Source organism: Bartonella sp. AS69XJJH (assembly GCF_042195585.1).
In the GTDB taxonomy this organism is placed as follows: Bacteria; Pseudomonadota; Alphaproteobacteria; order Rhizobiales; family Rhizobiaceae; genus Bartonella.
The window spans coordinates 1-57671 of record NZ_JBHIOO010000009.1 but is presented as its reverse complement, the minus strand read 5'-3'; the positions used below and the strand labels follow the sequence as shown (position 1 = coordinate 57671).

Genomic DNA, 57671 nt, shown 5'->3' with positions numbered 1-57671 from the left:
ATCCAGATGCTATTTTATTTATTGATGAAATTCATACCTTAATTGGAGCAGGAGCGACATTAGGGGGAAATATGGATGCGGCAAATCTTTTAAAACCTGTATTATCTTCTGGAACTATGCGATGTATTGGTTCGACAACTTACAGAGAATATCGCAAATTCTTTGAACAAGATCGTGCTTTAGAGCGTCGTTTTCAGAAGATTGATATTAATGAACCTTCTGTGACAGATGCGATTAAGATTTTGCAGGGGATGAAGCCTTACTTTGAAGATTTTCATCAGATTAAATATACAGATCAGGCGATGAAGGCATCCGTAGAATTATCTTCACGTTATATAATTGACCGTAGGTTACCTGACAAAGCAATTGATATTATTGATGAAAGTGGTGCAGCGCAAAAGCTTTTGCCACAAAAACAACGCAAGAAGAGTATAGGTGTTAAAGAAATTGAGGCGACTGTTGCTACAATTGCAAGAATTCCACCAAAAACAGTTTCTCGGAATGATCAGAAGATACTGAGTAAGCTTGAAAGAGAACTCAAACATGTTGTTTATGGTCAAGATCAGGCAATTTCCGTCTTAGTTTCATCCATAAAATTGGCGCGAGCAGGTTTACGCGAACCGGATAAACCAATAGGAAGTTATTTATTTTCAGGACCAACAGGTGTAGGAAAAACTGAAGTTGCAAAACAGCTTGCATCATCTTTAGGCATTGAATTATTGCGTTTTGATATGTCAGAATATATGGAACGGCATACGGTAGCACGTTTAATCGGAGCTCCTCCAGGTTATATAGGGTTTGATCAAGGAGGTCTCCTTACAGATGCAGTTGATCAGAAACCTCACGCAGTCCTCTTGCTAGATGAGATTGAGAAAGCGCATCCAGAGTTATTTAATATTTTATTGCAGGTAATGGATTATGGTAGATTAACAGACCATAATGGTAAGAAAATTGATTTCCGCAATGTTATTTTGATTATGACAACCAATGCTGGTGCTTCAGATATGGCAAAATCAGCTATTGGATTTGGGAAAGTACATCGTGATGGTGAGGATATAGAAGCAATCAATCGATTATTTACACCAGAATTTCGTAATCGGTTAGATGCAATTATTCCGTTTGCACCTTTATCTCACTTAATCATCAATCAGATAGTGCAAAAATTTATTTTTCAGCTTGAAGCACAATTAGCTGATCGGGGAATTTGTTTTGAATTAAGCCCTTCTGCAACTTTATGGCTTTCCAATAAAGGATATGATTCTCAGATGGGAGCACGCCCATTAGGGCGTGTTATACAAGAATATATTAAAAAGCCATTAGCTGATGAAATTTTATTTGGAAAGTTACGTAACGGTGGCATCGTTCGCGTATTGACACAAAAATCAAATGGCAAAAAAGAAAGCTTACAGTTAGAAATTTCATCTTCCGATATATCTGTAGGCTCAAAGAAAAGTAAAATGGAAAATTTTACAAAAAAACGTTTAGGAAAAAAAAGCACAACAACTTAAGAGTGTGCTATAAGGCTTCTCGGATTTTTTTTGCATTCTCTTCAAGTATTTCTGTAGGCGTTATCATATCATTATGAGGGGTAAGTTCTATTCCCTCCATACGTGGTATAATATGGAAATGGAGGTGATAAACGGTTTGTTGACTAGCTGCTTCATTAAATTGCATGACAGTTATGCCATCTGCTTGAAAGGCTTTTTTGACGGCATTTGCAATTTTTTGAACAGCTTTAATAACAGGAAATAATGTTTCAGTATCTGCATCAAGTAAGTTTCTAGAGCCTTTTTTAGGAATGACTAGCGTATGACCTGGTGCCTGTGGCATGATATCCATAAATCCAATAACATCATCATCTTCGTAGACACGAACAGAAGGGATTTCATTGCGAATCAGTTTAGCAAAAATATTGTTATGGTCATAAGCTTGTTTCATACAAATATTTCCTTTTATCGTAAGTTTAAAATTTTAATTTAAAAACGAAAAAATGCAAGGTTTATCAGAGTGTAAGACAAAGAAGTATTTTGACTTCGGATATATTTAGGATGGTGCACTGTTTTAATGAAGGTTTAGATTTCTATGATAGCTTCAACTTCTACAGGAACATCCATAGGAAGAGAGGCAACACCAATAGCAGAACGGGCGTGTTTTCCAATTTCACCAAGGATATTGACGAATAAATTAGAAGCTCCATTGGCAACAAAAGGAATATCGGTAAAATGAGAATCTACAGCCACAAAAACAGTAATTTTTACCACACGTTTTATTTTATTTAAGTCACCTAGAGTTGCCTTGAGTTGAGCGAGAATATTGAGAGCGCAAGCTTCGGATGCTTTTTGGGCTTGTTCGCTATTCACAGCTGCACCAACTTTACCGATGGCTATTGGTTTTCCATTAATAAGAGGGAGTTGTCCAGAAATAAAGAGTTGATTGCCACTTTGTGAAGTGGTGATGTAATTGGCAAGGGGGGAGATTACTTCAGGAAGAGTGATTCCGAACTTCTCTAAGTTTTTTTCAATCATATTGGTCATAATTTAAACTCCATAGCTACTTTATGATATATTCATTGCATAATCTATTTTTTGATTTAAGGAAATGTGTGGTTAATTGAGAAATTAGCCTTTTTTGCCTTATTGTATGATGTTATGCAACGGGGATAAAGTTCGGAAGTTGGGAATGATTAGATCATTATTTATAATAATTTTATATATTGTTTTTTTATGTACTGCGAGAGCTGAAGAGCCTGTTTTTATTGTGCCTCATCGAGCAATTTATGATTTTCATCTCGATAGCGTTTCTCATGAAATGACAATTTCTGCGATGTCAGGGCGAATGGTTTACGAGCTTACTGGTTCGGCATGCCAAGGCTATAGCACACGTTTTCGCTTCATTAGCCGTGTTCACATTGAAGATATGCCGGTACGTTTGACGGATCAACAGACGACGAGTTATGAAACAGGAGACAGCCGTACATTTCGTTTTAATATTACAGATCAAGAGGGAGAAGAGGTTGCGCATCGTGCCGAGGGGGTCGCGGAGCGTACTCAAGATGGTATTACAGTTACCTTAAAAAAGCCAAAGGAAAAAGAGTATAAGCTCGCAATGGCTGAATTTCCAATGATGCAACTAAAAAATATCATCCGCCATGCAAAAGCAGGAGATCATTTTTACAATGTTACTGTATTTGATGGGACAAATAAAGCAGATAAAGTTATAAAAGAAAGTATCGTCATAGGGGAAAAGAAGACGCTTTTATCTGATAGCGAAACGGAAAAAGTTAGAAAATTGGATGAAGAAGAATATTGGCCTGTTACAATTTCTTATTTTGATGATGGAGAAAATAAAGATGGTTTGCCGGTTTATCGTAGCAGTTTTCTCTTACATGAGAATGGTGTCATGCGTGATCTTCATATAGATTATGGAACTTTTTCAGTGCGTGCAAAATTGAACAGTCTCGAATTCTTGGAACTTGGAAAAGATCTTAATGAATGTGAAAATGCAAATATTAAATGATTAAAGAAAATGACTTGAAAAAGAATCAAATATTAGTATGTTTGCGCTATTCCACACGCGGAGTCTGGGTGTTTGCAAATGATCTGTGAGAAAATTCTAGCAAGCATCCGCCGGTAGCAGGTCTTCCTGCTTTTTCCGCGGAGGTTGAACCGGAAAGGATAAGATTTATGGCACTACCCGATTTTACTATGCACCAGCTTTTAGAAGCCGGTGTGCATTTTGGTCACCAGACTCATCGCTGGAATCCAAAAATGACTCCCTATATTTATGGTCAGCGTAATAATATCCATATTATTGACCTCGCTCAGACCGTTCCACTTTTACACCAAGCGCTTAAACTTGTTTCAGATACTGTTGCGCGTGGTGGTCGTATTCTCTTCGTTGGTACGAAGCGGCAAGCATCTGACATTATCGCTGATGCGGCGAATCGTTCTGCCCAGTATTACGTTAATGCACGTTGGCTTGGCGGCATGCTCACAAACTGGAAAACGATTTCCAATTCGATACATCGTTTGCGAAAGCTTGACAAAATTCTTGCTGCTGAAGCGCAAGGCTTTACCAAAAAGGAACGTTTAAATCTTGAACGTGATCGTGAAAAGCTTAATCGTGCGCTTGGTGGTATTAAAGATATGGGTTCTGTTCCAGATCTTATCTTTGTTATCGATACGAATAAAGAAAATATTGCACTCCAGGAAGCAAAGCGTTTAGGTATTCCAGTGATTGCTATTATTGATACAAATTGTGATCCCGATGACGTAACACATCCAATACCAGGTAATGACGATGCTTCACGTGCAATTTCTCTTTATTGCGATCTTTTTGCCCGTGCTGCTCTTGATGGTATTGCACGCCAGCAAGGAGCAATGGGTATCGATTTAGGAGCTCAAGTTGATGCGCCTGTGGAGCCTGTTTTGGAAGAAAATACGGTTTCAGAAGTTTCTGAATAATATAAAACGCCTAATTAAGGTACTTTTATTGTCTAAAGAAGAAGTTATAGGCGTGCAGAGAGATTTTGCACGCTTTCACTGTTACAAAATAAAGAGGCAAATATGAGCATTACTGCTGCACAAGTAAAAGAACTTCGAGAACTATCTGGCGCTGGTATGATGGACTGTAAAGCCGCTCTAGCTGAAACGAGTGGTGATATGGAAGCTGCTGTTGATTGGCTTCGTAAAAAAGGAATAGCTAAAGCAGATAAAAAGGCTGGTCGTACAGCGGCTGAAGGATTAATCGGTGTCGTATCAAAAGATTTAAATGCGGTTTTGGTTGAGATTAATTCTGAAACAGATTTTGTTGCACGCAATGCCGGATTCCAAGACATTGTGCGCAATGTGGCAACTGCTGCTTTAGATACGCCAGGTGATGTTGAATCTGTTTCTGTTTCTCTTTATCCCGGTTCTGAGAAGACTGTAGAGCTTACGATTAAAGATGCAATTGGTACAATTGGCGAAAATATGACATTTCGTCGTTCCGCTAAATTGTCTGTTGAGAGTGGTGTTGTTGCGACTTATATACACAATAGTGTAGCTGATGGTCTTGGTAAGCTTGGTGTTTTGGTTGCGATTGAAACAACAGGAAATAAAGAGGCTGCTCTTGCTTTTGGTCGACAGGTTGCGATGCATATTGCGGCAACCAATCCGTTAGCGCTTACAGCGCAAGATGTTGATGCTGCTGCTGTTGAACGTGAAAAGGCGATTTTTTCAGATCAAGCACGTCAGTCTGGAAAGCCTGAAAATATCATTGAAAAAATGGTAGAAGGACGTATGCGTAAGTTTTTTGAAGAGGTTGTTTTGCTTTCTCAAGCTTTCGTTATGAATCCTGATGTGACTGTTGAGGCAGCTTTAAAGGATGCTGAAAAATCAATTGGTGCACCAGCAAAAATTACAGGCTTTATTCGTTTTGCATTAGGTGAAGGTGTGGAAAAAGAGGAGTCTGATTTTGCTGCAGAGGTTGCTGCTGCTGTAAAAGGCTAGTTATTGCAAACTCTTTATCAGAGATTTAAAATCATATCGTTGGTTGTAGAATCTCTGATGGGAACAATATAATTGTTGAGAGGGCGTCACATGAAAAAGGTGATGCCCTTCGTGATGTCAAAAGCAAAAAGTAAATGTGCTTTTGGGGAGATTATTAATGGCATTAGCACTTCCGTATAAACGTATTCTTTTAAAGGCTTCTGGTGAAGCTCTTATGGGGGGGCAGAGTTTTGGCATTGATGTTTCTGTTGTAGACCGTATTGCCGCTGATATTGCAGAAGTGCGCACAATGGGGATAGAGGTTGCGGTTGTTATCGGTGGGGGAAATATTTTTCGTGGCGTTGCTGTTGCTTCACATGGTGGGGACCGAGTGACAGGTGATCATATGGGAATGCTTGCAACCGCTATTAACTCTTTAGCATTGCGAACATCTTTGACAAAATTAGGGGTTGAAACTGTTGTACTCTCTGCGATTGCTATGCCACAAATTTGTGAAAGTTTCTCGCAACGTAAAGCAATAGCTTATATGAATCAGGGAAAAGTTGTTATTTTTGCGGGTGGTACAGGAAATCCATTTTTTACCACTGATTCTGCCGCTACTTTACGTGCAGCAGAAATTGGTGCGGATGTTCTTCTTAAAGGAACACAAGTTGATGGTATTTATTCAGCAGATCCAAAGATAGACCCTACGGCTAAGCGTTTTGATCAATTAACACATGTTGAAGTTTTGCAATGGGGATTATCTGTTATGGATTCAACGGCGGTCACTCTAGCACGTGAGAACAATGTACCGATTATTGTGTATTCCATTCATGAAAAGGGCGGTTTGGCTAAGGTCTTGAATGGAACAGGACGCTTTACAATAGTATCGGAATAAGGGTAAGCTTCAAAGGACAATTGAAGGAGACAGAAATATGAATGTTACATCAATTATGGATGATCTGAAACGTCGCATGGATGGTGCCATTACGGCTTTTAAACATGAATTAGGTGGTTTGCGAACTGGGCGTGCATCGGCCAGTTTATTAGAACCGTTGACCGTTGAATCTTATGGTTCTGTTGTGCACATAAATCAGGTTGCTAATATTTCTGTTCCAGAACCTCGGATGCTTTCTGTTTCTGTATGGGATAAAACGATGGTCGGAGCTGTAGAGCGCGCTATTCGCGATTCTGGTCTTGGTTTAAATCCCATAACTGATGGTACGAATTTACGTATTCCTTTGCCTGAGCTGAATGAAGAACGCCGTAAAGAACTTGTAAAAATTGCGCATCACTATGCAGAGCAAGCGCGTGTTGCTACACGTCATGTTCGTCGGGATGGTCTGGATAATTTGAAAAAGTTAGAAAAAGATGGTAAAATTGGACAAGATGAAGCCCATAGTTTGTCTGAAAAAGTTCAAAAACTCACGGATGAAACTATTGCTGATATTGATAAAATTTTAGCCGTAAAAGAATCTGAAATTATGCACGTTTAAGACGGTTTTGTCGCTAGAAAAAGGATGTTATGCTTCCCAGCCTGTAAATTTTTTCTAGGGATAATAGTAGGGAGTGGTGTGTTCTGTGATAGCAAGGTGTGATGCAGGAAGGTATTTTATCATTTTGATATGGGAGAGATTGATTTGAAAAGGTAGATGTTTTAATTTTTTAATCTGCGTGGTAAATTGTGCCCTTTTCTGGAAGACAGTATTTAACAGCATGGTGCGGGCTTTTAGTTGGGCACGTCTTTGTTAAACTGTATAATGAAAGCATTATTAGAAATTATTCAAATATTCTAAGATGAGGGTTGGGGACAGAATATAAAGCAAAAAAAATAAGCCTAACCTTTCTCTTATATTTCCCATTATAAAACATGTGAGTATAATCGATCAAGCAGATGTTATGTGGCGTAATTCGTTTTTTAACGACGAATAGTTGATAGAAAAGTATTTTTACACGAAACCTATATTCGTTAATTTGTTTGGGGCAGAGGTAACGACTTTTTCACTTTATATTTGAGAAAATATTAAAAAATATTTTAGGATTAATCTTGACGAAGATTTTTGAAGCTGTTTTCATTGATTATTAGTCTCATAAGCGCTATTTTAGTAGACTGAATTGTTTATGATAAATTATAAGAGAAATTATACAAGTATGAAATGAAAATACTGCGTAGGGGAGTTTTTCTTGCGTCAATTTTAGAGCTTGTATTTTCTATTTTTATGGTTTGGATGTTGTTTTGTCTAATTTGGTTTATCGTGTTCTGACAGCTTTTGTTTTTGGCGTTATTGCGTTGTATCTAACATGGTTGGGAGGAAACTTCTTTTTTTTATTTGTATGGTGTATAGGCGGTTTTGTTCTTTATGAGTGGATGAGTATTACTAAAGAGAAATGGTGTGTTTTACAAAAAATATTAGCAAGTATCTTTTATTTAAGCTTTGGCTTCTTTTTAGTGTTGAGTGTATCTGCTTCATTGATTTTTTGTATTTTAATCGTTTTGGCTGCGGTGTTGGCTATTATATCTATAAAAAAGAGTGGTTGGGTTTTTTGTGGTTTTTTATATGCGTCTTTTCCTGTTGTTGCTCTATGCTTTCTACGGGATCATGAAATGTTGGGGTTCCAAGTTGTTATTTTCTTATTTACGATAGTGTGGGGAACAGATATTGGTGGTTATTTTATCGGACGTGCATTAGGGGGGCCTAAATTAGCACCACAATTTTCTCCTAATAAAACATGGTCAGGAGCACTTGGTGGTACATTTGTCGGAGTTTTCGGTGGTATATGGGTTGCTTTTGGATTTTTTGATATAAATTTAGCCAGCTTTTTTGTGCCACTCCTTACACTTGTTTTGTCAATTGTTTCACAATTGAGTGATTTAGGGCAATCATGGCTCAAAAGACGATTTTCTGTCAAAGATTCTAGTTCTTTATTGCCCGGACATGGTGGTTTTATGGATCGTATAGATGGATTGGTAGGGGCAGCTTTTCTTCTTTATTTAATTGGTTCATTTATGTCTGGTATGGATGCGCCTTTTAATCTTTTTAGTATGATCTAATTGGGAGAAGATAGTTTGGAACTTTTAAATCATATTGTCACTATGGGTGGTTTTCTTTTAAGAAGTTTGAGTATTCTTTTCATCATTATGGTTATCATTTTTGTGCACGAATTTGGGCATTATCTTATTGGTCGGTGGTGTGGTATTAAGGCGTTAGTTTTTTCGCTTGGATTTGGACCAGAAATAGCGAGTTATACAGATAAGCATGGCACGAAGTGGCGTTTAGCACTTATCCCCTTAGGAGGTTATGTAAAATTTGTTGGGGATGAGGAAAAAATCGATACGCAATCATCCCAATCATCTCTGATTGCTGAGGGTTCATTTGCTAGTGCGCATGCTTGGAAGAAAGCAGCAACTGTTTTTGCCGGCCCTTTCTTCAATGCTCTTTTTACTGTTGTTATTCTAACATTTTTTTTCTTTATCTATGGTCGTGTAGCCATTGAGCCCGTTGTTGGTTCTTTGGTAAAAGATAGCCCTGCTCTTCAAGCCGGTTTGGAATTAGGGGATCGTTTTGTTGAAATGGATGGACGACGGGTTAAAAGCTTTGAAGATTTGATGAATTATGTAGCTTTTCACGGAAGAGAACCCATAGAGTTTAAAATAGAACGCATGGGGCGAGTCTTTACAACGATGATTACCCCGAAAGTCGTTGAGCGAGATGATGGATTTGGTAATCGAACACGAAGTGCTATGATAGGTGTAGGTGTTCCTGTTGATTTAAATAATCCTGCACATTTAGATCCAGCTTATATAAAACATATTCGCTATGGTTTTGTAACGGCTGTAAGAGAAGCATCAGACCGTACTGTGTTTATCGTCACTCAAACCGTTCTTTTTATGAGTCGTTTAATAGGAGGCAAAGAGGATCATTGTCGGCTAAGTGGACCTTCTAAAACCGTTAAAATTGCTTGGAAAGTGAGCGAGACAGGTTTTATCTCTTTGTTGAATTTGGCAGCTTTTCTTTCAATAAGTGTTGGGCTTATTAACCTTTTTCCGATTCTACCGCTTGACGGTGGGCATCTTTTATTGCATGTCATTGAGGTCATTACAGGGAGGAGAATATCTGCTAAAATTCAGGGAATCGTTTTTCGTTTAGGTTTTTCCATTCTTCTCCTTTTTATGATCTTTGTCTTTTTTAATGATTATTTTTGTTGGTTTAGCTAATTAAATTATGGAAAAAGCTTTATAAATTAAGTAATAATAGCGAAAACAAATTGAAGGTTGTTTACCATGTCTACAAAATGTTGTGGCGTTGTACATTATAATGAGTAATTAAGGAATGAAAAGTCTCGCTGTAAAAAGGTTGTTATGGCAGTTAGCTTTTTAAGGCATCATGTCCGAGGAACAAGAGTAAGGTAAAAAAACCAATGACTACGAATTCAAAGTTTTTAAATGCAGCATCTATATTGGTGTTAAAGATGGGGATGATTGCCCCAGCAACGGTTTTTATGTCAATTGCTGCGGTTGGAGAAATACAAGCGTCTGTAGTCCGCTCTATTGAGGTTCGTGGGAATAAGTTTGTAAGTTCTCAGGCGATTCGAGACAATATGGGGATTAAGGTTGGGCAGGGGGTTTCCAGTGGTGATGTTGATAATGCTGTAAAGAATCTTTTCGAATTGGGTTTATTTTATGATGTTAAAATAAATCCGGTGGGTGATAAATTGGTTGTATTCGTAAAAGAATATGAGGTTGTCAATCAAATATTGTTTCAGGGAAATAAATCTTTTAAAGACCCAGATCTTAAGCGGTTTATTTCTTTAAAACCGAATGAGCCTTTTAATTCTGCTAAGCTTTCTGCTGATATAAATACAATTCGTGAAGCTTATAAAACTCTTGGTCGTAATAATATCACTGTTAACGTTCAAACGATTAACCTTGGAAAAGGGCGGGTTAATGTGGTATTTAATGTTGTTGAAGGGAAAAAAACAAAGATTGGTGATATCACTTTTAAGGGAAATAGTGTCTTTGGAAGTCGCCGTTTGCGTGATGTGATTTCAACAAAAACTTCAGGAATTTTTTCGAAGTTGTTGGGGGGTGATGTTTACAGTGAAGAGCGCCTCGCTGTTGATGAAGAAGCTTTACGTCGCTTCTATTATAACCGTGGTTATGCAGATTTTCGTGTAGTCTCTTCTAAAGCAACTTTTGATGCAGCAAGCAATACGTATAAAATTTCTTTCGTTCTTGATGAGGGGGCGCTCTATAAAATTAGCGATATTCAGGTTGAAAGTGATGTTGATGGAATTGACGTTCAATCTGTGAAAAGGGTGCTTAAAACCCAGCCAGGTGATATTTATAGTGCAGAAGATATTGAGCAGTCTGTTGCAATTATTAATAACAAGGTTGCTGATTCGGGATATGCTTTTGCTAAAGTTGAACCGCGGGGAAATCGTAATCTAGCAAATCATACAATTTCAATTTTATATAATATTGAACAGGGTACACGTGCTTATATTCAGCGTATTGATATACGTGGCAATGAGAAAACACGTGATTACGTCATTCGCCGTGAGATTGATTTAAACGAAGGAGATGCTTACAATCAAACTTTATTACAGCGGGCAAAACGTCGTCTAGAAAGTTTAGGTTTCTTCAAAGCCGTTAATATTTCAATGGTTCCCACAGATCAATCTGACCAAGTTATTTTGGTAATAGATGTCGTTGAAGCTTCAACAGGAGATCTCTCTCTTTCTGGAGGGTATACAACAGGGGGAACAAGTCCTGGTATGTCACTTGAAGTTTCTGTTACTGAACGTAATCTTGGGGGACGTGGTCAATATGTTCGTTTAGGATTAGGTGCGGGGCAAGAGAAATCTCGTAATTATAATTTGTCATTCGTTGATCCTTATTTCTTAGGGTATCGTTTATCTGCTGGCGTTGATGTTTTTCGTAGTACTTATCGTGCTGATAAAGCCTATGATGTACGACAGACAGGTGGATCGTTGCGGTTTTCGTTACCTATTAATAATCAATTATCTGCTAATGTAGCTTATTCTTATGTGCAGGAAGAATATGATTTTGGCGGAGAGTATGATTTTGACAAAGAGAGTGACATAATAGAATTATATGGGAAATATTCTGGTGCGATTGTTCAAGCTGCAAAAAACAGCCCTTGGAAACGTTCATCAATTAGTTATGGTTTCACCTATAATACGATTGATGATATGAGATCCCCCCATGATGGGTGGTACGTGCATCTTCTTCAGGAATATGCAGGGCTTGGTGGACGTGCAAAGTTCTTGAAGACCACGGGTAAGGCGATGATGTACAAGACTCTTTCTGAACAGAAGGATATTGTTGGTTTGCTTTCCTTTGGCGGTGGTTATATCCACGGAATGGGCCGAGATGGTGTTCGTATTTTCGATATGTTTAAAGTAAATTCTGATATGATTCGAGGGTTCAAATATAATGGAATAGGTCCGCGTCAGGTTTCCAGTAAGGGTGAGGTTTATTTCTTGGGGGGAACGACATATATGAATGCGACTGCTGAAGTACAGTTTCCTATCCCTGTTGTGCCTGAAGGATTCGGGTTGCGCGGTGCTTTATTTGCGGATATTGCCACGCTTTATGGCAATAATTATAAAGCCGTTTTTAAGGGTGAACCGCCTGTTACCAATACCAAAAGTGCTTGGCGTTCATCTGCAGGTGTAAGTTTGATGTGGGATTCTCCGTTTGGTCCTTTGCGTTTTGATTATGCTTGGCCAATAACGAAGCAGGAAGGTGATCGTTTGCAACAATTGAACTTTGGTATTTCTACGAAGTTCTGATTTGAGCGATTTTAAGAAGGAAAAACTTGAAGAGAATAGCTTAAGCTGGGAGAGAAAGTGTTTTGATGGCGGATACATTTTTTTTTACGCCGTCCCGACGATTGACAGTTGCAAATGCTGCTGAGTTGACGGGTGCAAAGCTTCTTAATCCAGAGTTTTCTCATAAAGTTATCAATACTCTTTCTTCACTTGAGAGTGCTGTGGAAGGTTCTCTTGTTTTTGTAGAGCATCGGAAGTTTTCTGATGCTTTACTGGACAGTTCTGCTGTTGCTGTTTTTTGTACGAATGAGATTGTTTTTAAAGTTCCCGAAACTATGGCAATTTTGGTGACATCCACACCACAGCGTGACTTTGCTCAGATTGGTCGTATTTTGTTTCCAGATTCTGTCAAGCCAATGTCTTGGTTGGGACAGAAGGGAATTTCATCGCATGCGCATATTCATCCAACGGCTAAGTTGGCACATGATGTGTGTATTGAAGCGGGAGCTGTTATTGGTAGAAATGTTGAGATTGGTGCAGGAACTCTTATTTCATCCACAGCTGTTATCGGTGAAAACTGCCGTATTGGATGTGACTGCTATATTGCTCCTAAGGTAACAGTTCAGTGTTCTATAATAGGTGATAAGGTTCAGCTTTATCCTGGTGTTTGCATTGGGCAAGATGGTTTTGGTTATGTTGGGGGTGTTTCTGGAATCGAGAAAATTCCACAGCTTGGTCGCGTTATTATTGAGGATGGTGTAGAAGTTGGTGCGAACACGACAATTGATCGTGGAACATTTCAAGATACTGTTATTGGTGAAGGAAGCAAGATTGATAATCTTGTACAAATTGCCCACAATGTAAAAATTGGCCGCTATTGTCTTATTGCCGCTCAATGTGGCATTGCGGGAAGTACATCTATAGGGGATATGTCTCAGCTTGGTGGAGGTGTTGGAGTAGCCGATCACATCATAATAGGTAAATCTGTTCAGATTGCTGCTCGTAGTGGTGTTATGAATGACATTCCGGATGGAGAAAAATGGGGAGGTAGTCCAGCTCGACCATTTAAACAATGGTTTCGTGAAGTGGCGGCGTTGCGCAGTATGGGAAAAGTTAAAAAGGAGAAACGCTGATATGATCAGCAATGAAAAGACTAAAAACTTAGAGGTTGTCGATATTGAAAAACTATTATCAATATTACCGCACCGTTATCCATTTTTATTGATTGATCGTATCGTTGATATTGATGGTGAACAAGGAGCTATTGGTATTAAAAATATAACGATTAATGAGCCGCATTTTACGGGACATTTTCCCGCAAAGCCTGTTATGCCTGGAGTTTTGATTTTAGAAGCTATGGCACAAACGGCAGGAGCAATAGCACTTTTAAATTTAGGCAATAAGAAAACAAATTTAGTTTACCTTATGACGGTTGATAAGGCAAAATTTCGCAAGCCGGTTATGCCTGGTGATCAGCTCAAGATTCATGTTCAGCTTTTGAAAAAAAGATCTGGTATGAGACGTTTTTCGTGTGTTGCAAAAGTAGAAGATGTCCGCGTCGCTGAAGCTGAAATTGCTGCGATGATTGTTGAAGAAGAATAAACGATATTTGATGGGAATTTAAAAATGTCCGGTACGAAAATCCATCCAACTGCTCTTGTGGAGAAGGGAGCGCAGCTTGGTGAGAATGTACGCGTTGGACCATTTTGCCATATTAGTTCAGAGGCTGTTATTGGTGATGAATGTAGTTTGACAAGTCATGTTGTAATAATGGGAAAGACAACGTTAGGAGCTAAGAGTAAAGTATTTTCTCATGCCGTTTTAGGAGCAGATCCGCAAAATAATAAACATAAAGGAGGGGCTACAACTCTTTTTATTGGTAAGAATTGTACGATTCGTGAAGGTGTAACAATGCATAGGGGTTCCGATTCGAGTATAGGAATGACAGTTGTTGGTGATAATTGCCAATTTTTTTGTTATGCGCATATCGCTCACGATTGTTATGTAGGCAATCATGTAACATTTGCCAATAACGCAATGATTGCTGGTCATGTTACTATTGGTGATTATGTGATTATCGGTGGTGGTGCTGCTGTTCATCAATTTGTTCGTGTTGGACATCATGCATTTATCGGCGGCGTATCTGCCCTGGTTGGTGATCTGATACCTTATGGAACAGCTGTTGGTGTGCAGGCAAAACTTGCTGGCCTCAATATTATTGGTATGAAGCGTGCAGGACTTGAGCGTCAAGATATTCATGCACTCCGTCATGCGGTTGCCATGCTTTTTGATCATAGCAAACCCTTTAAAGAGCGTATCAGTGATGTTGCTTCTTTCTATTCTTCTTCTCAATCTGTTTCTGAAGTTGTTAATTTTATTAAAGAAGAAGGAAAGCGTTTTTATTGTACACCAAAATTTGAAGGTGATAGAATAAAAGAACATAAGGATTAAAAATGCCTATTTGGGGAGCCAGAAGTTTTCTTTCCGGCCGTACTGCTATTATAGCAGGAAATGGTGTTCTACCGATTACCGTTGCGCAGACTCTTGAGAAGAATGGAGAAAATCCTTTTCTTGTTCTTTTGCGTGGTGAGGCAGATTCTGTTCTTTATCGCTATGAGCATTGCGAGCTATCAATAGTAGAGTTAGCACGACTCGTTAAAATTTTAAAAGAGGCTGGTGTATATAATGTTGTTTTGGCAGGTGGTGTGAAAAAGCGTCCACTTCTTAAACAATTGCGACTGGACTGGACAACATTTTTAGCTCTTCCTAAGTTAATCCGAGCTTTGAAGAGGGGGGACGATGCGTTATTAAAAGCTTTTATACGGGTTATTGAAACGTATGGTTTTCGCGTTGTTGGTGCTCACGAAATAGTCCCAGACCTTTTAGCTCCCATAGAATTTAATTTAACAGTGCGGCGTGCTACTCCAAAAGAGAAAAAAGATATTTTTTTAGCAGCAGAAGCAGCAAAGCTTTTAGGTCAATTAGATATCGGGCAAGCAGTTGTGGCTATCAATGGGAGAGTGGTTGCACTGGAGGGTGCAGAGGGAACTGATAATATGCTGTGGCGGGTTTGTGAAATGAGAGAAAGAGGGCAAATTCCCCTTAAAGGTGGCATTCTTGTAAAATGTGCAAAACCACAACAGGATAATCGCGTTGATTTACCATCAATTGGGCCCGCGACAATAATGAATGTTGCAAAGAGTGGCTTATCTGGTGTTGCGGTGGAGGCAAATAGAAGTCTAATATTATCGGTGAAAACAACAGTAGAAAAAGCCAACAAATATTCTCTATTTATAGAGACATTTGAAAGGTTTGGTCATGAATAATTGTTCCTTAAAGATTGCTGTGGTTTCAGGTGAGGAATCTGGTGATTTACTTGGGGCAGATTTGATTTCTTGTTTATCACAACAAACAGGGTGCAATATTCATTTGATTGGTGTTGGGGGGAGGCATTTAAAGGCATTAGGTTTAAAAAGCTTTTTTGATTCCCATGATATTGCTTTAATAGGTTTGAAGGAGGTGTTGAAAAAACTACCATTGTTGTTGCTACATATTCGCAATTTATCCAAATTTATTGCACAAGAACAACCTGATTGCCTCATTATTATTGATAGTCCTGATTTCACGCATCGTGTTGCAAAAAAGGTGCGCGTTTTAGCGCCCTCTATTCCTATTATTAAATATATTGCACCAACCGTTTGGGCATGGAGGCCAGAACGTGCAAAAGCTATGTGTGGATTTGTTGATCATGTTTTAGCGGTTTTTCCTTTTGAAGAAAAGATTATGCAAGATTTGGGAGGCCCTGCCACAACCTATGTTGGACATCGTCTTTTAACATATCCTCCCCTTTTGAGAGTTCAATCAGAAAAAGAGTGCCAATTAAAACAAAGAAATTTGATCGATGCACAAAAATCATCTCCTAGATTAGTTATTCTGCCAGGATCACGCAATTCAGAAATTCGTTCCTTAATGCCTATTTTTCAAGAAACAGTAGAGATTCTTGTACAACGTATTCCTCATTTACGTATTATTTTACCAACCTTACCTCATTTGGTAGATAGAATCCGTGACTTTGTGCAAGGCTGGAAAAGCAAGATAGAAATTGTAGTTGGTGAAGATGAAAAATGGCGTGCTTTTGCACAAGCAGATGTTGCACTTGCTGCACATGGAACTGTTTCACTTGAATTAGCGTTAGCAAAAATCCCTATGGTTCTTTGCTATAAACTTGATCGCTTTTCTAAATTATTTATTTTTCCTAAAATGATGTTATGGAGTGCTGCTCTTCCCAATATTATTGCTGATAAGCCTATTGTACCGGAATATTTGAATGAATTTCTACGCCCAGGCATGTTAGCAAGACAAGTAGAACAACTTTTGTATAATCCTTTAATACGACAGGCACAACTTGATTCCTTTGAGATGCTAGAACAGAAAATGAAAACTGAAGTGCCATCGGGGGATGTTGGCGCACAAACAATTATCACTCTTTTAAAAAGCAGGAATAAAATTGTATAAATAAAGCAATATTTTAATGATTAATATTTAATTTTAGCAAGAAAATTACAAGCACGTTGGCTTTTAGGATTGGTAAAAAATTCTTCAGAGGCTGCATCTTCAATAATTTTTCCATTTTCTAGAAAGAGTATTCTTTCTGAGACTTTACGTGCGAAGCCCATTTCATGGGTAACACAAAGCATTGTGATTCCTGTATCGGCCAATCGAGCCATCACTTCCAAAACTTCTCCCACACTTTCTGGATCAAGAGCAGAGGTTGGTTCATCAAAAAGCATGACTTCAGGTTCCATACAAAGTGCACGGGCAATCGCAACACGTTGTTGTTGCCCACCAGAAAGTTGTAAAGGATATTTTTCACAGTGTTTTTCAATACCAACATGCGTTAAGTAACGAATTGCCCGTTCTTGCGCTTGTTTTTTGGAAAGCCCTTGAACTGTCATGGGTGCTAAAATACAATTTTGTATAACGCTCATGTGGGGAAATAAATTAAAGTTCTGAAAGACCATTCCTATCTTACGAAGAACATTTTTTTGTTGTTGCATAGGAGCAGTATGGATATCAACGTTATGGATACAGATTGAACCTTTTTGTGCTTGTTCTAATTGATTAATACAACGAATTAACGTTGATTTTCCTGATCCGGATGGTCCACAAATAACGATATGTTCACCAGCTTGAACATTAAGGTTGATATCATGTAGGACCTGAAAGTTTCCATACCATTTATTTAGATTTCGAATAGAGATTACAGGGTTTTCACTGTGAGAGATCGATTTATTATTTTTCAAATTCATCTTATTTTATTCTTTCATGGATGAAGAACTTGATTAATTCAACATTTTGGTTTGGTAAAGTTTTTTATGATCATTTTATTTACCGTAAATATCGAGTGAGGCGTTGCTCGATAAAAACAATAAAACGATGAATGAGTTCAACGATAAAGAGATAGATAAGAGCAGCCCAAACGTAAACTTGAAAATCGAAAGTCCGTGAATAAGTGAGTTTAGCAACCCCCATTAAATCATAAACAGTAATAAGTGAGGCAAGAGCACTGGATTTAATCATTAAAATCAACTCATTTCCTAGGGGGCGTAATGCTACAATCATTGCTTGTGGAAGAATAACTCTAAAAAATGTGACAGAGTTGCTTAAACCTAAAGCTTTTGATGCTTCACGTTGTCCAGTTGTTACGGATAGAAAACTTCCTTTAAAAATCTCAGATTGATAGGCAGCAGAATTGAGTGTAAAAATAAAAAGACAACAATACCATGCGTTTTGAAAAAACCACCATAGCCCCACTTGTTGCCATAAACTGTTCATTGAACCAAGCCCATAATAAAAAAGAAAGAGTTGAGCTAATAAAGGAGAGCCACGGAAAAAATAGACATAAGCATTTGCAAAATATTGTAAAAATGTATTCTTTGATAGACGTGCAAAAGCGATAAGCATACCAAGAAAAAGACCTAGAGAACAAGAAATAGAAACAAGCTCAACAGTAACAATGAAGCCATTAATAAATTTTGGTCCATAATGACTTAAAAGATCAGGATTAAAAAGAAAATAAAGCCACTCAGGAATCATTGACCTAGCACCTTTTTATAGCCTATTTGAGTGTATGTTTCTAAATGGCGTAGGATTGCAGTAAAAAACGCTGAAAATAACAAATAGAGTAAGCATGCTACAAAATAAAATAGCATGGGTTTATTGGTAGCAGCGACAGCTAGATTCGTTTGTCGCATGAGGTCAACAAGCGCGATGGTGGAAACAAGGGATGTATCTTTCAGTAAAGTAAGCCAATTATTAGAAAGTCCTGGCAAGGCATTTCGGATGAGCTGAGGAAAGACAATACGAAAAAATGTGGTTGACCGTGAAAGTCCTAAAGCTTTAGCTGCTTCATATTGACCTTTATCAAAAATATTAAATGCTCCAAGCCAAACTTCACAAGAAAAAGCTGCAAGAACCATACTAAGAGCAAGAACACCAGCAACAAAAGCATTGATACTGAACATGATTTCAAAATTAAAATAGTCAAATAAATTTTGAATAAGGCTTTGTAATCCGTAGTAAACTAAAAACAAAGTTAAAAGCTCTGGGAGCCCACGAAATATTGTTGAAAAGAGGCGTGCCATAGCTTTGGCCATCTTAATATTGGATCGAATCATCACTGCATTGAGAAGTCCTAGAGGAAATCCTAGAAGGCCACAACATAATGCCAATGACAAAGTCATTCCTGCACTGGAAAGTATAACCACTCCCCATCCACCATTGCTAAATGATAGCAATGCTAAATTTTCAATCATTCCTGTGTTCCTCATGAAAGAGTTAGATAATATTTTTTATCAATAATCAGCGGGTTTCATTCAAATATTATATTGATATTTAATAAACATCACTTGTAAAATATTTTCTCATAATTTTTTCATAAGTTCCATCCAAACGAATTTTTTTTAGCGCCTCATTGAACTTATTTTTAAGATCATTATTATTTTGACGGACTGCAATTGCAACAGGAAATCTTGTTTTTTCTAGAGTTCCCAAGAAGAGACAGCAATGTTTTCCTTCATTTTTAAGCCAATTTAATGCTTGTAATTTATCAACAATAATCACATCAAGTCGATGATTTAAAAGGTCACGATTCACTTCTATTGTGGAAGGATAGAGTTTTATTTTCACCTCTTCAGAGGCATAATGATCTTCTGCATAGAAAGCTTGTGTTGTATTTGATTGCACACCAAGATTTTTGCCTTTAAAATCTTTTGTCGAGATTTCTTTAATTCCCGAAGCTTTGGTAACAATAACAGCCAGTGCTGTATCGTAGTAAGGATCTGTGAAGTCAATTTTTTGTAAGCGCTCTTGTGTGAGAGAGAGGGAAGCAATGATAGCATCATATTTTTTTGCAATAAGTCCAGGGATCATTCCATCGAAGTCTTGTGTAACAATAGTACACTCAACATTCATTTTTTTACAAAGTGCATAAGATATATCAATATCAAGTCCCTGCAATTTATTATTTGAGTCAATATAACTAAAGGGAGGGTAGGTGCCTTCACTCGCAATTCTTAATGTTTTTGCATCAGCCAATTGGGTGAATAGTACGGTGCTTATTATAAGAGCTCCTGCTAATAATTTCATGATGTTCTCCTATTGGATAAGCGGGCAAATATGAGATCATTATGTTTTTATAATCTGTAAGCTTTTTGGGAGCAATTCAAAAATTTACTGATGTTTATTTTAGATTATTATGTTGGATATTATTACCAAAAAATTATCTTTTTTATTGATAAAAAAAGAATAAATATCTTATTGATTGTATGACAAATCAATTTTCACGAAATGATTGATTTGAATCATTTCATGGGTAAAAACTGAAGATTTTTCGTGAAAATAAGGCTACTCAATTTGAACATAAAGAAAAAATTAGATTTTGATAAATGTAAATTTTCTTATAAAAATGCCGAATTTCCAATTACACTTGCATATAAAGAGTTTAAAATACTCCTTAAATATACAGATTGAATTTTAATTCATAGTGACATCTAATCGATATCGAAAGTAAAATATTTTCTCATAATTTTCTCATAGGTTCCATCGGCGCGGATTTCTTCTATTGCTTTATTAAAACTGTTTTTAAGATCATTATTATTTTGACGGAGTGCAATTGCAATAGGAAATTTTGTTTCTTCTAGAGTTCCTAAGAGGAGACAGCAATCTTTTCCCTCATTTTCAAGCCAATTTAATGCTTTTAACTTATCAAAGATGATGATATCAAGCCGATGGCTTAAAAGGTCACGATTAACTTCTGTTGCTGTAGGATAAAGTTTGATATTCACTCCTTCAGAGGCATAATGATCTTCTGCATATGCAGCTTGTGTTGTATTTGATTGTACTCCAAGATTTTTACCTTTAAAGTCTTGTGTCGAGATTTCTTTAATTCCCGAATTTTTGGTAACGATAACAGCGAGTACAGTGTTGTAGTAAGGATCTGTAAAATCAATTTTTTGTAAGCGCTCTTTTGTAGGAGAAAGGGAAGAAACGATAGCATCGTATTTTTTTGCAAGAAGACCGGGAATCATCCCCTCGAAATCTTGTGTGACAATAGTACATTTAACATTCATTTTTTTACAAAGCGCATAAGATATATCAATATCAAACCCTTGAAGTTCGTTATTTGAGTCAATATAACTAAATGGTGGATAAGAAGCATCGCTTGCAATTTTCAGCGTTTGAGAATTGGCCGATAGGGTAAACAGTGTCGCGCTTATTATAAGAGCTCCTGCTAATAATTTCATTATGTTCTCCTATTAGATAAGCTGGCAAATATGAAACCATCATGAGTTTTTATAATCTGTAAGCTCTTTTGGAGCAATGTAAAAAATTTATCTTTGTTCATTTTGCTACCATTATGCTGGATATCATTATCAAAAAAATGATTTATTCTTATCAAGTATGGGAATAAAAAATACAGGAAAGAAGGTCACCTTTTGTTGATTATATGATGATTTTTAATAATTTTATTTAAAAATCAATAATTTATCTTTAAAGAAAAACGATCAACTTAAATACGAAGAAAATTTCAGCTCTTAACAGGACAAAATGTAAAGTATTTTTATTCTAATCTACTTGAAGAGAGATAAGAAGTTTTGGCATCTTAGAGAAGCACTTAATATAAGCCTTTTGCAATTTTATCTGGAGAAGATAGAAAGAAAAATTCTGACATTGCTAGATTTTAATCTGTAATAAGGCTTTTAAACATGAGGGAATGATAGGGAATACATTTCCATTAAAGATAATGAGGATTACAAGGTAAATTTTTATGATGATGTTATCTCTGTAGAAAGAGTTTAAAAATCACGTTTTATAAAAATTCTTAAAGGATGTTTTTTATCACTCTCAATAAAGCTTCAGTAAATTGAAGCTTTATTGATTTCTTTTTTTAATTTGCACGTTCATCTATAGGAACATAGTCACGCATAGCATAGCCTGTGTAGAGTTGTCGAGGACGACCAATTTTTTGTGCAGGGTCTTCAATCATTTCTTTCCATTGTGCCACCCACCCGACACTGCGCGCCAATGCAAAAAGGACAGTAAACATCTCAGTTGGAAAACCTAGAGCTTTTAATGTAATGCCGGAATAGAAATCAACATTGGGATAAAGCTTTTTCTCAATAAAATATTCATCACTTAAGGCAATGTTTTCAAGTTCTATTGCAATATCAAGAAGCGGGTCATCTTGAATGTTGAGTTCTTTTAAAACTTTATGACAGGTTTTTTGCATGATTTTTGCGCGTGGATCATAATTTTTATAGACGCGGTGCCCAAAGCCCATAAGGCGGAAAGGATCATTTTTATCTTTTGCACGTGCAATAAATTCAGGAATTCTTTTAATAGAACCTATTTCTTGTAGCATTTTTAGACATGCTTCATTGGCACCACCATGTGCTGGTCCCCAAAGGCATGCAACACCTGCTGCAATACAGGCAAACGGATTAGCACCCGAGGATCCAGCAAGACGTACAGTAGATGTAGAAGCATTTTGCTCATGATCTGCATGAAGGATAAAGATTTGATCCATCGCCCGAGCAAGCACGGGGTTTATCTTATATTCTTCACAAGGAACAGCAAAGCACATATGGAGGAAATTTGCGGCATAACTAAGATCATTACGTGGATAAACAAATGCTTGTCCAATACTGTATTTATAGGCCATAGCAGCAAGCGTTGGAACTTTTGAGATAAGACGAACGGAAGCAATCATTCTCTGGTGAGGATCTGTAATATCAATAGAGTCGTGATAAAATGCAGACATAGCGCCAAGGCAGGCAACCATGACGGCCATAGGATGAGAATCACGACGGAAGCCGTGGAAAAAACGTGAAAACTGTTCGTGTACCATGGTATGCTGCATAATACATCGATCAAATTCATTTTTTTCTTGCTGTGTTGGGAGTTCTCCATAAAGTAAAAGATAACAACTTTCGAGAAAGTCTCCTTTCTCAGCTAATTGATCAATAGGATAACCACGATAAAGCAATATGCCTTTATCACCGTCGATATAAGTAATTTTTGATTCACAAGAAGCTGTTGAAGTAAAACCAGGATCATAAGTAAAAATATCGGTTTTTTTGTAGAGAGAAGCAATTTCAATGACCTCAGGTCCAATCGTACCTTTACGCAAGGGAAGCTCTACTTTTTTATCATTCACAATAATATATGCGTTACTCTCAGACATTCGGTATTCCTTTCAGATCCTTCACTTCTAAAAATTAAGACTCTGCTTCATCAGAGTGGGGGATGTATAACTGAAGCTTTTCTTACTTATATTAAGGGTAGATTGCCTCCAAAAGTGAGTACATGCAATCTAAAAATATTTCCTTATTGAGCATTATTACTCAATAAAAAATGTATTTCAATGATATAACATAAAAAACTCTTTTAGGGGGCGTTGAGATATCTGTATAGATCCATATTTGAGGAAATATACTCAGTACACATCATGGGCGATAAGTTGGTCCTTGATGCGATGAAGAGATTCATCGCGTCCTAATAAAATAAGAACATCCAAAACACCTGGTGATGTTGCACATCCTGTAAGAGCTGCGCGAAGTGGTTGGGCGATAGATCCAAATTTGAGATTCTGTGTTTGTACACAAGAGCGAAGTATTTCATCCAGGTTTTTTGTATCCCAAGAGGGGCAAGCTTTCAGGGCAAGATAAAGATCGTTTAAAATGGTGCGTCCATTTTTATCTAAGAGCATTTGTGCTTTTTCATCAAGTTGTAAAGGTCGTTGCGTAAAAATGAAGGAGGCATTGTCAATCAGTTCGCACAGTGTTTTTGAACGTTCTTTCAAATGCGGGATTGCTTTTAAAAATTGAACACGGCGTTTTTCATCAAGTCTTTCAATAATTTGTGCTCCCCTATCGATTTCTGGTAGAATATTAAGAGCGGCATCAAAAAGTTCTTGATCATTACTCATGCGCATATAGTGTCCGTTGATGGAATCGAGCTTTTTGAGATCAAAACGAGCAGCACCTTTGTTAATATCCTCAATGTCAAACCAAGAAATCATATCTTTAAGTGACATCAGTTCGTCATCACCATGACTCCAACCTAAACGGACAAGGTAATTGCGCAAAGCAGCAGGAAGATATCCCATTATCCGGTAGGCATCAACACCGAGTGCACCATGTCGCTTTGATAATTTTGCACCGTTTTCACCATGGATAAGAGGAATATGGGCCATAACAGGGATATCCCACCCCATTGCATTGAAGATAATTGTTTGGCGTGCTGCATTTGTAAGATGATCATCACCGCGTATAATATGTGTTACACCCATATCATGATCATCAACGACAACAGCATGCATGTAGGTAGGCGAGCCGTCAGAGCGCAAAATAATAAAATCATCTAGATCTTTATTAGGGAAGCGAACGTCACCTTGGACTCGGTCATGCACAATTGTTTCTCCATCTTGTGGAGCCTTGATACGAATAACAGGCTTAACACCTTTAGGAGCTTCAGAACAGTCACGGCCCCGCCAACGTCCATCGTAACGTGGTGGGCGCCCTTCTGCACGAGCTTTTTCACGCATTTCAGCTAACTCTTCAGGTGAAGCATAACAATAATATGCTTTGCCGTTTTTGACCAACTGTTCGGCGATTTGGCGATGACGTTCAGAACGTTCAAATTGCGAAATAGGGGCGCCATCATAACTAAGCCCCATCCAGTGTAACCCATCTATAATAGCTTTTACAGCTTCTTCTGTTGAGCGCTCTCGGTCTGTATCTTCAATTCGTAAAAGCATTTTTCCACCGGTATGTTTTGCATAAAGCCAATTAAAAAGAGCAGTACGAGCACCACCAATATGAAGGAAGCCAGTAGGTGAAGGGGCAAAACGAGTAATAACAGACACGAATATTTTCCTTTAAACTAAGATATTACTTATGGAATTTTATAGAAAAGTCATGTTAACATAAGTGATGGGGTGTGCAATAGCCGTATTGCGAGTTAAAGTGGGGGACGGATGTTTTATAAAAGTAAAGTTAAAGAGGGTTTATCCGAAAAATCTGTTACAGAAAGAAAAAAGCCATGCCAAATAGGGCAAAGTGTTTTTTCTGAATATGATGATACAAAGAACAGCAGTTATAACCAACAAAAACTTTTTTTATTGACACTCTTAAAAGGAATAATCATTTTTTTTCGCAAATGGTTAGAAGATTGTATCAGTAAAGAAGTTTCTTTTGGTATCCTTTTTTCGCTGATTTTAGTCTTTTTTGCCCTAGGAATTATTTTCTATTTTCATTTAGAGTGGGAACCAAGTTGGGGACAATTGGGGGCGTTGGTCAGTATTTTTCTGGGAATATTCTATGTGGTACGTTTTTATCGAAAAATATGGATTCCCGTGGGATTTTTGTTTTGTATTATATTAGGTTCTTTAGCGGCAAAAATAGAAACGTGGCGTATTGCAACACCTATGTTAAGCAGTGACATTATCACTACATTGACGGGAAGAATTGTTTCTATTGAGTCAGGCGCCAAAGGAGGATTTCGTTTAGTTTTGGATATTTTGAGTACAGAAAAGCCCATATTACGCCATAGTCTTCATCGTGTTCGTTTATCGGCAAGATATTTGCCATCTGGCTTAGCGATTGGTGATGGACTGCATGGAAAAGTTAGGATTCGTGCATTCTCTGGGCCAGTGCGTCCAGGAGGCTACGATTTTAGTTTTCATAATTATTTTAAAGGAATTGGGGCACAAGGCGTTTATTTAGGAAAACCAAGAAAAATATCCGTTTCGCAGCCTGATGGAATATTTGCTATCATTTTACAGAAAATTGAAAATTTACGCACGAAGATGACACAAAGAATCCGTATAGCCCTTGAAGGAGAAAAGGGGAATGTTGCAGCTGCTCTCATAACAGGGCAGCGTGCTGGTATTTCAAATGAGACAAATGAAGCATTACGTACGGCTGGTTTAGCCCATATTTTATCAATATCAGGTTTACATATGGCGTTGTTAAGCGGCATAGTTCTTTTGAGTATCCGTAGTTTTTTAGCATTTTTTCCAGTTTTTTCTTCCTATTATTCCAGTAAAAAATTTGCTGCTATCGTTGCGTTTATGATAACAGCTTTTTATTTGTTATTGTCGGGCCTAGCAATATCAGCGCAAAGAAGTTTTGTGATGATTGCTGTTATGTTGGTTGCTATATTGTGTAATCGCTCAGCTATAACAATGCGTAATTTTTCTATTGCAGGGTTGATAACTCTGGCGATGACACCCCATGAAATATTAGGTCCTAGCTTTCAAATGTCCTTTTCTGCGACTGCTGCTTTGATCGCTTTTTTTGATTGGTGGAGTGGAAGGTCATTTTTTCGTAAAAGAAAAACAACGCCCTCGTATGTTGGAGGAGGAGTGATAAATTTTGCTTTCTTATCGATGCTTTCAACCTGTGCTTCTTCCCTTGTTGCAGGGAGTGCAAGTGGAATTTATGCTGCTTATCATTTTTCTAATATGGCATCTTTGAGCATTATCAGTAATGCTTTTGCTTTGCCTGTCATCTCAATTTTTGTCATTCCCTTTGGATTAATTGCAGTCCTCGCAATGTTAGGAGGATTCGAATGGCTCCCCCTTCAAATTATGGGGTTTGGAGTTGATCTTGTAATAAAGATTGCGCATGCTATCAAGGCTATTTCTCCTGATTTGAATCCTGGTTTTATGCCGTTATCAGCGTTAGTTTTATTGAGTATAGGCTTGGTTGGACTGACTTTTTGCAAAACACCCATCCGGCTCTTTTTTAGTTTATTTATTTTGGCTGGTATTTCTATTTGTGTAATGCATTCACCTGTACAACTGATTATAGCAGATAATATGCGTCTCGTGGGCGTTATTCATGATAAAAAGCTATATATCGATCGTTACCATATCTCTAAGTTCACGACATCCATATGGAAAAAGTCATTTCGTGTGAATGAAACGATTAAACCAACAAAATATGGTCCTTCGTTGCACGGACAATTTATTTGTGATTATTATGTATGTACGTCATTATTAGAGAATGGATTAAAAGTGATTGTTTTACAGAGAGAAACAGATCAATGTGTAGAGGCAGATATTCTCATTCAGACATTTGTAATGCATAATCCAACTTGTAACAAGAAGGCAAAAATAATATTTACGCCTCAACAATTGTTATCACGAGGAAGCGTTATGATGACCGAAGGTGGAGATATTATTTGGTCTTCGCTAGGGTTTCATAGACCATGGAATATGCACAGACAGCATTCATAAAAAATATATAATCTATCATATTTTGCTTCACATTTGGATAATGACAAAACAAAAAATAATAGAAGACTTTTCTGATAATATTTTACGGTATTTCACTTGGTAAGTTTATCAACGTCATTGAAACGAGATAATAATCTACAGTTTTCTAAAAATAGATGATTTTTTTATATATGATCATTTTAAATTGTTCAAAAAAATTGATATGTGTATCTTTGTGCATCCTATTGATAGAACAAGATAAAACAAAAATTCTTATTGAATGAGAAAAATGCTAACAAATTTTCTTAAAGAAATAAAAAAGATAATTGTTGATTATTCTATTTTATTCTTATCATATATTTCTATAACGAGTAACATCTCTTCAAGCAAAAGATGATGGTAAATTTAAATAGATTGCGTCAAAAGGTTATCTTTTATTATCACTATTATCGGTGGTAATAGGGGTGATAAATGCTGCTTATACGGATAAAAGGCAAAGTCATTCATGGATGTTCAGCAGTTAAAAAAAATGGCAGCTATAAAAGCGCTTGAGTTTGTTGAAGATGGTATGCGGCTTGGTATCGGATCTGGTTCGACAGTCAATGAGTTTATTCGTCTTCTAGGCGAGCGTGTTGCGGATGGTTTGCATGTGACTGGTGTTGCTACTTCAAGATATTCTGAACAACTCTGTCGTAAGTTTGGAGTACCTGTTAGCACTTTAGAACAAATACCTGAACTGGATCTTGATATTGATGGAGCAGATGAAATTGGTCCTGAGATGATGCTCATTAAAGGGGGAGGGGGAGCATTGTTGTATGAAAAAATTGTAGCATCGGCATCTCGTGCAATGCTTGTCATTGCTGATGAAACAAAGATGGTAAAAAGACTTGGTGCTTTTGCACTACCAATTGAAGTTAATCCATTTGGTATCCACACAACATGCAAAACCATTGAAAAAGTCGCTGATGATTTAGGGCTTTCTGGAGAAATTGCATTGCGAATGAATGGAAAAAATCCTTTTGAAACAGATGGTGGGCATTTTATTCTTGATGCATTTTGGGGCTGTATTTTGCAACCAAAACCATTATCGGATGCACTTCTTGCCATTCCTGGTGTTGTTGAGCATGGCCTTTTTTTAGGATTGGCTTCACGTGCAATTGTCGCTATGGCTGATGGTCAAATAAAAGTTTTAGAACCGTTTGATTTTTAGAAAAGGCATTTACATGATGATATGTTAGCATAGTAAAAAAGGGTCTTAAAGATTTTAGGTAGAATAACGAATTAAAATTATAATTAGCGATCGGGGTAATCATTAAATGAAAATAATATTTTCTTTTCAGCGTTTTGTCGTATATTTTGGTGCAATTGCTATTTTTTTTGTGAATGTTGGAATGGTTTATGCACAAGGTGTGAGTGATCAACATTTAGATTCAGCGCGAAAGGCAATCAGAGCTATTCATGCAACGGATCAATTTGATAGTTTTTTACCCAATGCGGTCCATGATTTCAAAAATGAATTGATCAGCGATGATCCGAATTTGGCAACAGCTATTTCTGATATTGTTGATAAGCAGGCGCTTGCTTTAATTAAAAGGCGCTCTGATCTAGAAAAAGAGATTGCTCATGTATATGCAAAATATTTTACTCAAAAAGAGCTTGATGCGATAACAACATTTTATAATTCTGATACCGGTAAAAAGTTTTTGACAGAAGTCCCCAATATTGCACGTGATTCTTATTCAGCATTTGATATATGGCGTACTGCTCTTATGCGGGATCTTGTAGAAAATGTGAAAAAAGAGATGTCTGAAACACTTAATTTGAATAATTCTACTATGCCTACAAATATGCCTATAAAATCAGAATCTTCAGAAAATAAAAAATAGCTTGATCGATATCATGTCAACAATGGGCAATTTCTGATTTTTTTAATAGCGGCGGTTTTCCCGCCGTTTTTAATATTTTAATGAGAGGAGGTCTTTTTAGAATACGGCTTTATAAAAAAGGTTTCTTCAAAAGAAAAAAAGACTTTCATTTGATAATAAAAGACCTTAGCCTACTCTTGCAGATATAAGAAGGAATAATTCGTGAGCTCTTTTGACTTTGATTTATTTGTTATTGGAAGTGGTTCTGGTGGAGTACGTGCAGCACGGCTTGCTGGGGGGCTTGGCAAGCGGGTCGCTATAGCAGAGGAATATCGTATAGGGGGCACTTGTGTTATTCGTGGTTGTGTTCCCAAAAAACTTTATGTTTATGCATCACAATATGTAAAAGAATTTAAGAAAAGTGTTGGTTTTGGGTGGAAATATGCGGATCCAATTTTTAGCTGGGAAAAGTTGGTTGCAGCTAAAAATAAAGAAATATCAAGGTTAGAAGGGCTGTATCGTAAGGGATTAGAAAATAATAATGTGCATATTTATGAAAGTCGTGCTACTTTTATAGATGATCACACATTAGAGCTTTCTGCCACGGGTGAGCGGGTAAGTGCAGAGAAAATTTTGATTGCAACAGGGGCAAGATTTGCATCAAATACTTCCATAGAAGGTGGTGGATTTTGCCTTACTTCTAATGAGATTTTTGACCTTGATCAACTCCCAAAATCAATAGTCATTGTTGGTGGAGGGTATATTGGTGTTGAATTCGCTAATATTTTTCATGAATTAGGTGTAAAAACAACACTACTCCATCGAGGTGATTTAATCCTTCGTAATTTTGATCATGATTTGCGGCAATTGCTCAGCGATGCAATGATTGAAAAAGGGATTTCTATTCTCTATGGCATAACAATTTCTAAAGTGCAAGCTGTAGAAAATTGTTATAAAGTTGTTTTAACAAACGGGGAAATGATCAGTGCCGATCAGATTATGTTGGCTACGGGGCGTGTACCAAATACAGTCGGTTTAGGTCTTGATAGGGCCGGTATTAAGGTGAATGAATTTGGTGCAGTTGTTGTTGATGAAAGAATGACAACAAATATCCCCCATATTTGGGCCGTTGGTGATGTAACAGGTCATATTCAATTAACACCTGTTGCGATTCATGATGCAATGTGTTTTGTGAAGACTGCGTTTGAGAATATTCCCACAACACCTGATTATGATTTAATTACAACAGCAGTTTTTTCACAGCCAGAGATTGGAACGGTTGGTCTTTCAGAAGAAGAGGCGGTAAAGCGTTATAAGCGTCTTGAAATTTATCGTACAGTTTTTCGTCCTATGCGCAATGTTCTTTCTGGGAATTCAGAAAAAATGTTTATGAAGCTCATTGTTGATGGTGAAAGCCGTATTGTTGTAGGCGCTCATGTTTTAGGGGAAAATGCTGGTGAGATGGCACAGCTTATAGGGATATCTCTCAAGGGTAAGCTGACGAAGGATATCTTTGATGAGACGATGGCAGTGCATCCAACGATGGCAGAAGAATTGGTAACGATGTATAAACCAAGTTATATATATGAAAATGGGAAGAAAGTAGAAAGTTAAACAGCATATATTATGGTAAAAAGTTTTTGATATGCCAATCTGTAAAATTAATCTTTAGAGAGAGTGTAATGATAAAAGAATGGGCGCCTGACTCTTGGAGAACAAGGCCAATTAAACAAGTTCCGACTTATCCGGATAAGTCTATGTTAGAAGATGTTGAGCGAAAACTGAGAAGCTATCCTCCTTTAGTTTTTGCCGGTGAAGCACGTGATTTAAAAAATGAATTAGCAGCAGTTGCGAAAGGCCAAGCTTTTTTATTGCAAGGTGGTGATTGTGCCGAAAGCTTTGCAGAACATGAAGCTGATAATATCCGTGATTTTTTTCGTGTATTTTTGCAAATGGCGATTGTTTTGACCTTTGGTAGTTCTAAACCGGTTGTTAAAATTGGTCGTATTGCTGGTCAATTTGCAAAGCCTCGCTCTTCTGATATCGAAAGAAAAGAGGGCGTTGAATTTCCTGCTTATCGTGGGGATATTATTAATGGCATTGAATTTGAAGCCGGTTCTCGTATTCCAGATCCGCAACGGATGTCTATGGCTTATCGCCAATCTGCAGCAACACTTAATCTATTGCGTGCTTTCTCACAAGGTGGCTATGCTAATTTAGAAAATGTTCACACATGGATGCTGAGTTTTGTTTCTAACAGTCCGCAGGGGGAACGTTATGAATTATTGGCAGAGCGTATTTCTGAAGCAATTGATTTTATGCGTTCTATAGGAATTACATCCAAAACACATTCTTCATTGCGTGAAACATCTTTTTATACCAGTCATGAGGCACTGTTGCTTGGTTATGAAGAGGCCTTAACTCGGATTGATTCAACTTCAGGAAATTGGTATGCAACATCCGGTCATATGTTATGGATTGGTGACCGTACACGTCAGATTGACCATGCTCACGTTGAATATTGTCGCGGCATTAAGAATCCTATAGGATTAAAATGTGGTCCTTCCATTGAACCTGATGAGCTTTTAAAATTAATTGATATTTTAAATCCTGAAAACGAACTGGGGCGGCTTACTCTCATTACGCGCTTTGGTTATGATAAAGTTGAAAGTTATCTGCCTAAACTCATCCGTGCCGTTGAACGCGAGAAGCGTGCGGTTATATGGTCATGTGATCCAATGCATGGCAATACAATTACTGCCAATGGTTATAAGACGCGTCCCTTTGATTATGTTTTAAAAGAAGTAGAGAATTTTTTTGCAGTGCATCGTGGAGAGGGAACTTATCCAGGAGGTATTCATATTGAGATGACAGGTCGTGATGTTACTGAATGTACAGGAGGGGCGCATGCCATTTCTGTGGACGATTTGTCTGATCGTTATCATACACAATGTGATCCACGGTTAAATGCAGATCAAGCGTTAGAATTGGCTTTTCTTGTTGCTGAACTCCTTAAAAAAAATCGTGTGACTGACTCGTTAGCAATTGCTGCTGGTGGGTAGGCAAAAATTTGCCTAATATTTTTTAGGTCATTATGGCAGAAGAGAATTTTTAAAAAAGTAATATTTCAGATGATGAAGAATAAAGTTGTGGTTGCTAAACTGATGAAATGATACAAAGGCTTATGAAAAATGATTTTCGGGTATCCATAGCCCAATTAAATCCTATTGTTGGTGATATTGAGGGGAATTTTTCTTTAGCTGTTATGGCGCATCAAAAGGCCAAAGAAGAGGGGGCTGATCTTGTTTTATTCACAGAACTTTTTATAAGCGCTTATCCGCCGGAAGATCTTGTTCTAAAACCTGCTTTTATAAAAACATGTGAAGAGACTGTTAAGAAATTAGCAAAGATAACTTTAGGCGGACCAGGAATTGTCATTGGTCTTCCATTAAGACGCAATGGCAATATTTACAACGGTGTCATGCTTCTTGATGAAGGGAGAGTCATTGCCGAAAGTTTGAAGTTTGATTTACCTAATTATGCTGAATTTGATGAAAAGCGTTTATTTTCTTCAGGTCCACGTCCTGAGCCTATTGTTTATCATGGAATCAAATTAGGAATAGTCATTTGTGAAGATCTTTGGAATGATTTCTCTCTTAGTACAGAGCTTAAAGATAAAGGAGCAGAAATTATTCTTGTCCTTAACGGATCTCCCTACTATCGTAATAAAACTTTAAAACGTATAGATATTGTTCATACGCAAGCTCTACGATCTGGGATACCCATTATTTATGCTAATCAAGTTGGTGGTCAAGATGAGCTCGTTTTTGATGGCGGGTCTTTTGCCTTGAATGGAGAAGGAAAAAAGATATTTCAAATGAAACACTTTGATAGCCATATTGCTTTAACCCATTGGCAAAAAACAACGACGGGCTGGCACTGTATTTCAGGTCCTAAAGAAAGTCTTCTCAATGGATTAGCGGCCGATTATCAAGCTTGTGTTTTAGGTTTGAGAGATTACATCAATAAAAATCGCTTTAAGGATGTTATTCTTGGTCTTTCAGGAGGAATTGATTCAGCCCTGTGTACGGCAATGGCGGTGGATGCTCTTGGTGCTGAGAGGGTTCGCGCCATTCTGATGCCCTATCATTATACTTCGCAAGAATCATTAAAAGATGCTAAAGAATGCGCACAACTTTTAGGGTGTCCTTATGAAATAATACCGATTGTGCAAGCTGTTGAAGCGTTTTTGAATACAATGGCGCCTGTTTTTTTAGGGTTGCCGCCTGATGTGACAGAAGAAAATCTTCAAAGCCGTGTACGTGGTACACTTTTAATGGCTCTTTCAAATAAATTCGGTTCAATGGTGGTAACGACAGGCAATAAGTCAGAAATGGCTGTGGGATATGCAACACTGTATGGTGATATGAATGGTGGGTTTAATCCTCTTAAAGATATTTATAAAATGCAGGTTTATGCATTAGCTGAGTGGCGCAATAAAAATCACTTGCACAATTTGAGAGGACCAGAAGGAATTGTCATTCCATACAATATTATAGAAAAAGCGCCTTCTGCAGAGCTGCGGGAAAATCAAAAAGATGAAGATTCTCTTCCCCCTTATCCTATTTTAGATGATATCTTGCAATCTCTTGTAGAAAATGACATGAGTATTTGTGATATTATTAAACGTGGGCATTCACGGGAAACTATTGAGAAAGTTGAACAGCTTCTTTATGGTGCCGAATATAAAAGACGACAATCTGCACCCGGTGTAAAAATCAGTTACAAGAATTTCGGACGCGATCGTCGCTATCCCATAGTCAATCATTTTCGCGATAAAAATTGAGTATTATTTTATGGTTAAAGTTCGTTTTGCTCCCTCTCCAACAGGTTATATTCATATTGGCAATATCCGTATTGCGCTTTTCAATTGGCTTTATGCGCAAGCGCATAAAGGAGAATTTATTTTGCGCTATGATGATACAGATGTTGAACGTTCTAAACAAGAATATATCGATGCTATTGCTGTTGACCTTAAATGGCTTGGTATTCAACCAGATGCAATTTATTACCAATCTAAGCGATTTAATCGATATGATGAAGTTGCGGAAATTCTCAAACAACGTAGTCTTCTTTATCCCTGTTATGAAACAGCGGAAGAATTAGATCGGCGTCGTAAAATCCAGCTTTCACGCAAATTGCCTCCTATTTATAACCGTGCAGCATTAAAATTGACAGCAGAAGAGAAAAAAAACTTTGAATCTCAAGGTCGTAAACCCCATTGGCGTTTTCTTCTTCCTAATTTTGAAAGCGATCCTTTGCAAACAAAGCGAACAGAAGTTTGCTGGAATGATGCCGTAAAGGGAAAGCAGACGATTGATTTGGCGTCTCTTTCAGATCCTGTTCTTATTCGTGAAGATGGAAGCTATCTTTATACATTGCCGTCTGTTGTTGATGATGTAGATATGGGTATTACGCATATTATTCGTGGGGATGATCATATTACAAATACAGGCGCTCAAATTGCTCTTTTTAAAGCTCTTAATGCAGAATTACCGGTTTTTGGTCATATCAATTTATTGGCAACAGTTTTAGGAAAAGGACTTTCAAAACGTAACAATGATCTTTCTATTCGTTCTCTACGGGAAGAAGGATTTGAATCTATAGCTGTTCAGTGTCTTGCTGTTTTGATTGGGACATCGCAAAATGTGCATCCCTATCCCAATCAAGCAGCGCTTTTAGAACATTTTAATCTCCAAGATACGTCAAGATCCGTTGCAAAATTTGATATTGCTGATCTTCTTGCTTTGAATAGTCATCTTGTCCATGAGTTAACCTATGAGGAAGTAAAAATGCGCCTTAAAAAACTTTCTATTGAGGGAGATAAGGCGGAATATTTCTGGAACGCGATAAGAAGCAATATTAATAAAGTCAATGATGCTGTTTTGTGGTGGAAAATCATTCATGATGAACAGAATTTTGATACAGTGACACTAGAAGATCGTGCTTTCGTGCGCCAATCACTCGATTTCTTGCCTGAAGGTGCTTTGAGTGAGGAAAGTTGGAAAATTTGGACAACAGCATTAAAAGAAAAAACAGGTCGAAAAGGAAAAGCTTTGTTTATGCCATTACGTCAGGCACTGACGGGCATGGACCATGGACCTGAAATGGGAAAAATTTTGCAGCTTTTAGGGCGTGAAAAGGTAGCAGAAAGACTCACTAGGAAATAAGAGCGGCTTTTTTTTAAGCATTTCGTTCATTTCACTTTTAAAGGGGATAAGGAATGGGTTTATTTACACGTTTTTATAAGCATGAAAGCAGGAATATCATCACCAAATCCAAGGGGCGTGTAATTCTTATTTTTTCGTGGGCGTTGTTTCTCAGATGGCTTCTCTTTATTATTTGCACTTTTGATATATTCTGTTTTATTCTCTTCTACAGATTTTTTAGCGTGAGCAACGGGCTCTTTGGGAGCAGTTTTCTTTGATGATTTTAAAGATTTTTTCTTTACAACAATATCTTCTGTTTGATCATCGGCTATTAAAGTTGAGAGATCTCCATTGAGCCATTCAATTTTTTCATTACTCATTTCCTCAATGGCATTGATATATTTTTGATCAGCTTTTGTGACAATTGTAAAAGCTTTTCCGCTACGATTTGCACGCCCTGTACGACCAATTCGATGGATATAGTCTTCAGCATGTGTAGGAACATCATAGTTAAATACATGACTTACAGCTGGAATATCGAGTCCACGGGCAGCGACATCAGAAGCAACAAGAAGCGTAAGTTTATTATTTTTAAAATCAGCTAGGGTGCTCATGCGCGAATATTGGTCCATATCTCCATGAAGTGCCCCTACATTAAAGTTATGTTTGATGAGCGATCTAAAAAGTTCAGAGATATCTCTCTTTCGATTACAGAAAATGATTGCATTTTGAAGCTCTGCACCTTCATTTTGGATCAGCTCTCGTAAAACCGCTCTTTTATCCCATGATTTATTTCCAGATTTGACAAGCCGTTGTGTAATTGTGGTAGCCGTTGAGGAAGCTTTTGTAACTTCAACAGATACGGGAGAATGTAAAAATTGTTTCGTTAGTTTTGCAATTTCTGGCGCCATTGTTGCAGAAAAGAATAAAGTTTGACGCGTAAAAGGGGTTAGCTTACAGATACGTTCAATATCAGGAATAAAGCCCATATCTAACATGCGGTCAGCTTCATCAATCACAAGGATTTCAACGCCCATTAGGAGTAGTTTACCGCGCTCGCAATGATCAAGAAGGCGCCCTGGTGTTGCTATAAGAACATCAGCTCCCCGTTCAAGTTTGCGATCTTGGAGTTCAAAAGAAACTCCACCAATCAAAAGAGCAACATTTAAACGATGATTTATTCCGTATTTATCAAAATTTTCTTCAACTTGAGCTGCAATTTCCCGTGTTGGCTCTAAAATGAGCGTACGGGGCATTCGTGCTCTTGCACGACCTTTTTCAAGGAGAGTGAGCATAGGCAATACGAAAGAGGCGGTTTTACCTGTGCCCGTTTGGGCAATTCCTAAAACGTCTTTTCCTTGAAGGACATGCGGAATTGTTTCACTTTGAATAGGTGTCGGAGCTGTATACCCCGCTGATTTCACCGCATTAATAACTTTTGCGGAAAGACCTAAATCATCAAAACTGTTTAAAGATGGTATCATTTTTTTATCAATTGCTCTGTGATTTTAACTGCGCTATCTAAATGATGATTATAACCAATATTCTACACTCTTTAAAAGTGTTAAGATGTTTTCACAAAAAAACTAACTATAACAATCATATACATATAAAACGCATAATACAATCATTAATAGCGAAATTGTTCTGATAAAATGCGCTCATCCCATGAATGAGTTGAGTCAAAAAGGATTGAAGCTGTTACTTCTGTTGCCATTGAAATAGTAACTGAATGGACAGATTTAACTTCAATATTATCTGCAGCAGCGTTGACAGGGCGTTTGTCAGGTTCAAGCATATCAAAACGCACTGTTACTGTATTGGGAAGCAAAGCTCCATGCCAACGCCGAGGGCGAAAAGGGCTAACGGGAGTGAGGGCCATAAGGGGGGCCATAAGAGGTAAGATAGGTCCTTGTGCTGATAAATTATAGGCGGTAGATCCAGCTGGTGTAGCGACGAGGACACCATCACAACTTAATTGTTCCATGCGTACGTTGTTATCAATGGTGATGCGGATTTTTGCGGCTTGATAAGATTGCCGAAAGAGGGATACTTCATTAATTGCAAGCGCTTCGATAAAATCTTGACATTCAGATTTTGCAATCATACGCAGGGGATGAATTTCTTTTTTATGTGCGACAGCAATACGATGGGGCAATTTTTTTTCATGAAATTCATTCATAAGAAATCCTACAGAACCTTGATTCATGCCATAAATAGGTTTGCCTGTGTACATGACGTCTCGTACGGTTTGTAACATTGTCCCATCACCACCGATTGCAACAACAATATCAGTTTCTTCCAGAGAAGAATGACCATAAACCGAAATTAACTTATGGGTAGCTTTGATAGCGTTCTCAGTTTCTGCGGAAATAAAATGAAAGCGACTTGGTAATGTAGTCATTAAAAAATTATCCTGATACTTATAATTTATGTTGTAACTTATTTTTGAGAGTTTTGAAGTTGCAATAAAAACTCTTTTTATAATAAAAAGAGCATTGAATAAAGAGAAGTTATTTCAAGGTAAAGTATCATTGAAAAGTAAGAGGAATTCGTCGTTATATAAGTTACAAACAAGTAATTTTTATTAGAATGATAATTTAGCATTGAAGCTAAGAGTATGATTAGTTAAAAGAGCATAACTGATTTTAATAATCAGTTTGAAGCACCCGTAGCTCAGCTGGATAGAGCGCTGCCCTCCGAAGGCAGAGGTCACAGATTCGAATTCTGTCGGGTGCACCAAATTCTTCAACTTCATATCATCCTAAATAGCAATATTACCTAAAAAGAAACCACTTCTTCTATGGAAATGGTCGTTTGAGTTGTTTATTAAGTGTTGTAGCGGATAAGAAAATGATTTTAAGAGAAGTAAAATGTGCGGCTGCGTATATAATTTTTCAGTTAGTCATTTTGAATATCAAGATAAAAAAACAAGATTATCTAAATATGCTTTCAATTTAACTATAAATATTTATAACATAAAAATACATATAATTCAATATGTTATTGTATGATTGATCTGGCAATGTTGACAGTAGATTGCTAAATATATTGTTCTGAGCATTAAAATAGATAGCTAAATGTGCTTTTATTCTATTTGGGGCGCTAAAGGTTGTTATAGTGAGATGGAACGCAGATGAGAAATATCACTAGTTAAAAGAATAATAATGGGAAAAATAATCGTCAAGATTTGAATTGGTTCAAAACGCTGTATCCAGTATGGTTATTATGGTTTTGAGAATGGGTATCGGGCGATTTCTCTATACACCAGTATTGTCAGTTATGTTGGATGAGGGATTGTTTACCTTTAAGCAACTTTCTTATATAGTTAGCGCTAATTATGGTGGTTATTTAGTTTGGGGGTATGTTCTTTACGCTTGGCTAAATTTGGAATATATCTCTTGCTCTTCATATGCTATCCTGTGCAGCTATAGTAATGATTGCACTTATTATTTCCATGACGTTAATACTTAGTCCTTTTGATCCGTTTTGCTGTTGGTATTGCGAGTGTAGCAATGATGGTTTTGGGTTTTATTATGATCATACAGCATAGCCATAATCGGCGGATTATTGCTTCGCTTTATGCAGGTGTAGGAGTTGGTATTTACTAGGTAATGAATATGTTATTATTAGTTTGAACAGGACGCTTGATGCGATCAACATTTGGTTTGGAGTCGGCTTAATGCTTGTTTAAAACTTTTTAAAACATACAGGTTTAATTATGACAACGATATCAACAAAACAGCCCCGTTCTTGCTTCCATTGCAAATGAAACCGCTTCTGTTAATAAAAGATCCCCAAAATATGAATTGACCAATCAAATGGATTTCGTGACTGGTCATATATTATATCGCATTCGTACTTTAAAAGATTTTGGTGATGTAAAAAAGGCGATCTAGGTAGTTTTATTGAAAATGAAAGCAACCTCATCTCATGATAAAAATTGCTGGGTTTCTGATAATGCCTGTGTTGTAAAATCTGGTCGTGTTTATGAAAGCGCAAGGGACTATGGCAATGCTGCTATTGGTGTCTATGTATATGGCAATGCCTTATATGTGATAAAACCCATGTGTATTTTGGTGCTCATGTTTATGACAATGCTCGTCTTTTTTATAATGTTTGAGTTTATCATTATGCGCGGGTTTATGGGAATGCAAAATTATCCGGTAATGCACGTACTCACAGCAATGCCGCGGTTTATGATCATGCTGTTGTTAAGCAAGGTTTACGGCAATCTAGAGTGGGGTGTCATGCTGATGTATATAGCACTGTTTATGATAATGCTAAGAGCTCTGGTGATTTCGTAATTAGAGGTAATGTGTATGGCAATACAAGAATAAAAAGACGTAGCGATTTATATTCGGCTCCCATAAATTGTGAGGTTGATGAAAGCGATAACGTTATTAAGATTGATAAACAGAATAAATGATAGACGAGAGGGGCGCCTTTTTGATGGCTATAAAACCCATCATAAAAGAGAGAATGCATAAAAGAAAGCCGTGCCAAGTGATATGACGCGGCTTTTAAATAGAGGTACTACAGATCATACAAAAGAAATCAATAATGAACGCATATATACAAAACGTATCATATTGCAAGCACTCTATTCGATTGATTAAAACTTATCAAAAGGAACGTAAATGAACAGATATGATCTTTAATCACTCATTTGAATTACAGAACCTATAAACACTTTTTTATGGCTATAAAACGTATTAAAAATAACTCCCTCATTTTTGAGCTGGTTATTTGAAACAAAGCACATTATCAAAATGCCTCTTTTAAAACGTTTCAAAATATCAAGCTTAAAATCTAGCTGAGTGAATTGAAATAACTTACATTCTAAAATTAAACGTATCAAATAAATTAAAATGCTTGGTAGGTTCATATCAAGATAATCAAGAGAAAATGCGTATTAAGTGAATATCTGTAACAAAACCCGTTTTTTTACATTTACGAGTATTGCTTTTTAAAAGCAGCTTTTCATAAGACAATAAACAATCGCTTTTTATAAAACCTAGGTTTCAACCGTTTCTTATAGAGATCTCATTTTATGTCTCTAAACGTTTAAACGTTCATTTAGTGAGATTCTCATAAGTGTATTTTCGCTTTGCACTAAACATAACTTCTGTGCAAATAAGTCGCTCCATATTTGGGCTGGCAAAATTAACCAGCTCAAATTCGGGCTCGTTAACTTTAGAATAGAGCATTCTTTAAACAGGGTAGATTTTGATTAAAAATTGAGTAAAATTCCATGCCTTTGTGATATGATTACGATCCTTTTGAAGTTTATCTGCTTATCTTTGTCTTAATAGGTATCCTCAAATTTGAGGGGACCTCATTTGGTTTCATATTTTTAAACTGTAACTTTTAAAACGTTTTTTCTTGTTTTCCTGCGTAAAAATCTTTTGATTTCATAAGACATAACATTATCAATTTTATTACCTGTTGTGATGATGGTATCTATGTAATGCCTGCCTATCATTTACTAACTTTTTAGTAAGCGGCGCTTTAAAATCGACTTATTTTTAAATCATTTTATGTATCCTTAATGAATTAAAACCTATCTTATGATAGTTTCAAATGATTATTCCTTTTAAGGTTTAGCTCAAAAAAGAGTAACCCCATAGCATTCTTTAAACGCATGCAATTTATGTTATTGATAATTTCCAACAATTACGTTTTTAATAATGTGATTTGTGTGTGATAAAAACGTATCATAAAATTTATGAACTGTTATGAAGGATAGCTGCTTTTCACTTCATTTGAATGGTTACATACGTTATAACATTTGCACCATGATTTGCTTTTTATGGTTTATTCATACATGGCAATTGTTTATAAAAAACGGTCAATTGAATCACGTATGAAAGTGTGGATTTTAAAGGGGCTTCATATAAAATAATTGCACACAAATTATTGGCTTTGTTGTATTTTTTATGATAAGATTCTTCTCTTACACGGTGTTATCAATTTGGTTTGCAAAAATCTGCTTCGCTTTTGACTTTTGATATGGATACAACCTCTTTTGAGGTAGAGCAAAGAATTTTTGAACCATGGAGAGTGCAACAGCGCTCTTCAAAAATCTTGATTGCTTTGTGGAGAAAATTAAAGAGGTAGATAATTATTCAGCACGTTATCAACTACCAGATTGTGAAGTAGAAATTCTTTATAATGACGTAATTATCAAAGATTATCCGCAATTTGGTGTTGGAGTTTCGATTAGTACTGGTATTTTAGCTGCTGCCTGCATAGTAATTGATTCCTATCAATTCCCAGCACTTATAAGATCTACAACTTGATTTTGATAAAAAGGGGTTGAGTGTTTGTGAAGAAAAAATATATGCGGATTGGTTAGAATTAAAGCTTGAATATGCCTTGAAATGGGCGATGAAAAAAGTTGATCTTCATAAATGCGGTTATTCCAGATATAGAGCACCACCTTGGAAAAAGAGTGAAGTTGAGGCACATAAGGTTATCAAGGTAGATGATGCAGATGATAGCTACTTCATATTGGTGTATTGGCTTTATTGGGTGATGTTGCAACTTTACAATCTTATTATCAAAGTTTCAGTGCAAGGGGTCATTTAGGCTTTGATGAAAATACCCAACCGATTCATTTTGAACGTGCATTGGTTTTAGCCAAAGAAGTGGTGAAATCTAAGCAACTCAGCTACGCTTTAATTGCAAAAGTAGTAAAAATATGAGCCATCTGGCAGAAAAACAAAGTTCTTAATAAGAGTCTTTCCAGAGAGGTGGACTCATTCTTGGAAAGAACAAAATAGCTAAATTTATCGAAACAAAAGATAAGGAATATCTCCTTAAGAAATATCAAGAAGATCTAAAAAGATTAAAGCCAGAGTCTAGTTTAAAGCTGCCATCATCAGTTGAGTGAACCCAACAATGGTGGAGTTTTATCCATTGGCGGAAATCTGATGTTTGAAAGAGGATTTCTTGATGTGAAGGAAACATTGTAATAAATAATTATTATAAATCAATATGTTATATAAATTTATTATTTTTGAGATTAATGATCACTGACAAATAATTTTGCACTATTTTCTTTCTTAAAGCTTTTTGTAAATTATCAATGAAAATTTTTTGTAATAGAAAGTTCGTTGATAACATAACCTTTGTATGTTCATTACTTTACGCTCAAAAAAAATATAAAATAATGAAATGCAATTAAGTCATCAACTTCTTATTCTTTTCAATTTTTAATCATAAAAAAATCTTTTTATTCATCTTGTTTATAAAAAGAATTAGCTTTTTTCTGGTAAGACAATTGGAGAAATAAGGATTTTAGATATGTTTCGGCGTTCCATTTCAATCACTTTAAAGTGTAAACCATCAGTTTCAAAACTCTCTCCTTCATTTGGTAAATGACCAAACTGCCAAAGCATAAAGCCTGCCAGAGTCGTATAACGATCTGCTTCATCCACAAGGTTACGCCCAAGATAACCACTTAAACGGCGGATATCAGCATATCCCTCAACAAGAAGACTGCCATTTTCAAGTTGTTCTGCGATCATGAGTTCTTCATCATCATCAGGGAAGTCTCCTGCAATAGCTTCAAGAATATCGGTTGGTGTCGCAATTCCTTCAAAAGATCCATGCTCATCAACAATAATTGCAAGCTGAATCGAAGAATGACGTAATTGCTCCATCAATCGTAAAACACTTGTGTTTTCATGAACAACGAGGGGTTCTCGCATAGCTTTTTTCCAATTAATCTTTTTCCCCTCAGCCAAATTCAAAAGAAGATCTTTTGTCAACGCAACGCCAACAAATTCATCCACTTTTTCACGCGCAAGAATTAAGCGGCTATGTTTAACCTTTTGTAATTCTTCACGCATTTCATTTTCATCAGCATTTAAATCTAACCACTCAATCTCATTACGTGGCGACATGATAGAGCGAACAGGGCGATCAGCTAAATCGAGAACACCACGAATCATCTCTTTTTCTTCTGGTCTAAACAACTCAGAAGCTGCGGCCTGTTCAGCAATAACATCTACAGTCTCAGCAAGGTGACTATCTTTGCTTCCTCCTCCTAAGAGCCTCAAAACAGCATCAGCTGTTCTACTGCGTAGATCATTCGTTTTAATCATTTTTTCACGGTTACGACGTCCAATTTGATTAAAAGCTTCGATGAGAACAGAAAAACCAATAGCAGCATACAAATACCCTTTTGGAATATGAAAACCAAATCCTTCAACAATGAGAGTAAAACCAATCATCATCAAAAAACCAAGACAAAGGATTACAATAGTGGGATGACGATTAATAAAACGCATAAGAGCACCAGATCCGCACATCATCACTCCCATAGCAGCTATAACTGCGATATACATAACTGCTGCTTGCTCTTTTGCAATCATACCTGTTGCGGTAATAATGCTGTCTAGTGAAAAAACGGCATCCAGCACCACGACTTGGACGATTACTTGCCAAAAAACAGCATAAGCAACGCCTGTTTTTCTTTCATGAGATACCCCTTCTAACCTTTCATGTAATTCTAGCGTTCCCTTTGCTAGCAAAAAGGCTCCACCACCGATTAGAATAAAGCTATGCCAACTAAATGCAAAAGATGAAAGTGAAAGAATTACCCTATCGAGTCTCATGACCCATCCAATAACTGTAAGAAGGAAAAGCCGCATAATTAATGCTAAAGTAAGACCTATAAAGCGTGCGCGGTCACGCAAATGCAGTGGCAATTTTTCAGCTAGAATTGCAATAAAGATAAGGTTATCTATTCCTAAAACAATTTCGAGAAAAACCAGCGTGATCAAACCAAACCACGCATGGGGATCAGTGATCCATTCCATCATTCCTTACCTTTTAGAAGCTTAAAAGCGTGCGATTGACAAAAAAAATTCATAGGCTTTTATTCGTATATTGGATCATGAACATTGAATGTAAAAAAACTTATATTCAAAGAAAAAAACAGCACAATATTGCTTGAATGCAAGTGATTATTGATAAAACAAAACGATGCCCCATCCCGCCTACAACCACAAGAAGGTTCCTCTAAACTTTGCTCGGGCATTATGCTCGATAATCCTCTAACTCTAGGTTCTGTATAACAATCAGAACATTTATTTATAAAGCTTCTTATAATGGGGTTATTTTTATATAAGATCAAGTGGTGAATATCATATTTTTAACCTTACAGACAATGAGTTTATATAACAAATAACAAAATATCTGGACATCCATTCTTAGGAGCGTTATAGAAACGCTCATTCTCATCTTTTGAGAAGCTTATGGGTGATTAGCTCAGTCGGTAGAGCAGCTGACTCTTAATCAGCGGGTCGTGGGTTCGATCCCCTCATCACCCACCATTCTATTTTATACCGTAATAACTTATTGATTGCATAAATTTTTTTAAGGTACGAGCTTCTAAATAAAATTTGGCAGTAGAATTTCGCCATATGCATTTGTTTAAAAGTGAAGATTGTTGATATAGCTTAGTCATCAGTTTTTATATTTTTTAGGGGACTCAAAGAACTTCCAAAGAATATTTAAAGACCTGTTAATGTGTATTGTTTCTTTTTTTTAATCAATTGGTAAGGAGAAGTTTCTTACCGACAATTGTGTTATTTAAAGGGGTATAAAAATCAACAGATTTCACTTCTTTTAATATAAATTGACTAAAATTTTTTGAATTTTTGGCATATTGTTTGAAGACAGAAGAAACTTTACACCTGTGTTAGCAGCGTGGATATTTTTTGATAACTCTTTCACTTAAACAAAATCTCTATAATAATCATCAGTATTCCAAGAGTATAAATCAAGATAAAATAAAGTAGTTAGCTGGACATAAAAGGAATAAATTAGATTAGTTCAATTGTTTAAAGCTAATACCTGTTAAACGAAAGACAATAAGCTTTGATGAGGCTTAAAGTTTTAAAATATTAAGCTGTGCAGTTACGCTATACTGTCTTTTCGTTAGCTTAACCTATAAAAATATAAATATTAAGAAAGCCACTCGGATTCATTATAATATAATTGATTTATAACAATTAATTATTCGTTGTTTGAAAAAAAAATTACTATCATAAACTTCTTTTGTTTTAATCCCTCTTATAATGAATCAATTAAAATCATTCATTTGTGCATCATAAATGGGATTAACGTGTGGATAAAGACTATTGAAGAAAAGCATAAAAATGATTTTTATTAACGTTCTTAGGCGCTAAAAGTTATCACAGCATTGGAAAAATAGTATAATGGTGCAGTCTTGCTCTTTTATTAAGTATAAAGATGACGCTGCAACAATGGCTTTATTATTATACCATTCACGGGTGTTGTTGTGTAATGGGGAAGAGCGCTGAGAGAGGTTTCTTAAAAAAGATACGTAAATTGGCAACACGATGGTGTTTTTTCTCTTTAAGAGGCTTGATTCTATTAAAGAACGTGACAAATAAAAGCGTGACGCAATATGTATACACATTATTCCTATATTTTTGAGAAATAAAAATTTCGTAAAGTTTTTTCTTGCCTTTTTGTATGATCACTTGCGGGATTTTTTTATTAAAAGGGTCCTTTAATTATTATTTATCTATAATACTTTTTCTTTTTCAAATAATAAAATGACGTTATTTTCAAATAGAGGTCCTTAATTTTGAGCATATGTTTCTTGCAAAAATTTTTGCAATCATGTGCTTTATCCAACATAAAAATCGATTACACAATGAAATAGTATCTTTAATATTCAAGCTTATAGGAGTTCTTTTGAAAGGAAAATAGATAAATATTTCTATGTTTTTTATAAAAGGGGACCTTCAAGTTTCGATGTGAAAAAGATAAATAAATAATGATTGTATTAATTTACATATATAATTGAATTTAGCGTGATTATAATCATTTGTAGGTACACAAAAAAGAAGTCGTTGATAGCCTTTTATTTATTCAGGTGGTGTTTTGGAGGTTCTTTTCCAATATTGTTGCGCTTCAAAAATGACGACTACAAACAATGAAATGATGAACGGTATAATCAAATAAAACATTCTAAAAACAATAAGTGCTGCAATAACGTCGGTTGGATTTATGTTAGGCATGCCTGTTATGAAGAGAGCTTCAAGAACTCCTACTCCTCCTGCTGGAGCATTGGAGAGAAGAGTTATTGTAAAAGATGCCAGAAAAACACCAAGAACAGAGATAAAATGAATATCTGCATTGTGTGGGAGAACAGCATATATAATTCCTGCTGCTCCTAAAAGCTCTAGAGGGCTAATGAGAAGCTGCTGAATCACAATTTTCAGCCGCGGATAGGAAAGTTGAATTTTCTTACCCAAACGTAAGGGTTTTAACTGAAGCCAGCTGCCAAACGTATAAAGTGCTATACAGCTGAGTAAAATTGCTCCAACCGTTGTTCCTAGCCATTTAGGAAGTTCTTTATGAATGAGGGTGATAATTTCGGGTTGCAGCACCAAAACGATTCCCAAAAGTAAAATTGTGCCGATTACAAAAGTAAAAGAGCAAAAACCTACTAATATGGCGATTTCTGTTCCGTTTAATCCTTTCATTTTATAGGCACGATAGCGCACAACGGCACCAGAAAAAACTGAAGCACCGATATTGTGTGAAAGAGCGTAGGTTGTAAATGAACATATAGCGATAAAAATCCAAGAAATTTTATGGCCTAGATGTTGCAAGGCAATTCGATCATATCCAGCAAGAGCAGCATAAGCTAGGAGAGAACATAAACAGGCTAATAACCATTGCTGTGCATTTAAATCGCTCAAGCGCTCCAATACATCCCCAAATGAAATGGTAGAGAGCTTCATGTAAAGAATTCGAATAGATACCAGCATTGCTAAGATACCAATCAATGGCCATATAAATTGCTTTATTTTCACGATTCTGTATCCATTTTATGTTTTCTGTAAATCTTCATGATTGAGCATATTCCTTACAGATCTTCGTTCTGTTATATACTCTATAATGCCATTGGCAATTTCTTCATCATCTGTTACTACAACATCAGCACCTAAATCAATGAGATAAGTTGTTTCTGTGTCGGATAATGCATGTGTGATTATCTGGATATCTTTTTTCATATCACGTATATTCACAATACATTCTCCTACTTCAATGGTACTTCGCATTGTAATAACAACTTTATGTGCATTATTTATATTTGCTGCGTTCATTATTTCTTGTTGAATGATATTGCCACAAATAGCCTCAAAGCCATCTGCAATCGCTTTATCAGAGAGGCGTTTTGATTCTTCTACGATCACTATAGGTTTATCTCTATTGATTAAAGATAATGCAACACACTTACCGATACGACCATAGCCAATAATTACGATATGGTTATTTTTTAAGGTCATCGGTAAAAAATCTTGGTCTGGGTCTTGTGGATCAATATCAATAATTGTTTGGGTGTTTTGTGAAGATGCAGATTTTTTTTCTAGACGTTTTTTAATTTTATTACAGGCAATGAAAATAAGAGGATTGAGCAAAATAGAAAAAATTGCTCCTCCAAGAATTAAATCATGAGCGTCATTGTTTAAAAGTCCTAAGCTTAAACTTAAACCAGCAAGGATAAAGGAAAATTCTCCGATTTGGGCAAGGCTTGCAGCAATAGTCAAAGCTGTTGCATTAGAATAGCGAAAAGCCTTAACGATGAAAAAGGCAACAGCAGATTTTCCGATTACGATAATAAATAAGGTTGCTAAGAGAGGAAAAAAATGAGTTAAGAGTTTCTCTGGGTCAAATAACATGCCTACAGAAACAAAAAAGAGAACAGAAAAAGCATCGCGCAGTGGTAAGGATTCTTCGGCGGCACGGTGGCTTAATTCTGATTCGCTCATAACCATACCAGCAAAAAAAGCACCAAGAGAAAGAGAAACACCGAATAAATGAGCGGCTCCGAATGCTACTCCTAATGCAATAGCAAAGACGCTAAGACGAAATAATTCACGTGATCCCGATTGTGCGCTCATTTTTAAAAGCCATGGGATAACGCGTCGCCCAATGACGAGCATAAGTGCGATAAATACAATCACTTTCAGGATGGTGAGACCAAAAATACCCCAAATACTTAAATCCAACCATTGAACAAGAGGATCCAACGCTTCTTTTTTTGTATTGCTGAGTGCACTTGCTAGGGAAGGGATGAGGACAAGTATAAGGACCATTGCTAAATCCTCAATAATCAACCATCCAACGGCAATGCGTCCTTTTTCTGTTTCAATAAGATGACGCTCTTGTAAAGCGCGTAGCAGGATAACAGTACTTGCTATGGATAAAGCGAGGCCGAAGATCAAACTACCACTGAAACCCCATCCCATAAGCAAACCAAGGCACAAACCTAGAAAAGTAGAAAATGCCATTTGTGCAATAGCAGCGGGGACAGCAATAGCTTTGACAGACAAAAGGTCTTTTAATGAAAAATGGAGCCCAACACCAAACATCAGCAAAATAACACCAATTTCAGCAAGTTGATTAATAATGACGGAATCTATTTTAAATCCGCCTGTATTGGGTCCCACAATAACACCAGCTAACAAATAGCCTACAAGTGGTGAAATACGTAAACGGCTAGCAAGCATTCCTAAGAGAAATGCTAAACATAAACCTGCAACAATAGTTGTGATAAGTGGTGTGTCGTGGAGCATGGATTATTTACTATTCTTGATCAAAAAGCGAATGAATGAAAATGACTACATTTCTATGAGAAGAGAGATGTATCATACGTATTAAAGGACATTTTTATTTTACTTTGATATTTGCACGATTATTTCGCTCACGCCACCAATTTCCTAGCAGGAGTAAAATAGGAGCAGCAATAAAGATAGAGGATGATGTTGCAATAATAATCCCAAAGACCATGGGTAATGCAAAATTATGAACAGCACTTCCACCCCATATCGCCATGGGAAGCATAGCAAGAATTGTTGTAGCTGATGTAAAAAAACAACGTACAAGAACCTGATTAATTGACAGATCAATCAGTTCGCGCAACGGCATTTTTTTATAAAGACGCATATTTTCGCGCATCCTATCATAGACGACAACTTTATCATTTATAGAATATCCAACAATTGTTAAGAGCGCAGCAATAGCCGTTAAATTAAAATCAAATTGAAATAAAGCAAAAAAGCCAATCATTTTGGTGGTGTCTAGAATGAGAGTGATAATTGCTCCAATGGCAAAGAACCACTCGAAGCGTAACCATATATAGAGAGACATGGCAATAGCCGCAAGAATAACAGCAGTAAAAGCAGCAGTGGCAAGCTCGCCTGAAATTTTGGGACCAACAACTTCTATTTGATCGAATGTGGTATCGGGATAGATATTTTGTACAGCTGTTTTGACCTTATCAATGGCGATGGTTTGTTGTGCTTCGCTACCGCTTTGTTTCTGCATGCGAATTAATACGGTATTTTCGTTATCAATATTTTGCAAGGTAACTTCACCAATATTAAGAGTAGAAAGCTTGGAACGCAGAGTTGCTAGATCTGCTGGTGCTTTCGTGGTAATACTCATTTGGCTTCCACCAATGAAATCAATTCCGAAATTCAATCCAGGCTTAAAAAAGAGAAAAACTGAAGCCATTGATAAAACAATTGAGACGCCAATACCAATGAAGCGTGCTTTCATAAAGTGGAAAGTTGTGTTTTGTGGCAGGATGTTGAAAGCAGAGTGAATATGCAATTTTTTAATTTTCCATTTACAAACGATCCAAATCATGATGATGCGTACAATGGTGATATTGGTAAACATAGAGATGATAATACCAAGCAACATTGTTACGGCAAAACCACGAACGGGACCGGTACCAAACCAAAATAGTAAGGCAGTCGCTATAATTGCCGTAACATTTGCATCAACAATGGTTGCAAAAGCGTGTTTAAATCCACGATCTAGGGCTGCAAAAGCACCCACACCTTTTCGACTTTCTTCACGGATACGTTCATTGATGAGAATATTAGCATCAACGGCAATACCGATGCCTAAAATAATACCAGCAATACCAGGCAGCGTAAGCGTAGCTCCCAAAAGACTCAGTGCAGCAAATGTTAAAATCGTGTGTAGAGCTAGTGCTATATTGGCGATTAATCCCCAAATGCGGTAGAGAAGAAAAATAAAAATTGCAACAAGAATAAAGCCAATTATGCCGGTGTAAAGTCCCATTTGGATGGCATCAGCACCAAGATTTGGACCTACGGTTCTCTCTTCAATGACCGTGAGTGGTGCGGGGAGGGAACCAGCACGAAGCAGAGCAGCCAGAGTTGAGGCTTCTTTGGGGTCAAAGTTTCCTGTAATTTGACCTTGTCCATTGGGAATGACACTATTAATGGTCGGAGCGGTTAAAACCTTATTATCTAGAACAATAGCAAAAGGACGGTTAATATTTTGTCGTGTTATATCGGCAAATATTTTTGCACCAGCGGAATCTAGAGTAAATGAAATAATGGAACGTCCTGGTATTTGGGGGTCAAAACCTGCACGGGCATCTTTCAGGACATTTCCATCTAAAGCGATTTGATCATAAATTGCATAATGTTGTGTTGCATCAGTGTATCCAGGAAGAATAGAAACACCTATAGGGGGATTATTGGGATCCACATTAGAAGGAACAAGATGAAAACTCATCTTAGCGGTTGTTCCTAAAAGATCACGCAGTTGTTTTGGATCTTGTAGGCCAGGCAATTGGACCATAATACGATCATTTCCGACCTTTTGGATGGCTGGTTCTGAAACACCAACTTGATCTATACGGCGACGGATAATTTCTAAGCTTTGTTCAATAGCATTGCTTATACGGTCTTTTATACCAGCTTCCGTCAATGTGACGCGGAGAGTTTCATTTTGAGCACTGATCGTGATGTTATGTTCTGTTGTGCCAAAGCTACTGTGTATGGGGGTTATTAATGTTTTCAAAGCAGAGAGTGCTTTTTCAGTTTGCGATGGATCAGAAATAAGGGCAATAATGCTATCTTCAACGATACGCACACTTGAGGTGCGGATTTGTTTTTCACGCAATACATTGCGTACACTGCCTAAAACGATGTGTAACTGATCGCGTTTTAACGTTTTGCTATCAACCTCGAGCAGGAGAGAAGAGCCTCCTTGAAGGTCAAGACCAAGTGCTACACGGGTGTCGGGTAAGAGTTTCGAGTTTTTAACTTGTTCGTGTGAAAATAAATTGGGTAAGGCAACATAAATGCTGCTTAAAAGAATAAAACAATAAAGGGTAGTTAACCAACCAGGTGTACGCATGATATATTCCGCTAATAGGCAATCTAACAGTTATTTAAAGTTAAAAGCACAAGTAAAATAAGATGATCATTTTATAATTCAAGGAAGAGAATTAAGTGTGCTCATTGGGAGGAGCGCGTTTATTTGAGAAATATTGCGTTTTAACGCTACGAAATCGTGTACCAATAGCTGGAATCTTTATTAAAAAGAAATCCAATGTTAGGATTTTTTGAAAAGTTCTCATAAAAATAGATTCTGTATGGAGTGTTATAAGTTTTTTGTTTTCAATTGTGGTAACATCCAACTGATCACACTTATTGCGTAAATCAAATCTATTCGTTTTAATGATATTATTGGTGTGTGATTGTTTGATTAAATAAGCACGCGTTCCTAGGTTGCTCGTCAAGAATACACCTAAACTGGATAGAAAAATCCAAGTTGTCAAAGGAAGAAAATTTTCTTTTTTGCAATAGAGGTGCAAAAAACACATGCTAGAGTGCCTTCTTTAATCTTATTGAGTTCAGCTTATTTATATTATCCTTTTCTCTTATTATCAGTATTATAGGATAAGGGAAAGCTTTTATAAGATTATTCTACAAAAGTTGAAAATATCTTCTTTATACCATATTAAAGAGAGGGGGGATAAAATCCTTTTTGTGCGCATAAGGTAGATATGTATACATTTTGTAGAAAAAACATCCGCATAATTTTCCTTCTTTTGGGGATTATCTTTGTATTTCATTCTGGTGCATGGGGGAATAGGGGTGCACAAAATACAATTGTCGAACAAACAATTACTTCTTATTCAGTTGATGAAATTGTTCAACAACAACAGTTGATTATTGATACTCTTGAAGAAAATACTGAAACTTTAAAAAGAGATTTTGACAGAAAGCCAGAAAATGAGCGTGCTTTAGAAGAATTGCGGTTACGTGCACAAGATATCAGTGAACGTGCTATTGAGGCAGCATTTGTTTTGCGTCCTCCTCTTAATGAGATTAATACACTTCTTGATCAATTAACGGAGCTCCATCGTGACGTAAAAAAACTGAAAAGCTCAGTGACGGAATATTCTTACTTGATAGAGCAAAAAGCTAAAATTAACAGTATTATGCTTCGTTTTGAAGAGATTTTCTTAGCGGCAAATAGAATAGCTGAACTTTCTATTTCTCAATCTCGGGAGCTTTTTAAACGCACACTTACGTATAGGCTTGAGTTTTCTATTCCGATGGTTAAACAGCTCGCCCAAAAAACAAAAGAGGCTTCATCAGATTTTCTTTTATTGTTAGATTCTTGGTGGAATTCTATATTTCACTTCAAGTCTTTACAACTATTTCTTTGCTTTTTAATGCCACTTTTTATTACTTTGGGACTTTCGTATTTTTCTCGAAAAGTTCTTGTTCATGTGTATTGCCACTTTACCAAGTCTAATGAGGCAATATCTTATTTACAACGCTTATTGATCGCCTTTATTTCAGTTCTCTTACCTTCGCTTGTATGCACTCTTTGCGTTTATCTTGTGTTGTTTTTATTTCGTAGTTTTAACTTAGATCTAGGTAAGCTTACAATAGTTTTTGATATGATAGGTTGTCAAATTATTTTAGTATTTTTAATCAATCGCTTAGCGATTGTTCTTTTATCATCGAATATGCCCCATATGCGTCTTCTCAGTATTGCACCATCGTCTGCTTATCAATTAGTGATTTTACTCACTTCTTTAGGGGGTGTTTTGGCGTTTGACGCTGTTCTTGATAGTATTTATGAAATCATTTCAGCGCCTCTATCTTTGACAATTGCTAAAAGTTTTATTGCTGTTTTTCTTGTAGCGATATTGCTGTTTATAATATCATTTGTACCTTTGCGGTTTAGACGTAGGCGTCTTCAAGGAGAAAAAAAAGAGCCATACTTTTGGCCATTTTATATACGCATTCCTCTTATTGGCTTGGGATTACTGCTCTTTGTGTTGAATTTTTTAGGCTACGTTGGTCTTGCACGTTTTATTATGCAGCAAATTATGATTGATGGAGCATTTTTAGTTCTCATGTATTTAGGAATACGAAGCGCTCAAGCACTTGGAACTAAAGGACAATTTATGAAAACAACGGTTGGTCATCTTTTGATGCAGCGGTTTCATTTAGAAGAAAAAACGATGAATCAATTGGGAGTTTTTGTGAGCGTCTTTTTCAATTTATTTGTTGTTGTCTTTTGTGCAATGCCAATTGCTGTACAGTTTGGATTTTCCTATTCTGATTTGAAAGCAGTATTGTGGCAATTGGTTACCGGTTTTCAGATTGGAAATATTACTCTTTCTTTGATTTCTATTGTAACAGGAATTATTTCTTTTTGTATTTGCTGGTTTCTTATTCGCCGATTTATTGGTTGGTTAGATAGTGTGGTGTTGGTTCATGGAGAGTTCGATTCTGGTATCCGTAATTCTATCAAAACAGTGATAAGTTATGGCGGCGTTGTTGTGTCTGCTTTGACGGGATTGTCAATGGCAGGTTTGGATCTTAGAAATTTCGCTCTTATTGCTGGAGGACTTTCTCTTGGTATAGGTTTTGGTTTACAGAATATTGTCCAAAACTTTGTCTCTGGACTTATTATTTTAGTTGGAAGACCATTTAAAATAGGAGACTATATAGAATCTGGATCAGTCGCTGGTGTTGTTAAGCGTATTAATGTGCGTGCAACAGAACTTGAGACCATTCAGCGTAAGACGATTATTATTCCCAATTCAAGCCTTATTAATAACAACGTTAGTAATTGGACACGACGCAATAAAGTAGGACGAATTGATATACCAGTTACTGTATCATCTAAGGTTGCTCCAGAGCATGTTGCTGAAATTTTGTTGGAGATTGCTTTTGCAACAGAAGGCGTTTTAAAAAGTCCTACTCCGCAGGTGAGTTTTACAGCATTTGATCATAAGAGTTTCTCCTTTAATTTAGCTATTTATGTGCCTAATATTACTTCACCTTCTCATGTAACCAATGCTCTTCGATTTAGCTTATATAAGCGTTTTGCTGAGGAAGGAATCCTAGAATGCTAAAATATATTTATGCTTTGATTACAGTTATTCTGTTGAATCTTTTTACCATAACAGCTTTTGCTGCAACAGTGAAGAATACAGATTTAAAGATACAATCTCTCGTTGTTGTCGAAGGAAGTATACCTTCAAAAATTTCTTTAAATACTCATCAAATAATTACAATTTGTATGAAGGGATGTTTTATAACTTTTCCTAATAAAGACCGTTTTGCAATAAAGGCAGATGATAATATAGAAATCAGTAGGGGAAGAGCAATTTTTAAATAAAATAATTGAGAATTTTTGTTTGGAGAAAAAATTTAGAAGAATAATGATATTGTGCGTAATTAATAATCTCATCCTTTAGAAGATAGTAGAAAAAAGGTATGACTTTAGTATAAAATAGATATATTTTTATACTATGTGAAATTTACAGTATGTATTTTGCATGTAAGAATATTGTGGTATTTTAAATACAAAATGTTTTATACTTTCTCATTTTAAAAACATAATAGGTATTTTTATTAAATTTTTATTATTTTAAGTATTGATTATTATAATATTTTAAAATTTATTTGATAATATTAAATTTTGATGTAATGATATATTAGTATAGTGATAGATTTAAATGTAACTATAAAGGAGTACATGCGATTTTGCTGCATAAGATTTTATAAAACTTTGTTTTTCTAAATGTGATTTTTGATTATATTTAAATTTAGCAATGGGGTATAATTTTATGAATACAAAATTTATAACAGCGTCTGTTTTTTCTTTGATTTCGCCTTCTATAGTACAGGCTGCAGATGTGGTGGCTCATGAAGAGCCAGTACATGTTGCCTCAGAAGTTGTTGCTTCTTCACCTTTTTCTTGGGGAGGCATTTATTTCGGGGGGCAAGTTGGTGGCTTTTCAAGTAAAGTTTCTGCAATAACGCCTTATGTTGATATTCCTCTCTATCCTGATGAGGAGAGTAAAAGTAAATCATGGGTTCCGATCGAGAAACAGTATATGCCGGATCTTTCTGGATTTATAGGTGGTTTTTATGCGGGTGTTAATTTTGATCTCGGTAATAATTTTATTGTGGGGATTGATACGGATATGCTTTTAACGGAAAAAAAGGATACAAAAACAAGATTTCAGGCTGATGAATCGAGTGCTGGTGGAACCGGTACTGAAGGAACCGGCACTGAAGGAACCGGCACTGAAGGAACGGGTAGTGATACTGATGAACCAAGTACAGATGACAAGAGTCGAAAAAGGGCAAAGCTCGTCAGAAAACAGGATAGAGGTCTTTCTCGCTCTGTTGCAGAGGATAAAGAAGAGAAAAACAGTTTAACTTTTAATCATACGTTAAAACAAAAATGGACAGGTGCTACACGGGTGCGTGTTGGGTTTTCTGCGGGGCGTGTGATGCCTTATATTGCTGGTGGTGTTGCTTATGGACAGTTTCAAGATATTTTGTCGACAGTAATTACGGGAGGTGAGCCATTTAATAGGACATCGGATGTAACAAAAACGATGATTGGTTATACTCTCGGTGGTGGTGTTGATTTTGCAATGACAGATCATCTTGTTATGCGTGCGGAATATCGTTACTCAGATTTTGGTAAAAAGAAATTTAAAGACGAAATTGAAGTTAAGTATAAGACGAATGATTTTCGCGCAGGAATAGCTTACAAATTCTAGTGTTGTAGGATAAAAGAGCTTAAATTTAAGAGGTCCTATCTCTTTGATAGGGCCTTTATTTTTTATTAAACTGCCTTTTATATATAATCTTGGTACCAGATGAAAGTGCTCCAAGCGCAATTCAAAAGGTGATTCGAAGAGTGAGAACAGGTGATAGATTGTCTGTCTTATCTGTAAAAATCTATCTAAAGGCAAAAATGTTGACAGAGCTGGTTTATGGCTTATCAAAACTGCACCAGATCAAGGATGATGGTTTTTTAGGTTTGACCTCAATAAAAGACGACGAGAAATGGGATTAGGCTCTTGTAGCGATGTATCTTTAAAAGAAGCACGGTTCAAGGCTTCAGCTTGTCGTGATCTTTTTGTTCAATGACTTGACCCAATTTATCAAAAACAAAAAGAAAATTTGTGTCGGGCAGGGGGTAGTATTTCTTTACAAGAAATTGCTTCCAGTACTTTTGAAGCGAAAAAAATGAAGGAAAAGCAGCAAGGTGGTTAACATCCCTTGAGTTACATGTTTTTCCTAAACTTGTTGATATGTCAATCACTGAACTGACGCAAATTGATAAAAAGGATGAATTTTTCCTATTTGGAAGACAAAAAATGAAACAGCAAGTAAAGCTCTATACCGCTTGAATATAGCTATAAAACATGCGGCAGCACTTGGTATAGATGTGGATATGCAATTGGTAGCAAAAGCTTTATTAGAAAATTTTATTCAAAATACCCAAAATATTCCAGTAATGCCATGGAAAGAAATGCCTAAGTTTTTTCAATCTTAAAATGATGAGCTTGTATCAAATCTAGCTTTAAAACTTCTTATTTTGACGGGGGGTGTTCTATGCCAATCAGGCATATTCGGTCAGAAGAGATTTATGGATCAATATGGATTATTCCAAAAGAAAATATGAAGAGAATTGTTGGAGAGGTTTATGATTTTCATGCGCCGCTTACAGTTGAAGCGCTTGCTGTTATTGAAAAAGAAAAAATAGAAAAAAATGTTTTTTATTTGCTGGGAGTTCTGGAAAGCCTTTATTTGATGTAACACTTTCTAAATTTATGAAAGACAAAGGTTTTGATTATAAACTTCATGGTTTCAGATCGATTCTGCGGGACTGAATAGCAGAAACAATGTCAACACCATTTGAGATTACCAAAACTATTCTTGCGCATTCAGTTGGGAATTCAGTGACGAAGGCTTACATGCGGACGAATTTTTCAGAACAGCGCCGTGTCCTCTTGGAACAATGGGCGCTTTTTATCTCAGGAGAGGCTTGATAATATGTTTATTGTCGTGTCTGGTGTCTAAGAAACACTTAAGCGGTTAGCGGATAGATTACAATATAAGCTCTCTTTAAAAGCAGGGAGGGGATAAAGCTTTCAGTTTTTGGTTAGCTACTGTTTTAAATGCGCAAAGACATTGTTTATCGCATCCATGAGACGGGCAAAATCAAGGATTAATAAAAAAAAGAAAAATGCTATCCACTTCATCAAACGTGACATCACTTTTACACTTTTGTAGGCAATGATGATTTCTTGAAGGATTTCTTTTTCTGCTTCTGTAAGCTCTATATCGTCTTGTGTTTTTTTTCTAGCCATGTTTCCACCCACACACGCGTT

At 36.6% G+C, this 57671-nt stretch carries 50 protein-coding genes and 2 tRNA genes (1 of these 52 running past the window's edge); 35 read left to right on the top strand and 17 right to left on the bottom strand.

Going from position 1 to position 57671, the window contains the following annotated elements:
* Positions 1 to 1508 carry the 3' portion of an ATP-dependent Clp protease ATP-binding subunit ClpA gene (clpA, locus tag ACFIK6_RS05930; protein ID WP_375642185.1) on the top strand. The gene continues 844 nt to the left of window position 1, outside the view, so only the last 1508 of its 2352 coding nucleotides appear in the window; its start codon lies beyond the left edge, outside the window; the stop codon is at positions 1506 to 1508.
* Positions 1509 to 1515: 7 nt separating this feature from the next.
* Here clpA and ACFIK6_RS05925 read toward each other — a convergent pair whose 3' ends face one another.
* On the bottom strand, positions 1516 to 1938 hold the full coding sequence (locus tag ACFIK6_RS05925; protein WP_375642184.1) for an HIT family protein: 423 nt from the start codon (positions 1936 to 1938) through the stop codon (positions 1516 to 1518).
* 134 nt (positions 1939 to 2072) lie between these two features.
* Positions 2073 to 2534: a RidA family protein gene (locus ACFIK6_RS05920; protein WP_375642183.1), complete on the bottom strand. Its 462-nt coding sequence runs from the start codon at positions 2532 to 2534 to the stop codon at positions 2073 to 2075.
* Positions 2535 to 2679: 145 nt separating this feature from the next.
* On the opposite strand from ACFIK6_RS05920, the gene ACFIK6_RS05915 reads away from it, so the two are divergent.
* The 13 genes from ACFIK6_RS05915 (at position 2680) to lpxB (ending at position 16778) form a co-directional block, all read left to right on the top strand.
* A complete protein-coding gene (locus ACFIK6_RS05915; protein WP_375642182.1) occupies positions 2680 to 3516 on the top strand; it encodes a cell envelope integrity EipB family protein in 837 nt (278 codons plus the stop codon).
* Between the two features lie 167 nt (positions 3517 to 3683).
* Positions 3684 to 4463, top strand: coding sequence for a 30S ribosomal protein S2 (gene rpsB / locus ACFIK6_RS05910; protein WP_375642181.1), 780 nt, complete (start codon positions 3684 to 3686; stop codon positions 4461 to 4463).
* A gap of 102 nt (positions 4464 to 4565) precedes the next feature.
* A complete protein-coding gene (gene tsf, locus ACFIK6_RS05905; RefSeq protein WP_273723402.1) occupies positions 4566 to 5489 on the top strand; it encodes a translation elongation factor Ts in 924 nt (307 codons plus the stop codon).
* Between the two features lie 157 nt (positions 5490 to 5646).
* Complete coding sequence (gene pyrH / locus ACFIK6_RS05900) at positions 5647 to 6366, top strand: UMP kinase (RefSeq protein WP_012755043.1); 720 nt, start codon at positions 5647 to 5649, stop codon at positions 6364 to 6366.
* Between the two features lie 37 nt (positions 6367 to 6403).
* The gene (frr, locus tag ACFIK6_RS05895) at positions 6404 to 6964 is read left to right on the top strand and encodes a ribosome recycling factor (RefSeq protein WP_375642180.1); all 561 of its coding nucleotides are present in this window, start codon (positions 6404 to 6406) and stop codon (positions 6962 to 6964) included.
* Positions 6965 to 7704: 740 nt separating this feature from the next.
* Positions 7705 to 8520 (top strand): phosphatidate cytidylyltransferase, encoded by an 816-nt coding sequence (locus tag ACFIK6_RS05890; protein WP_375642179.1) that lies wholly within the window; start codon positions 7705 to 7707, stop codon positions 8518 to 8520.
* 15 nt (positions 8521 to 8535) lie between these two features.
* Complete coding sequence (gene rseP, locus ACFIK6_RS05885; RefSeq protein WP_375642178.1) at positions 8536 to 9684, top strand: RIP metalloprotease RseP; 1149 nt, start codon at positions 8536 to 8538, stop codon at positions 9682 to 9684.
* A 203-nt stretch (positions 9685 to 9887) separates the two neighbouring features.
* A complete protein-coding gene (bamA, locus tag ACFIK6_RS05880) occupies positions 9888 to 12284 on the top strand; it encodes an outer membrane protein assembly factor BamA (protein WP_375642177.1) in 2397 nt (798 codons plus the stop codon).
* A 65-nt stretch (positions 12285 to 12349) separates the two neighbouring features.
* On the top strand, positions 12350 to 13396 hold the full coding sequence (gene lpxD / locus ACFIK6_RS05875) for a UDP-3-O-(3-hydroxymyristoyl)glucosamine N-acyltransferase (RefSeq protein ID WP_375642176.1): 1047 nt from the start codon (positions 12350 to 12352) through the stop codon (positions 13394 to 13396).
* 1 nt (position 13397) lies between these two features.
* Positions 13398 to 13865, top strand: a complete 468-nt coding sequence (fabZ, locus tag ACFIK6_RS05870) for a 3-hydroxyacyl-ACP dehydratase FabZ (protein WP_375642175.1) — start codon at positions 13398 to 13400, stop codon at positions 13863 to 13865.
* Between the two features lie 24 nt (positions 13866 to 13889).
* Entirely contained in the window at positions 13890 to 14714 is an 825-nt protein-coding gene (gene lpxA, locus ACFIK6_RS05865) for an acyl-ACP--UDP-N-acetylglucosamine O-acyltransferase (RefSeq protein WP_375642174.1), read from the top strand.
* A gap of 2 nt (positions 14715 to 14716) precedes the next feature.
* Entirely contained in the window at positions 14717 to 15589 is an 873-nt protein-coding gene (locus ACFIK6_RS05860) for an LpxI family protein (protein WP_375642173.1), read from the top strand.
* Positions 15582 to 16778, top strand: a complete 1197-nt coding sequence (lpxB, locus tag ACFIK6_RS05855) for a lipid-A-disaccharide synthase (RefSeq protein ID WP_375642172.1) — start codon at positions 15582 to 15584, stop codon at positions 16776 to 16778. Before ACFIK6_RS05860 ends, lpxB begins: the two co-directional genes overlap by 8 nt.
* Positions 16779 to 16798: 20 nt before the next feature.
* Here lpxB and ACFIK6_RS05850 read toward each other — a convergent pair whose 3' ends face one another.
* The 7 genes from ACFIK6_RS05850 to gltX (ACFIK6_RS05820) all read right to left on the bottom strand — a co-directional run bounded on the left by ACFIK6_RS05850 (position 16799) and on the right by gltX (ACFIK6_RS05820) (position 24690).
* Positions 16799 to 17572 (bottom strand): amino acid ABC transporter ATP-binding protein, encoded by a 774-nt coding sequence (locus tag ACFIK6_RS05850; protein WP_375642171.1) that lies wholly within the window; start codon positions 17570 to 17572, stop codon positions 16799 to 16801.
* A gap of 79 nt (positions 17573 to 17651) precedes the next feature.
* A complete protein-coding gene (locus ACFIK6_RS05845; RefSeq protein ID WP_375642170.1) occupies positions 17652 to 18359 on the bottom strand; it encodes an ABC transporter permease in 708 nt (235 codons plus the stop codon).
* The gene (locus ACFIK6_RS05840) at positions 18356 to 19078 is read right to left on the bottom strand and encodes an ABC transporter permease (protein WP_375642169.1); all 723 of its coding nucleotides are present in this window, start codon (positions 19076 to 19078) and stop codon (positions 18356 to 18358) included. The genes ACFIK6_RS05845 and ACFIK6_RS05840 overlap by 4 nt, the downstream gene beginning before the upstream one ends.
* A 79-nt stretch (positions 19079 to 19157) precedes the next feature.
* On the bottom strand, positions 19158 to 19910 hold the full coding sequence (locus ACFIK6_RS05835) for a transporter substrate-binding domain-containing protein (RefSeq protein ID WP_375642168.1): 753 nt from the start codon (positions 19908 to 19910) through the stop codon (positions 19158 to 19160).
* A 404-nt stretch (positions 19911 to 20314) separates the two neighbouring features.
* On the bottom strand, positions 20315 to 21067 hold the full coding sequence (locus ACFIK6_RS05830; protein ID WP_375642167.1) for a transporter substrate-binding domain-containing protein: 753 nt from the start codon (positions 21065 to 21067) through the stop codon (positions 20315 to 20317).
* A 644-nt stretch (positions 21068 to 21711) separates the two neighbouring features.
* Entirely contained in the window at positions 21712 to 23007 is a 1296-nt protein-coding gene (gene gltA, locus ACFIK6_RS05825; protein ID WP_375642166.1) for a citrate synthase, read from the bottom strand.
* Between the two features lie 252 nt (positions 23008 to 23259).
* Entirely contained in the window at positions 23260 to 24690 is a 1431-nt protein-coding gene (gene gltX / locus ACFIK6_RS05820; RefSeq protein ID WP_375642165.1) for a glutamate--tRNA ligase, read from the bottom strand.
* 111 nt (positions 24691 to 24801) lie between these two features.
* On the opposite strand from gltX (ACFIK6_RS05820), the gene ACFIK6_RS05815 reads away from it, so the two are divergent.
* From ACFIK6_RS05815 to gltX (ACFIK6_RS05785), 7 genes are all read left to right on the top strand, one after another.
* Positions 24802 to 27066, top strand: coding sequence for a ComEC/Rec2 family competence protein (locus ACFIK6_RS05815; RefSeq protein WP_375642164.1), 2265 nt, complete (start codon positions 24802 to 24804; stop codon positions 27064 to 27066).
* Positions 27067 to 27550: 484 nt separating this feature from the next.
* Positions 27551 to 28255 carry a ribose-5-phosphate isomerase RpiA gene (rpiA, locus tag ACFIK6_RS05810; RefSeq protein ID WP_375642163.1) on the top strand — a complete coding sequence of 235 codons (705 nt, stop codon included), beginning with the start codon at positions 27551 to 27553 and terminating at the stop codon, positions 28253 to 28255.
* Between the two features lie 106 nt (positions 28256 to 28361).
* Entirely contained in the window at positions 28362 to 28931 is a 570-nt protein-coding gene (locus ACFIK6_RS05805) for a DUF2059 domain-containing protein (RefSeq protein WP_375642162.1), read from the top strand.
* 201 nt (positions 28932 to 29132) lie between these two features.
* The gene (gene gor / locus ACFIK6_RS05800) at positions 29133 to 30524 is read left to right on the top strand and encodes a glutathione-disulfide reductase (RefSeq protein ID WP_375642161.1); all 1392 of its coding nucleotides are present in this window, start codon (positions 29133 to 29135) and stop codon (positions 30522 to 30524) included.
* A gap of 68 nt (positions 30525 to 30592) precedes the next feature.
* Positions 30593 to 31972 (top strand): class II 3-deoxy-7-phosphoheptulonate synthase, encoded by a 1380-nt coding sequence (locus tag ACFIK6_RS05795; RefSeq protein ID WP_375677461.1) that lies wholly within the window; start codon positions 30593 to 30595, stop codon positions 31970 to 31972.
* Positions 31973 to 32094: 122 nt separating this feature from the next.
* Positions 32095 to 33756, top strand: a complete 1662-nt coding sequence (locus ACFIK6_RS05790) for an NAD+ synthase (protein ID WP_375677460.1) — start codon at positions 32095 to 32097, stop codon at positions 33754 to 33756.
* Positions 33757 to 33766: 10 nt separating this feature from the next.
* Positions 33767 to 35140, top strand: a complete 1374-nt coding sequence (gene gltX / locus ACFIK6_RS05785; RefSeq protein WP_375642158.1) for a glutamate--tRNA ligase — start codon at positions 33767 to 33769, stop codon at positions 35138 to 35140.
* Between the two features lie 59 nt (positions 35141 to 35199).
* On the opposite strand, the gene ACFIK6_RS05780 is transcribed toward gltX (ACFIK6_RS05785), so the two are convergent.
* On the bottom strand, positions 35200 to 36603 hold the full coding sequence (locus ACFIK6_RS05780; RefSeq protein WP_375642157.1) for a DEAD/DEAH box helicase: 1404 nt from the start codon (positions 36601 to 36603) through the stop codon (positions 35200 to 35202).
* 146 nt (positions 36604 to 36749) lie between these two features.
* Positions 36750 to 37523, bottom strand: coding sequence for an NAD kinase (locus ACFIK6_RS05775; protein WP_375642156.1), 774 nt, complete (start codon positions 37521 to 37523; stop codon positions 36750 to 36752).
* 261 nt (positions 37524 to 37784) lie between these two features.
* Here ACFIK6_RS05775 and ACFIK6_RS05770 point away from each other — a divergent pair.
* From ACFIK6_RS05770 to ACFIK6_RS05745, 6 genes are all read left to right on the top strand, one after another.
* Positions 37785 to 37861: transfer RNA gene (locus ACFIK6_RS05770), tRNA-Arg, on the top strand.
* Positions 37862 to 38338: 477 nt separating this feature from the next.
* Positions 38339 to 38593, top strand: a complete 255-nt coding sequence (locus ACFIK6_RS05765; RefSeq protein WP_375642155.1) for a YbfB/YjiJ family MFS transporter — start codon at positions 38339 to 38341, stop codon at positions 38591 to 38593.
* Positions 38594 to 38598: 5 nt separating this feature from the next.
* Positions 38599 to 38730, top strand: a complete 132-nt coding sequence (locus ACFIK6_RS05760) for a YbfB/YjiJ family MFS transporter (RefSeq protein WP_375642154.1) — start codon at positions 38599 to 38601, stop codon at positions 38728 to 38730.
* A 303-nt stretch (positions 38731 to 39033) separates the two neighbouring features.
* Complete coding sequence (locus ACFIK6_RS05755) at positions 39034 to 39426, top strand: hypothetical protein (RefSeq protein ID WP_375642153.1); 393 nt, start codon at positions 39034 to 39036, stop codon at positions 39424 to 39426.
* Positions 39427 to 41175: 1749 nt separating this feature from the next.
* Entirely contained in the window at positions 41176 to 41421 is a 246-nt protein-coding gene (locus ACFIK6_RS05750) for a hypothetical protein (protein ID WP_375642152.1), read from the top strand.
* A gap of 210 nt (positions 41422 to 41631) precedes the next feature.
* A complete protein-coding gene (locus tag ACFIK6_RS05745) occupies positions 41632 to 41826 on the top strand; it encodes a hypothetical protein (protein WP_375642195.1) in 195 nt (64 codons plus the stop codon).
* Between the two features lie 555 nt (positions 41827 to 42381).
* Here ACFIK6_RS05745 and ACFIK6_RS05740 read toward each other — a convergent pair.
* The gene (locus ACFIK6_RS05740) at positions 42382 to 43950 is read right to left on the bottom strand and encodes a TerC family protein (protein ID WP_375642151.1); all 1569 of its coding nucleotides are present in this window, start codon (positions 43948 to 43950) and stop codon (positions 42382 to 42384) included.
* 437 nt (positions 43951 to 44387) lie between these two features.
* Between ACFIK6_RS05740 and ACFIK6_RS05735 the strand changes: the two genes are divergently transcribed.
* Positions 44388 to 44463, top strand: a tRNA-Lys gene (locus tag ACFIK6_RS05735).
* 1566 nt (positions 44464 to 46029) lie between these two features.
* Here ACFIK6_RS05735 and ACFIK6_RS05730 read toward each other — a convergent pair.
* From ACFIK6_RS05730 to ACFIK6_RS05715, 4 genes are all read right to left on the bottom strand, one after another.
* Positions 46030 to 46983: a YbhN family protein gene (locus ACFIK6_RS05730; RefSeq protein ID WP_375642150.1), complete on the bottom strand. Its 954-nt coding sequence runs from the start codon at positions 46981 to 46983 to the stop codon at positions 46030 to 46032.
* 15 nt (positions 46984 to 46998) lie between these two features.
* Positions 46999 to 48750: a YbaL family putative K(+) efflux transporter gene (ybaL, locus tag ACFIK6_RS05725; protein WP_375642149.1), complete on the bottom strand. Its 1752-nt coding sequence runs from the start codon at positions 48748 to 48750 to the stop codon at positions 46999 to 47001.
* A 94-nt stretch (positions 48751 to 48844) separates the two neighbouring features.
* On the bottom strand, positions 48845 to 51358 hold the full coding sequence (gene secD / locus ACFIK6_RS05720) for a protein translocase subunit SecD (RefSeq protein ID WP_375677459.1): 2514 nt from the start codon (positions 51356 to 51358) through the stop codon (positions 48845 to 48847).
* A 91-nt stretch (positions 51359 to 51449) separates the two neighbouring features.
* Positions 51450 to 51827 carry a hypothetical protein gene (locus tag ACFIK6_RS05715; protein WP_375642147.1) on the bottom strand — a complete coding sequence of 126 codons (378 nt, stop codon included), beginning with the start codon at positions 51825 to 51827 and terminating at the stop codon, positions 51450 to 51452.
* Positions 51828 to 52010: 183 nt separating this feature from the next.
* On the opposite strand from ACFIK6_RS05715, the gene ACFIK6_RS05710 reads away from it, so the two are divergent.
* The 7 genes from ACFIK6_RS05710 (at position 52011) to ACFIK6_RS05680 (ending at position 57329) form a co-directional block, all read left to right on the top strand.
* Positions 52011 to 54386, top strand: a complete 2376-nt coding sequence (locus ACFIK6_RS05710; protein ID WP_375642146.1) for a mechanosensitive ion channel domain-containing protein — start codon at positions 52011 to 52013, stop codon at positions 54384 to 54386.
* Positions 54380 to 54652: a hypothetical protein gene (locus ACFIK6_RS05705; RefSeq protein WP_375642145.1), complete on the top strand. Its 273-nt coding sequence runs from the start codon at positions 54380 to 54382 to the stop codon at positions 54650 to 54652. The genes ACFIK6_RS05710 and ACFIK6_RS05705 overlap by 7 nt, the downstream gene beginning before the upstream one ends.
* A gap of 451 nt (positions 54653 to 55103) precedes the next feature.
* The gene (locus ACFIK6_RS05700) at positions 55104 to 56051 is read left to right on the top strand and encodes an outer membrane protein (protein ID WP_375642144.1); all 948 of its coding nucleotides are present in this window, start codon (positions 55104 to 55106) and stop codon (positions 56049 to 56051) included.
* A 289-nt stretch (positions 56052 to 56340) separates the two neighbouring features.
* Positions 56341 to 56424 (top strand): hypothetical protein, encoded by an 84-nt coding sequence (locus ACFIK6_RS05695; RefSeq protein WP_375642194.1) that lies wholly within the window; start codon positions 56341 to 56343, stop codon positions 56422 to 56424.
* Positions 56425 to 56683: 259 nt separating this feature from the next.
* Positions 56684 to 56833 carry a hypothetical protein gene (locus ACFIK6_RS05690; protein WP_375642143.1) on the top strand — a complete coding sequence of 50 codons (150 nt, stop codon included), beginning with the start codon at positions 56684 to 56686 and terminating at the stop codon, positions 56831 to 56833.
* A 59-nt stretch (positions 56834 to 56892) separates the two neighbouring features.
* On the top strand, positions 56893 to 57096 hold the full coding sequence (locus tag ACFIK6_RS05685; protein WP_375642142.1) for a hypothetical protein: 204 nt from the start codon (positions 56893 to 56895) through the stop codon (positions 57094 to 57096).
* A gap of 86 nt (positions 57097 to 57182) precedes the next feature.
* Entirely contained in the window at positions 57183 to 57329 is a 147-nt protein-coding gene (locus ACFIK6_RS05680) for a hypothetical protein (protein ID WP_375642141.1), read from the top strand.
* A 117-nt stretch (positions 57330 to 57446) separates the two neighbouring features.
* Here the strand turns inward: ACFIK6_RS05680 and ACFIK6_RS05675 are convergent, their stop codons facing one another.
* Positions 57447 to 57662, bottom strand: a complete 216-nt coding sequence (locus ACFIK6_RS05675; protein ID WP_375677465.1) for a hypothetical protein — start codon at positions 57660 to 57662, stop codon at positions 57447 to 57449.
* Positions 57663 to 57671 lie beyond the last annotated feature (9 nt).

Excerpts from the sequence above, each read along its gene's own strand:
- ACFIK6_RS05805 (WP_375642162.1), top strand. The coding sequence starts at position 28,362 with ATGAAAATAATATTTTCTTTTCAGCGTTTTGTCGTATATTTTGGTGCA.
- ACFIK6_RS05790 (WP_375677460.1), top strand. The coding sequence starts at position 32,095 with ATGAAAAATGATTTTCGGGTATCCATAGCCCAATTAAATCCTATTGTT.
- lpxA (WP_375642174.1), top strand. The coding sequence starts at position 13,890 with ATGTCCGGTACGAAAATCCATCCAACTGCTCTTGTGGAGAAGGGAGCG.
- pyrH (WP_012755043.1), top strand. The coding sequence starts at position 5,647 with ATGGCATTAGCACTTCCGTATAAACGTATTCTTTTAAAGGCTTCTGGT.
- ACFIK6_RS05715 (WP_375642147.1), bottom strand. The coding sequence starts at position 51,827 with ATGTGTTTTTTGCACCTCTATTGCAAAAAAGAAAATTTTCTTCCTTTG.
- ACFIK6_RS05815 (WP_375642164.1), top strand. The coding sequence starts at position 24,802 with ATGTTTTATAAAAGTAAAGTTAAAGAGGGTTTATCCGAAAAATCTGTT.
- ACFIK6_RS05860 (WP_375642173.1), top strand. The coding sequence starts at position 14,717 with ATGCCTATTTGGGGAGCCAGAAGTTTTCTTTCCGGCCGTACTGCTATT.
- rpiA (WP_375642163.1), top strand. The coding sequence starts at position 27,551 with ATGGATGTTCAGCAGTTAAAAAAAATGGCAGCTATAAAAGCGCTTGAG.
- rpsB (WP_375642181.1), top strand. The coding sequence starts at position 3,684 with ATGGCACTACCCGATTTTACTATGCACCAGCTTTTAGAAGCCGGTGTG.
- ACFIK6_RS05835 (WP_375642168.1), bottom strand. The coding sequence starts at position 19,910 with ATGAAATTATTAGCAGGAGCTCTTATAATAAGCACCGTACTATTCACC.
- ACFIK6_RS05705 (WP_375642145.1), top strand. The coding sequence starts at position 54,380 with ATGCTAAAATATATTTATGCTTTGATTACAGTTATTCTGTTGAATCTT.
- ACFIK6_RS05850 (WP_375642171.1), bottom strand. The coding sequence starts at position 17,572 with ATGAATTTGAAAAATAATAAATCGATCTCTCACAGTGAAAACCCTGTA.
- ACFIK6_RS05680 (WP_375642141.1), top strand. The coding sequence starts at position 57,183 with ATGTCAACACCATTTGAGATTACCAAAACTATTCTTGCGCATTCAGTT.
- ACFIK6_RS05695 (WP_375642194.1), top strand. The coding sequence starts at position 56,341 with ATGGGATTAGGCTCTTGTAGCGATGTATCTTTAAAAGAAGCACGGTTC.
- fabZ (WP_375642175.1), top strand. The coding sequence starts at position 13,398 with ATGATCAGCAATGAAAAGACTAAAAACTTAGAGGTTGTCGATATTGAA.
- tsf (WP_273723402.1), top strand. The coding sequence starts at position 4,566 with ATGAGCATTACTGCTGCACAAGTAAAAGAACTTCGAGAACTATCTGGC.
- ACFIK6_RS05765 (WP_375642155.1), top strand. The coding sequence starts at position 38,339 with ATGGTTATTATGGTTTTGAGAATGGGTATCGGGCGATTTCTCTATACA.
- ACFIK6_RS05920 (WP_375642183.1), bottom strand. The coding sequence starts at position 2,534 with ATGACCAATATGATTGAAAAAAACTTAGAGAAGTTCGGAATCACTCTT.
- ACFIK6_RS05685 (WP_375642142.1), top strand. The coding sequence starts at position 56,893 with ATGCCAATCAGGCATATTCGGTCAGAAGAGATTTATGGATCAATATGG.
- gltA (WP_375642166.1), bottom strand. The coding sequence starts at position 23,007 with ATGTCTGAGAGTAACGCATATATTATTGTGAATGATAAAAAAGTAGAG.
- ACFIK6_RS05795 (WP_375677461.1), top strand. The coding sequence starts at position 30,593 with ATGATAAAAGAATGGGCGCCTGACTCTTGGAGAACAAGGCCAATTAAA.
- ACFIK6_RS05915 (WP_375642182.1), top strand. The coding sequence starts at position 2,680 with ATGATTAGATCATTATTTATAATAATTTTATATATTGTTTTTTTATGT.
- ybaL (WP_375642149.1), bottom strand. The coding sequence starts at position 48,750 with ATGCTCCACGACACACCACTTATCACAACTATTGTTGCAGGTTTATGT.
- ACFIK6_RS05750 (WP_375642152.1), top strand. The coding sequence starts at position 41,176 with ATGGAGAGTGCAACAGCGCTCTTCAAAAATCTTGATTGCTTTGTGGAG.
- ACFIK6_RS05780 (WP_375642157.1), bottom strand. The coding sequence starts at position 36,603 with ATGATACCATCTTTAAACAGTTTTGATGATTTAGGTCTTTCCGCAAAA.
- ACFIK6_RS05775 (WP_375642156.1), bottom strand. The coding sequence starts at position 37,523 with ATGACTACATTACCAAGTCGCTTTCATTTTATTTCCGCAGAAACTGAG.
- ACFIK6_RS05845 (WP_375642170.1), bottom strand. The coding sequence starts at position 18,359 with ATGATTCCTGAGTGGCTTTATTTTCTTTTTAATCCTGATCTTTTAAGT.
- ACFIK6_RS05755 (WP_375642153.1), top strand. The coding sequence starts at position 39,034 with ATGAAAGCAACCTCATCTCATGATAAAAATTGCTGGGTTTCTGATAAT.
- ACFIK6_RS05830 (WP_375642167.1), bottom strand. The coding sequence starts at position 21,067 with ATGAAATTATTAGCAGGAGCTCTTATAATAAGCGCGACACTGTTTACC.
- lpxB (WP_375642172.1), top strand. The coding sequence starts at position 15,582 with ATGAATAATTGTTCCTTAAAGATTGCTGTGGTTTCAGGTGAGGAATCT.
- ACFIK6_RS05925 (WP_375642184.1), bottom strand. The coding sequence starts at position 1,938 with ATGAAACAAGCTTATGACCATAACAATATTTTTGCTAAACTGATTCGC.
- bamA (WP_375642177.1), top strand. The coding sequence starts at position 9,888 with ATGACTACGAATTCAAAGTTTTTAAATGCAGCATCTATATTGGTGTTA.
- ACFIK6_RS05840 (WP_375642169.1), bottom strand. The coding sequence starts at position 19,078 with ATGATTGAAAATTTAGCATTGCTATCATTTAGCAATGGTGGATGGGGA.
- lpxD (WP_375642176.1), top strand. The coding sequence starts at position 12,350 with ATGGCGGATACATTTTTTTTTACGCCGTCCCGACGATTGACAGTTGCA.
- secD (WP_375677459.1), bottom strand. The coding sequence starts at position 51,358 with ATGCGTACACCTGGTTGGTTAACTACCCTTTATTGTTTTATTCTTTTA.
- frr (WP_375642180.1), top strand. The coding sequence starts at position 6,404 with ATGAATGTTACATCAATTATGGATGATCTGAAACGTCGCATGGATGGT.
- ACFIK6_RS05740 (WP_375642151.1), bottom strand. The coding sequence starts at position 43,950 with ATGATGGAATGGATCACTGATCCCCATGCGTGGTTTGGTTTGATCACG.
- ACFIK6_RS05710 (WP_375642146.1), top strand. The coding sequence starts at position 52,011 with ATGTATACATTTTGTAGAAAAAACATCCGCATAATTTTCCTTCTTTTG.
- ACFIK6_RS05700 (WP_375642144.1), top strand. The coding sequence starts at position 55,104 with ATGAATACAAAATTTATAACAGCGTCTGTTTTTTCTTTGATTTCGCCT.
- gltX (WP_375642158.1), top strand. The coding sequence starts at position 33,767 with ATGGTTAAAGTTCGTTTTGCTCCCTCTCCAACAGGTTATATTCATATT.